Genomic DNA, 57,671 nt, shown 5'->3' with positions numbered 1-57,671 from the left:
AACATCGCCTTCATTCAGGGCGTCAGTGGCGACGAGTTCTACATCAGTATGCAGTGCGGAATCGAAGCTGCGGCAAAGGACGCAGGCGTCACAGTCGACACTCAGGGCCCGGTCAAGTTCGATCCCACCCTGCAGAAGCCGATCGTGGATTCGGTTGTCGCATCGCGGCCGTCGGCAATCCTCATCGCGCCCACCGACGTGGCCGCCATGCAGGCACCACTCGAGGCAGCCTCCAGAGCAGGTATCAAGGTCGTACTCGTCGACACCACCCTGGAAGACCCGTCCATCGCGGTCTCCTCGATCTCGTCCGACAACAAGGGAGGTGGGGCAGAAGCGTTCAACGCCATCGAGCAGCTCAACCCATCCGGAGGCAAGGTTCTGGTCATCTCCACCGACCCCGGGATCTCCACCGCCGACGCCCGGGTGGCCGGCTTCGAGGAAGCCGTCGGGGCCAACTCGGCATTCGACTACCTCGGAGTCCAGTACAGCCACAACGACCCGGCCGAGGCTGCTCGTCTGGTCTCGGCCGCTCTGGCGAAGGACCCCGATATCGTCGGAATTTTCGCCGCGAACACGTTCGCGGCCGAGGGCACGGCTACGGGCGTCCGGCAGGCAGGCAAGCAGGATCAGGTCAAGATCGTCGGGTTCGACGCAGGCCCCGCCCAGGTCAAGCAGCTTCGTGAGGGAACAGTGCAGGCGCTGATAGCGCAGCAGCCCGACACCATCGGCACCGACGGTGTCGCGCAGGCCATGGCCGCCATCAACGACGAGCCGGTCACCGCCGACATCTCGACCGGCTTCCATGTCATCACCGCCGAGAACATCGACGGCGAGGGCGCGCAGTACGTCTACAAGTCGTCCTGCTGATCCCTGACGTGTAACCCCCTTCAGCTGCGGTGGTGCTCCTGGTGGCAGACCATGCCCGGGAGCGCCACCGCTCACCACGTTCGTCCGACCCCGAGGACCTGTCATGACCGAGCTTCGCCGCGCGACGTTGGAACACCTGCCCGCGACCGTCGCGAAGCCGGACTACGACTTGGACGAACTGCACTGCGGTGTGGTGCATTTCGGAGTCGGTGCTTTTCATCGCGCTCATCAGGCGGTGTACTTCGATCGGCTTCTCGCGGCCGGCCATCTCGACTGGGCACTGTGTGGAGTGGGAGTGTTGCCGGGAGACAGGAAGATCGGTGACGTCCTCGACTCGCAGGACCACCTCTACACCCTGGTCACGGTGGATCCGGACGGTCGACGCGACGCCCGGGTCATCGGTTCGGTCGCGGATTTCGTCTTCGCGCCCGAGGATCCCCAGGGGGTACTCGATGTGCTCAGCTCACCCGCCACGATGATCGTGTCACTGACGATCACCGAGGCGGGCTACGGCGTGGACGACATCACCGGTGCATTCGAGCCCAGCGATCCTGCAGTGCTCGACGATCTCCGGGACCTCTCGATACCGTCGAGTGTCTTCGGCTTTCTGACCGTTGCGCTCGCCACCCGCCGGTACCACGGGATTCCGCCGTTCACCGTGATGTCGTGCGACAACATCGTCCACAACGGGTCGGTGACCCGAACGGCATTGACCTCCTTCGCCCGTCGGCACGACGCCGACCTGGCAGACTGGATCGACGCATCGGTCGCGTTTCCCAACTCGATGGTCGACCGCATCACCCCTGCTACGACGACCGCAGTCATCGACGACGTGCGCTGCGACTTCGGAATCGACGACGGCTGGCCGGTGCGGTCGGAATCGTTCTCGCAGTGGGTGGTCGAAGACACCTTCTCGTTCGGCCGACCGCCCTTCGGCGAGGTCGGAGTGCAACTCGTCGCCGACGTCGCACCGTACGAACACATGAAACTGCGGCTGCTCAACGGATCTCACCAAGCACTGAGCTATCTCGGTATCCTCGCCGGCTACACCCACGTGCACGAGGTGATGGGAAGTCCCGACCTGTACGAGTTCGTGGCGTCGTACATGCGAACCGAGGCTGCACCGACGCTCGACCCGGTCGACGGAATCGACATCGACACCTACATCGAACAACTGCTGCAACGTTTTTCGAGCCATGCGGTGCGAGACACGCTCGAACGTCAGATCGTCGACGCGTCCGCCCGCATCCCGAAGTTCGTGCTGCCGGTGATCCGCGACCGGCTGGCACAGGACCGATCGGTCGACCACGGAGCACTGGTGCTCGCCGCGTGGTGCGGAGTCCACGAGCGTGGGGACATCCCGATGGTCGACGCGAACGCCGAACACCTGCAGCGTTTGTCGTGGGAGGATCACGACAACCCCGGCGCTTTCCTGGCGAACCCAGCCGTGTTCGGTGATCTGGCGACGAGTCCGCGGCTACGCGGGGCGTACCAAAGGGCCAAGCGCTCGCTTCAGGACAGCGGTGCCCGCGGAGCAGTGCGGCGCGTGCTGGAACAGTCGGTCGGAGTGGGTCAGACCTTGTAGTACACCACCTGGTGGCTCGTGGCCAGCAACGTTCCACCTTCGGTCCACAGTTCTGCCGTCTGATCGAAATAGCCCTGATGGAACCGGCGTGCTCGTGCGGTACCGAGGACGTACCCGTCGGAGTGCTGCTCGAGATCTTCGGGCGTCGCGAAGTAGTGGATCGTCAGCGAGATGGTGCCGGCCGGCACGTAGCGACCGAGGCGCTGAAAGATCCTGGGGTAGAACACATCGCTGAGCGAGGTCAGCGCAGCGAAGTCCACCGGACGTGGCGGTGTGTCGCGGATCCACAGTGTCTCGGTCGAGTCCGGTGATTCCTGGTCGTTCAGAGCGCCTGCAACGAAACGCATCTCGTAGTTCTGCGCCCAGGCGATCGCGTCGGGAAAGTTGCCTCGGGGCGTCTCGGCGGGGGAGGCGACGGCCGGTGCCACGGCCTCGGTGTTGTCCCACGTCTCGCGCCTGGTTCCGAACACCGCCGTAGCCGTAGTTGCGACGGCACCGTCCTGGACGAGTTCGAGGTACCAGTGCTGATTGCTCCGGTTGGTTCGCACGGCGCGCGCCGAGATCTCGAATTCGCCCTCGGCCACCGGACCGGCGAAGTTGACCGTCAGCGAGACCTGTGATCCGAGGCATTCCGGATGCCGTTCGATGGCTCGGATGAACGTCGCAGCAGTGATGCCACCGAACGGGCCGACCATGTTGTTGTACGGCGGTGATGTCCTGCCGCGATACGTGCCGTCGCCGACGGTCTCGAGGGCGACTGCTGTGTCGAACGGATGCATTGTTCTCCCGTAGGTCTCTATCGTCGTTCGTGCCGATTCAAACTATCCGGCCCACTCGGGCGGTACGCAGGGTGGCTCCCTCACGGAATGATTCGCTGGCGACGTAGCTCGGCGACTATCTCGGCGAACATCGCCTCGGTGTCGACGAAACGGTGAAAACCCAGTCGACGCGCTTTGGAACCGTCGGCAAGGACGTCGTAGTCCCACGCGAACACGAAATCGCCGAAGGCCCAGGACGATACGTCGGAATACGGAATCTTCTGCAGCCCGTTCTCGGCGACGATCGAATTCCACAGCGGTTCCTTGTCTGCCATGACATCTGCCAAGGACATCGGTAGGGGAGTTGCGGTATCGAGGTCGAAAAGACCCGCGACACGCGGCCACATGTCGCTCCAGCGAAACAGATCGCCGTTGGTGATGTTGAACGCCTGGTTGGCGCAGCTCGGCGTGGTGGCCGCCCATACTGTCGCCTCGGCGAGCAACGATGCATCTGTCATCTCGAGCAGTGCGTCGAAGGCACCGGGCTTGCCCGGAAACCGCATGGGGACGCCCAGTTTCTTGCACATGGTGGCGTACACGGCGATGACGGTGGCCAGATTCATCGGGTTGCCCAGCGCGACACCGCACACCACCGACGGCCGGATCGCCGACCACGTCCACCGCTTACCGAGTTGCCGCGCCTCGAGAAACTGCTGCTGATCGACGTTGAACTCGGGCGGCATGTGCGGCGGATCCGATTCTCGCGCCGGGGTTTTGAAAGGGCCCAGGTGCGCGCCGTACACCTTGTAGCCCTGCATCAGGCTCACGTGCTCGAGGTCCGGTGAGCTCTCCTCGACGGCCGTGACCACGTTGACGAGCATCGCGAGATTGGGGGCGACGAGTTCGGCCCAGCTCGGTCTCTCCTGGTAAGCGGCGTAGAAGATGTGTGTGACGTCGGTCAGCTCCGCCAGTCGACGGTGGGTCTCGTCGGCGTCGAGCAGATCCACCGCGATGTGCCGGACGCGTCCGGCGTCCGTACCACCTCGGCGTGACAGCCCGACGATGTCCCACTCGCCCGTCCGTTGCAGGTGATCGACCAAGTTGCCGCCGATCACTCCGTTGGCTCCCACTACTACTGCTACGCGTGACATGACCTACTCCAATCTCGATATCGCGATATTGCGATGCCTCAAGTAGACCACATATCGGGATATCGCGATATAGGAGTAAGCTTCGAGGGTGGCTGACGAACTGGACCCCGCGGAGCTCGCAGCAGTGTTCGGTGCGCTGAGCAACCCCGCGAGATTGGCGATCATGCAGTGGCTCAAGGACCCGAGCGATTTTCCGCCGCAGCTCGAGCCGGCCGAAGATGTGGGAGTGTGCCTCAAGCACATTCAGTCGAGGGCGGGCGTGTCTCAATCCACCGCCTCGCAGTACATGGCCGTGCTGCAACGCGCGCAGCTGGTGACAAGCACCAAGATCGGTCCCTGGGTGCACTACAAACGCAACGACGCATTCCTCGACCGATTTGCCGAAACGATCAAGTCGGATCTGTGAAGTTGTCGATCGCCTGATCGATCGAGCTGCTGTCCTGGTGCACGGCTCGCGCCCGGTCCCGCAGGGCGCGCCGGTCGGTTGCACGTGCGATGGCGCTCAGGTCGATGCGTTGCAACAGCTTCTTCGTCACCGGTCGTTTGCTGTCCCAAAAAGCCAGTGCAGCAATGAGATCCGTGGCCTCCTGGCCGGTCAACAGCGCATGGGCAACCGCGCAGGCCGCTGGGTCCTCGAACGGAAGGAGATAGGTGGCATCGTCGAACACCGCAGGTCTGCCGTCGTAGGGGCCGATCATTCTGAACTGCGGAACCTTGTGGAATCCGGAGATCGCGATCTTGTAGGGCGCAAACGTGTACGGCCCCACTCCGAAGATGCAGAAGCGCGCCCTGTTGCGGTAGATCGACGACTTTCGGCCATCGAGAGCACCCGCGTTGTCGGTCAGGTACTTCCACAGCTTCGGCGCGCTGTCCGCCAACTGCGCGGTGTCGTCACCGGTATGCGACTGCGGAACGATCATCCACCGCGATACTTCGGTGAGCTTACCGCGGTAGACATCGGTGCACTTGAACAGTGGAAACAGGAACTCGCTCTCGACGTCCACCGAAGCTCCGAGTTTGGTTCGTGGACCGTCGTTCTCGGTCAGTTCCATGACGGCAGACGCGTCGTGTTTGATGCCCTGCCGCCACATCAGTGAACTGATGCCATCGAACTGCTTGCTGCGCTGGTACGCATCGACGTTCGCGACGAGTTGGACGTCGATGACCCCGATTCTGTTGTCCGGTTGTGACGCAACGATGCTCGGATAGGTCGCCGCGGTGTAGTCGGTCTTACCCGGCCCGAGTTCCACGGTGAACCAGCAGGCGTCGACCCTTGCGTCGAACCACTTCTTCGCATCGATCATTCGTAGACTCGAACCGGTCACCGGAAGCTGCTGCCGAGCGCAGTGCAACAGCACGTTTCTAGCAACCTGGGTCTTGCAGATCATCGCGATGGTCACCGGTCTATCGCTGAACTCGGCGAGGAGCTTGATCCAAATGAATTCTGCGATGTCGAAATTGGAGCTTCCGGTGATCGCATCTATTCCGCGCGCGTTCTCGGTGTTCGCGCGAGCCGGTCTGTTGCTCGAGCCCAGAACCGAGAGCTGAGAATTGGTCACCCATGGTGGGTTGCCGACGACGAGAGTCGGGCCGGTCGCAGATGTCCATGCGATGTCGCGTGCAAGGTCGAAATCGAAAATCGAGGCGGTGATCACTCGGCCGAATGCCGATGCGGCCGCGGCGTACTCGGGTTGCACCTCGATTCCGACACGTTCTGCATCGGGATGACGCTCCCCGATGGCCGACAGGAAGTTCCCGACACCGCACGTGGGTTCGAGGACGCGGGTCCACGCCGTTCGAGGCAGGGTGCTGACCAACGCACGTGCCAACTCGATAGGGGTCTGGAAGTCCCCGAACTCGTTGTTGGGCATCGGTGCCTCCGGCAGTGGTGCGGACAAGTGCCTTCCGTGACACGGGAGCGGAAGCCCCGGAGCCACGGCACCACACCGATGCTGGAGGCACTAATGTGGACTTCGATGAAGCTTTCGCGTGCGGCCCTGCTGCTGTCAACTCTGGTGTTCATCGTTGCTCTGATCTGGGTCGCCGTCACCGCGGGGGATCGAGTTCCCGCGCACTTCGACGCGTCCGGTCAGGTCGATCGCATGGAGTCGAAGCTGTCCTTCCTGCTCACGATGGGCGGCATCGGATTCGCGATGATCGGGTTGTTCGCGAGTATCGGTTGGTGGTTGCCCAAGGTTCCGGCGTCCATGGTGAATCTGCCGAGTCGAAAGATGCACGAGTACTGGACTGCCGCCGAGAATCGACCGGAGCTGAACCGGAAGATGGCCGAGGACCTCGAGTGGATCGGCGCAGCAACGGCATTGCTCTTCGCCTGGATCACCGGCGTTGCGGGCGCGACCACAGGCGACTCCGTCAGCGTCTGGGTTCTCGCGGTACCGACGGCGCTGTACGTGCTGGCCATTCTGGGATACGTGGTGTTCGTCGTCAAAGGTGGCCGGTACCGCGTTCCGAAGGACTGATTCAGGGGAGTGGTTGCAGCATCGCCAGTTTGGTGCCCGACTGCACCAGATAGCTGCCCTCGGCGGCGTCGACCAGCATCTCGAAGCTCATCGATTCGTCATCGGGAAACATCATCGACGTCGACGCAGTCCACTCGGTCTCACCGGTGGTCACGTCGACCGCGGACAGATCCGTGCCGGCCGAGGTCAACATCAGATCACCGTCGCGCCCGATGATGCTGCCGGTCAGCCCGGCCTGCCACAGATGCTCGCCGTCTCGCAGATCGAGCGCTGTGGTGCCGTTGGATGCCTGCAGCAACCCGACATGGCCGATCACGTACGTCAGAGTGGCGTACGTGCGGGGCTCGTTGAGTTCGTCTCCGGGGAAGTCGTACGACAAGGCGTCGTCGCGCCACAGTTGCTCACCTGTGGTGCGATCGAAGGCCGTATCGCCGAGAACGATCGGGATCGACGTGTCGGTGGGCTCGTCCAGTGAAGGCTGTTGTACGACAGGACTGTCCGACCGTGCGAGGACCGTGCCGTCCAGTCGGAAGGCGACCGACCCTTTCGATTCCGAACCCGTACCTTCGCAATCTTGCACCGATGCAATGGCCAGGTCGCCTGCGGTGCGTCTCACGGCTCCGAGGCAATCCTCGAGGCTGTCCGTCTTCCAGAGTTGTCGGCCGGTCGCGGCGTCGAACGTGGAGAAACCGCCCCCGACGTCGAAGGTTCCGATGTCGTCATCGACCTTCAGTGCGGTGGCGTAGTCGTCTTCCCAACCGGCCCACGCGTGCAGCGGAACCGTCCACTCTGCGCTCGGATTCTCCAGCGTTCCGCGGTGCAGCAGAACATCGTTACCCTCTAGGTCGCCCGATGTCGTGTACACGCGATCGTTTGCGACGGTGACGGCGAAAAGATCGAGATCAGTAGGGTAGTTTCGCGATTCGCCGGTGGCCGGATCGAAGGTGACGTAGCCGGGAGTCTCGCCCCAGGTGGGCTGGTGGCAGACGAGCTGTCCGTCGAGCGGCTCGTCGGCGCACGCCGCTAGGTCCGGGGCCGGGGTCTTCCACAGAACTGTGCCGTCCGTGGTGTCGATTCCGACCATGACTGCCTCGTCGTTGCCGGATTCCGAGGACACCACGGCCAGTGTGAGAGCTGTACCGCCGATCACTATCGAGCCGAGACCCCACGCATACATGGAACCGGTACGCGGAGAGGCGAAGGTAGCTCCCTCGAGCCCCATGTCCGCCGCGTCGACGGCCCACGCCAACCCCGGCGCGTCGTCCGAGGAGTCCGTGATCTTCTTGATGGTCGTCGATCGGTCCTGTGCCACAACGACTACCGCAGCACCGACCGACAGCGTCGTGACGACCGCCGCAACGACCAATTTCGTCGTCTCGTTCCATCGCGTCATGGAAGGTCCAATCCTGGTGTGTTCGCCAGATTCTCGAGCAATGCTGGATCCGCCGTCGGTCGGTCCGTCGACACCGCGATCTCGAGCCCTGACGGCGTGACGACGAAGACCGAGGACCCTGTCCCGTACTCGTTCGGTGACAGAAGCTGGGGTTCCTCCGTTGTCGTCGAATCGGATTCGATATCAGACGTGGCCCGAGTAACGCTGATCGTGAGTTGCCCGGCAGTGCTGTTCACCGTCTGACAGAGCCCGGAACCGAAGTCACTGGTGTGCAGTGCGCCGAGGGGTGGAGTCGGTGCTAGAGCTGCCACGTCGGCTCGGCGTAAGGCGTCGTTGAGCCTTCGAGTCTCGTCGCGAGAGAACGAGGCCGTCGGTGAGTCGTCCCAGCCGCCGTAGCAGTCGGTGACATTGCCCGGTGTTCCCGCAGGGACGGGAGCAGTGATTCTGAGCGCAGGATCGGTGGCTATTCGGACCAGGTCGTCGAGCGTCAGTGTCAACGTGTCCGGGTCGTTCCCGCCCGAGACGGAGGCAGACACGACAGTGTTGTCCGGGGTGTACGCGGTGGCCGTCCGGGAGTAGGACCGCTGACCGTTGGTTTCGCGCCACGTGTCGTCGGCGTCCAGCACCGTTCCGTCCGAAAGACTCCGTCGCTCGTCCACTTGTCCTGCCACACACGGTGGTGGTTCGGCCGAGTCTGCCGGGCCGACAGAAACACTGAGATAGTCGGACCCGCCACCCGCAGCCAGTGGGGCGGATGCATGCGCCGAGTCGAGGACGAAATCCTGAGATTCGTCCGACGCGGGTATCGGGCCGAAGTACAAGGACCTTGTCGATGAGATCTCGGCGGGAAGCGCTGCCATCAACGCCTCGGACATGAGGTGAGCTCTGGGTCCGTCGTACCAGGGGGCGGCTGGATTGTCGTACGACTCGTCGCCCATCGTGGCGATGCCGAAGTACGAGGATTCGCTCGGAGGCTCGACGGTATCGCACCCCGGGATGCTCGCCGACGCGTCGACTTCCGGGGTGACCACCACGTACTCAGGTTGCGGGGGCTCCGGAACGGGAGTCGCCGATGTTGTTGGTAGGGAAGTCAATTCAGGCTCTTCGGCTGGAGCGGTCAATCCCGCTGCGACCACGCCGAGTGCCACGATCGACGTCAGGACGAGTGTGGTCAGCAGCGCAGAATGGTTGCGTTCGGTGGGCTGCGTGTCCTCGTCCATCGCCCTCGCTCCGTTCGTCACCATTGCGACGAACGTCGCGCAATATTCATACCATTCGTTTTGCTAATCGAGGTGGGTGTGGCAGGCAGACGAGATCCTCACTGCACCCGACCGGTTCGCCGGAGAAATCCAGCGGGACCCGATGGCACGCGGTCGATGCTCAGCGCGCACTGAGTCCGTCGAGGAGGAGTTCACCGACGAACGTCGCGTTGTCCTGCGGGCTGTTCTGTCGTCGGGTGAAACACCGCATCAGCAGAGTGTTGGTAATGCCTGCCGCGAGATCGACTGGGCTCGAGCTCTTTCGGAAGATGCCGGTGTCCTGCCCTCGCGCGATGACCGGTGCGATGATCGCCGGCAGGTTGAGCTTCTCCTTGATCGAGATCAGTCCCTCCGGCTCGCCGTAAGTGTCGTGGGCGACGGCGACGAGGAGAGCGTCCATGAATTCGAGTTCTTCGGAGGCGAGTTGCGCGCACCGCAGCATGTGATTCTGCAGAATCGTGAGCTCGTCGAGGCCGAGCAGTTGGTCGTCGGCCACCGACTCACGGAGACGATCGACCCGGCTCTGCAGTGCCGCAACGATGACGGACGGCTTGGTCGGAAACAGAGTCTTGCATGCTGCCCTCGGCACTCCGGCGATATCGGCGACGTCGTCCATACGCGTCATGAAGTACCCACGCTTACCGAACTCGTCGCGCGCCGCGGTGACGATCGCGGCACGCGGATCGCGAGGAAGCGGCCGCTCCTCGACCGGTGTTCCGACATCCCGCACGACGTCGTCGAGGTGCTGATGATGTCCGGACGTGTCGACGACGGCCCCGAGGAAGGCCAGCACCGCGTCGGACATCACATCGGGAGATACGGAGGAGGCGTCCACCTGACTGCGGATCCGAAAGCCGTCGACGACAGCATTGACGGTCATGGCGAACGATCGGGCCGTGAAGGGACGGCGAAAGGCTCCACCGTCGGGATCGAACAGTGCCCCGAATGCCTCGAGTACGGCATCGTCTCGAACGCGGTAGCTTCCGGCGAGGGCCCCGGAAGTCGGCCCGCTGAAAACAAGATCGAGAAGAGACTCGGTGATGCTCCTCCGGTCGACGATCGCCGGGAAGTAACGCGCAACGAGCGCAGTCACCGTCGCGCGAATCGACGCACCGCTGTCCGTCATCTGGGTGCGAACAGTCTCGTGAACGTCGGTGGGTGGAGGAGTTCGAGACAAATGTTCGACGACCGTGGCGAGAAAGTCGGATTTGGTGCTGAACTTGCGGAAGAACGTTGCCGTCGACGAGTCGGCCTCGTGAACGACGTCTTCGATACGTAATCCGCGTTCGAGAATCTTCTGCGGATGGGTGACCAACAATGTGACACCCGCCTCGACGAAGTGGGCGGCGGTCGCGTCGAGCTCGGTCATAGTGGCGGACTTTACCGAGGTGAGGCCCACTGTGACGGCGCAGGTGACAGTGTTCACTCTCGGGTGAGAGCAACCTCGGTCATTCCTCGGAGTGACGCAGCGGAGCGAGTGCTGTGTCATTGGCCGTGTCAGCGCCACCGGGACAGCGGTGACGCCCGAAAACGAGGATCTTCATGACAGTGCTCGACATCCGCATCGGCGATGCCCCCGACCCACGGCTCAGCGCTCGTGAAATCGAGGTTCTCACCGCATGGCTCATCTCGGATTCCAAAGCGGAGGCGTCGCGCTCGCTCTATCTCTCGATGGGAACCGTCAACACACACCTGACTCGCATCAGAGCGAAGTACACGGCAGTGGGACGAACGGCGCCGACCAAAGCGACGTTGCTGGTGCGTGCGCTGCAGGACGGGTTCATCGACATCGACGATCTGTGAGCAGTCACTGCACCTCGACGCGGCGGGACCGCACCTTCTTGACCACGAACCAGCCGATCAGCGCGACCACGATGCCGATGACGACGTACTGGAACACCGACGCGTAGCTCTCCACGTAGTGCCAGTTCTCGCCGAGGAAATAGCCGGCAAGCACGAAGATCGAGTTCCAGATCAGGCTGCCGAGGGTGGTGTATAGCAGGAATTGCAGAACCGGCATCCGGGACACGCCGGCCGGGATGGATATGCCCGAACGGACCATCGGGATCATGCGGCCGAAGAACACCGCCGACCGTCCGTGGCGGGCGAACCAATCCTCGGCCTTGGTCAGATCGTCGGTTCCGACGAACGGCATCCGATCGACGATGGCGTACATCCGGTCGCGTCCGAGTTTGACGCCGAGCCAGTACAGAACCAGTGCGCCGAGTACCGATCCGGCCGTCGTCCAGAACAGCGCACTCAGCAGAGTCATCCCGCCCTGGGATGCGGTGAACCCCGCCAGCGGCAGGATGATCTCGCTCGGCAGCGGCGGGAAGAAGTTCTCGGCGGCCACCGCAATTCCTGCGCCGGGGCCACCGATGGCCTCCATCAGACTCACTGCCCATCCGGCGATCCCTCCGAGGTCGCTGTCGGCTGCGGCAAGGGAGGAGGAGGCACTCATGACTACGACAGTACGAAACTGACGGGTCCAAAATCTGCTCACCAGGCGAAATGCTCGAAGATTGAGACATATGGAACACTCGACGGTGTGAACCGAGTCTCCCGAGTAGCCCCCGCTGTTGCCCTCGCCACACTATTTCTGAGTGCCTGCGGGTCGTCGGACTCGCCCGACCCGGCACCGGCCACGACGAGCAATTCGTCCACGCCTGCGTCGACATCGCCGAGTTCGAGCTCGGCGACGGTCTACAACCTGCCCGGCAGTGGAGTGTTCCCCGAGGGCATCACGGCCGCGGACGACACGTTCTATGTGACGTCCACATCCGATGGCGCGGTGTTCCGCGGAACCGTCGGCTCCCCGGATGTCTCGGTGTTCCTGCCCGGCGGCGCGGACGGACGCACCGCGGCTGCCGGAATCGACGTGACCGACGACGACGATCGCGCCGACTACTTGGTGATCGCCGGTGGGGCCACCGGCAAGGTATGGGTGTACGACGCCGATTCCGGTGATCTGATCGGAACGTTCACCAACGGTCTCGGCACCGATGCGACATTCCTCAACGACGTCGCCATTGCCGACAACGGTGATGCCTACATCACGGACTCACGCAGCCCGGCGTTGTACCGCATTCCCGTCGAGCAGATGACGGCCGGAACGCAGGACGCTCCGTTGGAGACGTTCGTGAGCTTCGACGGCACTCCGTTCGCGTACGGGGAGGGCTTCAACGCGAACGGCATCGTCGAGAACGACGACGAATCGGCGTTGATCGTCGTGCAGTCCAGTACCGGCAACCTCTATCGAATCGACAAGACCTCGAAAGAGGTCACGCAGGTGGACCTCGGCGGCGCGACCCTGACCAACGGCGACGGCCTCGAAATGGACGACGACACCTTGTACGTCGTCCGCAATCGTGACGGGCTCATCGCCAAGGTCGACCTCGATGACGACGGCAGAACCGGCGCGGTCACCGGTGAGATCACCGATGCATCGTTCGCCTACCCCACAACCGTTGCGGCAGTGGACGATCGACTGCTCGTGGTCAACAGTCAGTTCGACAAGCGTGGGGGAGAGCCCGTCGAGCCGTTCACCGTCAGCTCCGTTCCCGAGTAGAGCGGCTGCGCCGCAGGTGCACGGAAACTCGTAGCAGGGGTCGAGTTTCCACGCACGACGATCACTCGGCGACGACGGCGTCGATCTGACCGATTGCCGACGCCATGCCTTCCTCCATGCCCATCGCGACCAGTTCTTCGAGCTGGCTCAGGCTGTCGAATCGAGACCGGATGGTCATGCGCGTTCTGCCGTCGACGTCCTCGAGAGTTACCACGGCGTGCGTGACGGGCAGCGTCGACGACGGGTTGCCGGAATCGTCGGCGAACCCGTCGTCGAAGGACAGCGTGGTCGGAGCTGAAATATCGGTGAAAAGCCACCAGCCAGCGGCCTTTTCGCCGTCGGGCCCGGACATGTAGTACGACGCCTTGCCGCCCGGAACGAAGTCGTGGGAGACGAATGTCGCAGGCCATGTCGGCGGACCCCACCACCGTTCGAGCTGACGGGGGTCCTCCCAGATCTGCCAGACGCGTTCTACTTTCGCGTCGAACTCCGCGACCACGGTCATGGTCAAGTTTTCTGCATCCTTGTGTGAGCTGATGAACGGCATGATTCAGCCTTTCTCGTCCTGGGAAAGAAGTTCGTCGATCCTCCCGACGCGATCTCGCCAGATTTCTTCGTATCCGTCGAGCAAGGCGCGGGCTCGGGCGATGGTCTCCAATCGAACTCGCACGATCTGCTCCCTGCCGCGCCTCTGTTTCGTGATCACCGCAGCGCGTTCGAGAACTGCGACGTGTTTCTGTACGGCGGCGAAACTCATGGCGTAGTGGGAAGCCAACTCAGAGACCGACTGCTCGCCGACAGTGACCTTCGCGACGATGTCACGACGCGTCGTGTCTGCGAATGCCTGGAAGAGGCGATCGATGCCGACGTCATCCAGCTGATCTACAACCATGTGGTTGTACGTTATTCGACGCTACAGCCTCGGTCAAGGGATGTAGATCGGTTCTTCGGGCAACATGGAGTGTGGACGGCGATCGACGTCGTCCCGGAGGGTGGAGACAAGGTGCAGATTCGACCGGCCAGGATCGGCGCTCTGTTGATCATGTTGGGTGCGCTGGTGGTGCTGGTTCTCGATCTGTACACCGCTTTGCAGACGCCCTCGCACTTGCGCCGCACGATCAGCGAATACGGACTCGGTGCGCAGCAATGGGTGTTCTCGATCGGGGTCGTCCTGCTCGCCTTCGGTTCGGCACTCACTCTTGCGGCCGCACTTCGGCATCGACTCACTCGGCCCACATCGGCCGCGTCGATCTGCCTGACTCTGTGGACCGTGGGACTCGTGGCCGTCGTCGCGGTGCCGAAACAGGATTGGTCCAACGACGCGTCGCTGAGCGTCGGCGGGACGATTCACCGACTCGGTGCGGCTGTGGCGTTCGTCAGCATCCCGGTAGCCGTCTTTCTCTTCTCCCGTCCTTGGATTCGTGACGCCGTGTGGGCGGCTCGGGCCCGGATCACTCTGGGACTGAGCATGCTGTCGGTCGTGACGTTGCTGCCCATCGTTTACGCACTGGTCGCCGGTGCCACCGGCCCGCGACCCTGGTACCGGGTGGTCACCCTCGGTTACGTGGAGCGAGTGCTCGTCGTCGCCGAAGTGATCGCGCTGATATCGCTGGCCCTGTGGGTGTGGGCGGCGGAGCGTAGGAGTGTTCACGCGGTCGAGTCGCAGAAGATCAAGGCCTCGCAGCGCGTATAGGGAACCGATCGGGTGCCCCTCGCGTCCAACCTCTCAGTGACGTCTGTGTCGAGAGGTTGAACGAATGCGGGTAATGGGTGGGCGGCGGTTCGCGGCGGTGTGTGCTTCGGCCCTGGTGTTGGCGGGTTGCACGGGATCGACGCAGGGAACACCCGCCGCCAGTGAATCCTCTTCGCCGGAATCGACGACGGTGGCAGCCGGCCCGGAGCCATTCGACCCCTGCACCATCCCCAAATCTGCCGTGACCGCAAGTGGATTGGACGTCAGCACCGAGCGACCGGACTTCGCGGGCATCACGACGCACCCCGGCTGGAAGGGCTGTACCTGGGATGGGGTCGCGCAGAAAAGCTGGTACTACGTTGCTGTCTTGTCATCGCTGGAGTCCATCGACGAATTGCTGCTCAGCCCCTCGTTCGTGCGCGGGGTGGACTTGAAACTGTCCGAGCGCACCGCCACCCAACTGCGCCATGCCGACGAGATGCAGTTCCTCGGTTGCGCAGTCGCTCTGAACACGGATGACGGTCTGATCGTGCTCGACCTTCAAAAGAAGGGTTCACGCGACCTGGAGGGTGAACCGTGCACCGAAGTCAATCGTCATGCAGCTGATTTGGAACCGTTCTTTCCGACCTAGATAGGACACTGAAAACAATGGAGCCGTACGGGCTGAACCACAATCTCGGCCACTGGCGTTCACTCCGAGATCAGGCGGTCGCGGGCGAACTCGATGTCGAACCAGGAGTCGCCGCTCGCTGCGACGCTGTTTGCGCCGAGTATCTGACGAAGCTCGACCGGATGCTCGAAATGACGACTTCGCTTGCTTGGCCGCAGTCTTGGGGTGACTTGGACTCAGCCCAACAACTTCAAGCCAAATTTCATCGCCTCGCGGTGGCCGAGGAGGGCTCCGCGCGCTTTGCGATCGAGCAGCAGATCGAGATCGTCAAGACGATGCGGGAGTTCTTTCAACACTATTTCGCGAGTGTCGAGGCCACGGATATCGCGACTGCCGCCACCGTAGAGGCGCTGTCCCCGCCGAGATAGACGAAAGATCCCGACGACCCAGTTGCTCGGTCGTCGGGATCGATCGTTCGAAATACGCTGCTAGCGGGCCAGTTCCACTTCCGCTTCCTCGTCGACGAAGGGATCGCCGTTCCGCGGAGCGTTGTAGCGCTCGAGGTCGAGAATTCCTTCGCGCTTGGCAACGATGGTCGGCACCAATGCCTGACCGGTGACGTTGACTGCGGTGCGACCCATGTCCACGATCGGCTCCACTGCGAGCAGCAGACCGACGCCGGCCAACGGCAATCCGAGGGTCGACAGCGTGAGGGTGAGCATCACCGTCGCACCTGTTGTTCCTGCCGTTGCTGCAGAACCGATCACGGACACCACGATGATCAGCAGGTAGTCGGTGATGGTCAAATCGATGCCGTAGAACTGAGCGACGAACAGTGCCGCGATCGCGGGATAGATTGCCGCGCAACCGTCCATCTTGGTCGTCGCCCCGAGAGGAACAGCGAACGACGCGTACTCCCGCGGGACTCCGAGGTTACGTTCGGTGACGCGTTCGGTCAGTGGCAGGGTTCCGATCGACGAACGCGAAACGAAGCCCAGCTGGGTGGCAGGCCACACTCCCGAGTAGAAGTTGCGTACCGAAAGTCCATGTGCGCGAACGATCACCGGGTATATCACGAAGAACACCACAGCCAGACCGACGTAGATCGACACGGTGAAGACGCCGAGCGAGCCGATGGCATCCCAGCCGTAGGTCGCCACCGCGTTGCCGATGAGTGCGGCGGTGCCGATCGGCGCGAGGCGAATGATCCACCACAGAACCTTCTGCACGATGGCCAACAGCGACGCGTTGAACGCGAGGAACGGCTCGGCCTTCTTGCCGACCTTGAGCGCTGCGATACCGATGGCAGCGGCGATGACCAGCAACTGCAAGATGTTGAAGCTCAATGATGTGGTTGCGGTGCCGCTCTCGGCGACAGTGGTCTTCGCGCCGAGTGCGAGAAAGTTGTTCGGTACCAGTCCGGTGAGGAACGACCACCACGATCCGACACTCGACGGATCGCCCGCCGAATCGGCACCTGCGCTGGTACGCGAACCGGGCTGCGCGACCAACCCGATCACGATGCCGATGATGACGGCGATGAATGCCGTGATGGCGAACCACCACAGCGTCTGAATGGCGAGACGCGCGGCATTGGTGACTTCGCGCAGGTTGGCGATCGAACTGACAATTGCGGTGAACACCAGCGGGATCACCGCGACGGTGAGCAGTTTGACGTAGCTCGAACCGATGGTCGACAGCGTGCCGACCAACCAGTTCTCGTTGCCGTCTGCAGCATCGGGCATCGACCGGGCGATGAGTCCGAATACGACACCGAGGACGAGACCGGCAACGATCTGTGGACCGAACGCGGTTGCCCAGGTAGGGACACGGCGCGTTCGGGTAGCGCTGGGCGCAGACATGGATATGCCTTTCGAAAAGGAGAGGTGTCGCCGAGGATGGACGACAGAAATACTCGCCGGCCGATCGGCCGAGCGGAGGGGATGCGGTCTAGAGAACCGTCAACAGGTAGCGCTGGCTTGCAGACGCAAGTCGACATAGCGTCGAGAGGTCAGCAGCGGATTCACTGATCGAACGGTACTCCGTGTCCGAACAGTGCAATCAAGCAGGGGCGGGCTCTGAGGGATCACTGTGGAATCGGTATGGGTGCGCTTCGGGGACGCTCGGACTCCGTATTGGTGGGTTAGCTTGAGGTTTCTTCCCACCGACGAAACGAGATCATGAGTACCGTATCGAAGCCCCGAGGATTGGCCGGGCGACTCGTTCGTGTCTTCTGCGCGGTGGTCGCAGCCCTGGTGGCCGTCGTTCTGGCATCGGCCGGGTGGGTGGCATACACGACGGCGGGGAAGGTCTACGACGTCGAGGATGCGCCGGACGCACCGGTGGCCATCGTCCTCGGTGCACAGGTGCGCGACGGCAAGCCGATGCGATTTCTCTCCGGACGTCTCGACACTGCGATTGCGTTGATGGCGGCGGGGAAGATCAAGGCAATTTTGGTTTCCGGTGATGCAGACGGTAACTCGGGCAACGAGATTCAAGCGATGACCGACTATCTGATCGAGCACGGAATCGATCCTGCGGTGATCATCGGAGACGATCACGGCATCGACACTTACGACACCTGCGCACGGGCGAAAGAGACCTTCGGGGTCGAACGCGGACTCATCATCAGCCAACCCCTTCATGTATCGCGAGCAGTAGCGTTGTGCGAGGACATGAACCTCGACGTCGATGGGGTCACGGCGGAGTGCATCGACTGCAATACCCTTGCGGTGGTGCGTAATTACGCGCGAGAGTTGTTGGCGCGTCCCAAGGCCGTGCTGGATTTGTGGTCCGGCCGCGATCCCGTGGTGGTCTCCCCGCCTGTCGATTCGCTCGCGACCATCACCGACCGATGAGTGTGGCCGACGGCGAGGTGTGAATCAGCCCCTCGGTTCTGGATATGTGCCTCCGATCGGCGTCGGTCATTCGAAGCAGGGGAGCCGATCAGGCGGACGACGGGGATGGCGACGGCTCCAGCCCGGCTACAGTGAGCTGGCCCGGTTCGACGACTCAGCGGACCCGTTTTTCAGGAGAAGTGAACGCTTGAGCTGGATCCGCTTGAACGACGTCGCCAAGGGATACGACCAGAAGGTGATGTTGCGCGAGGTGTTCTTTCGTCTCGCTGACGGCGATCGCATCGGTCTGATCGGCCGCAACGGTACGGGCAAGACCACCCTGCTGCAGCTTCTTCTCGGGCGTGAGACGCCCGATTCCGGAACCGTCGATGTCACCGAGGGCGCACGAATCGGGTACTTCTCGCAGTTCTCGGAACTCGACGGCGATCGCAGCATCCAAGCGGAGCTCGAATCGCTGTTCGTCGCTGTCCACGCGATCGAGGTCGAGTTGGCCGGAGTCGAGGCAGCACTCGGCGGTGATCTCGACGAGAAGCAGATGTACAAGCTCGTCGATCGGCAAGCCGAACTGCTCGACGCCATGGAGAACAGCGGCGGTTGGACCTACCACCAGCAGATCGACACGGTGCTGTCGATGCTCGGATTCAACGCCGAACGACGTGAGCTCCCCGTCGATCGCCTGTCGGGTGGTTGGCGCAACCGCGCAGCGCTGGCCAAGATCCTGATCGAGGCACCCGACGTCCTGCTGCTCGACGAGCCGACCAACTTCCTCGACGTTGCCGGAATCGCCTGGCTCGAACGGTGGCTACGCGACTTCCGCGGTGCGCTCCTCGTCGTCTCGCACGACCGCGCGTTTCTCGAGCAGGTCGTCACCAGCATCGTCGAAATCGAGAACCATCACCTGCAGACGTACGACGGAAGCTATTCGGAATACGTCCAGCAGAAGCAGTTCAGGCTCAAGAACCTCGAACGTGAGTTCAGCAACGAACAACAATTGCTGGCCTACGAGCAGGAAGCGATCAGCGATCGCAAGGAAGCCGTGAAGAACCCCAGCGGGGTGCTCAAGCGTCGGCTGGCGAACATCAAGAAGAGCAAGAGTCCGCGCCCGGTCGACACGGTGGTCACTGCGATCTACGGCGGACTGCACGTGCACGACAACCTGGCCGAGATCAGTGGAATCTCCAAAAGCTATGGCGAGCAACGACTTTTCGAGAACATCTCGTTCACCGTGCACCGCGGCGACCGTATCGCCATCACCGGACCCAACGGATGTGGAAAGACCACTCTGGTGGACATCCTCGTCGGTGCCGAGCAACCGGACGACGGCAAGATCAAATGGAAGACCAAGGCTCCGTCGTTCATCTACTACAACCAGGTGCTGGCCGATCTCGATCTCGACGACACCGTGTCGCACTCGGTCAACGCAATGCCGGGCAGTCTCGCACTCACGGCAACGAAGAAGGAAGTGCACCGCTTCCTGACGCTGCTGCAGTTCTCCGAGCTGGATCTCAAGTCGAAGATCGGAGTTCTGTCCGGAGGCCAGAAAGCGCGCGTCGCCCTGGCTCAGTGCCTACTGTTCGGCGCAGGCGTCATCGTGCTCGACGAGCCCACCAACCATCTCGACCTGCAGAGCACTCAGGTACTCGAACGCGCCTTGATGGCGTTTCCCGGTGCGGTGATTCTGGTGAGTCACGACAGGTTCTTCGTCGAGAAGGTGGCCTTTCGGCAGTTGTCGTTCGATGGCAAGGGCGGCGTCACCGAAATCGCCGGTGTGCAGATGGCCTGACCTTCCGGGCTACCCGTTGATCTTCGACGTGGACGTGCCCCACTCGGCGTCGCGCAACTCCTTCTTTCGGATCTTGCCGGTCGATGTCTTCGGCAACTCGACGATGAATTCGACTGCGCGCGGGGCTTTGTACGACGCGATAGCCGATTTCACGTGCGACACGAGCTCTGCCTCGGAGGCGTCCGCACCCGGCACCAGCACCACGAATGCCTTCGGTCGCTCTCCCCATTTGTCGTCCGGCACTCCGATGACCGCCACATCGGCGACGGCTGGGTGGCTGGCAAGTGCCTGTTCGACCTCGATCGTCGAGATGTTCTCGCCGCCGGAAATGACGACGTCCTTGGCGCGATCGAGCAGCTGAACGTAGCCGTCGGGATGCATCACCCCGAGATCTCCTGAATGGAACCAGCCGCCCGCGAAGGCCTGCGTCGTACCGGCTGCGTCGTCGTAGTACCCCTTCATGACGTTGTTGCCGCGCATGACGATCTCACCCATTTCGACGCCGTCGGGTTCGACGTCGATCAACGTTCCGCCTGCATCCGGCTTGTCTCGCACCACGCGCAAACGGTCGGCAGTGAGCATGCCGACTCCCTGTCGAGCCAAGCGCTGAGCCTGGTCGTCGGCGTCCAATTCGAGCCATTCCTGTTTCGCCTCGCACACCGAGTACGGACCGTAGGTCTCGGTGAGGCCGTACACGTGTACGAGCGTCGCTCCCAGCGCTCGGATCTTGCTGATGATCGTCGGACTCGGTGGAGCGCCCGCCGTGACGATGGTCAGGGGTCTGTCGAGCGAATGCGCCTCTGCGGCAGTGGCAAGAGTGGTCAGCACCGTCGGCGCGCCGGCAAGGTGATCGACACCGTTGTCGATGGCCGACCAGATAGCGTCTCCGCGCACTCCGCGGAGGCACACGTGCGTGCCCGACGCGGCCGTGACCGCCCAGGTGGTGCACCATCCGTTGCAGTGGAACATCGGCAGTGTCCACAGGTATCGGGTGTCGATGCCGAATCCCTGGTGGTGCAGTTCTCCGAGCGAATTGAGATAGGCACCGCGGTGGGTGTACATCACGCCCTTGGGTCGACCGGTGGTGCCCGAGGTGTAGTTGATCGTGATGGTTGACGTCTCGTCGTCGACCTCCCACTCCAGTGGATCGTCGGAGCCTCTCTCGAGGAAGGCATCGTATCGAGTGGCGTGCGGCAGCGTTGCGTAACTGCCGTCGACGGCGGGTGTCTCGACGATCTCACGGACCGAATCGGCGATCGGATCTGTTCCGAGTCCGGACAGCAGCTCCGAATCACCCACCAGCAGAACCGAACCGGAGTGATCGCAGATGTAGCGAACCTCGGCGGGCGACAGTCTGGTGTTGATTGCGACCAGAACGGCACCGGCCAGTGGAACCGCGTAGTGCGCGAACAACAGCTCTGCAGAGTTGGACGCGATGTAGGCCACCCGATCTCCGTGGCCGACACCCGACGCGCGCAGTGCGTGCGCGAGCCGGGTGACGTCGGCAGCGAACTGCTCGTAGGTGAATGTCCTGGGCCCGTCCACCACGGCGGTCTTGTGGGGGTGGACCTCCGCTGCGCGTTCGAGAAAGCGAAGGGGCGTCAGGGGAGTATCGAGACCGGTCATGGCAGTCAATGTAGCGCGCACTACGAGGCCAGATCGGATTTGTCGATACGTTCGCGCCCACCGGTAAGGTCCGCGCGTTCGGCGGCGGCGCGGCCGGCATGCGATCCCGCTGTATTGTCGCTGCTGAACCTGATCGTTCTCGTCGTCGGATGCCGGGCCGCGAACGCTCGGTCGACTGCGTCGGTTCGTTCCGCCATGATGGGCACCAGCGCAGAGCCGTGTTGTCGAGTGGCGGCCGCGGTGGCGCGGTCGCGTGCTTCGGTCAGTCGTTCGCCGATACGGTGGGCGTAGGCGATCAAGAATGCGTTGCGGAAACTACGGGTCCGCGCTGCCGGCGAATCGGCCACCTCGTCGAGTGCGCGCGTCGCTTGCACGAGTAGCGAGGTGTAGAGGAGCTCGCACAGATCGAGATCGACGGGCATGCCGATGATGCTGGCCAGCAAGTACTTCTTCTTCCACAGTGTCCTGGCACCATTTGCATGGCACACGCAGTGCAGCAGAAGCAGTTTGGCTTTGGAGTACGGATTGCTCACCATGATGCGTCGCGTGACGACATCGTCGATCAGGCTGCGAGGGTTCCCCACATCGAGAAGCGCGCTGTCGATCGCGTAGCGCGTCATCAAATCTTGGGCTTTGGCCGATAACGCCTCGGCCTCAGCGGGGAATTGCGTCGACTCGGCCTTGGCCAGCAGCCCTCGGATTCTGCCGAGCATCTTCGAGTCCGTGGCTCGCCGGGGGCCGGTCGCTGCCGACTGTGAGGTCCACCTGGCCGGAGGGGGCAGGAGCTTCTCGAGGGGCAACAGCCATGTCGAACAACCGAGTACGAGCAAAAGGGTGTACCAGGACTGCGCCGACGATCGTCGGTTGTACGAACGCCACCTTTGAAGTCTCTCGGCGGTCGTGCCCCCGGCGGAGTCGACTCGCAGCTCGGATAGCTGATCACGCCATGAATCCGGAGCGAGGCGCTCGGCCGAGCTTCGTGCCGTGTGTGCTCCGATGGCCTCGACGATGACCACTATGCCGTCGCCTCCGGCGCACTGAAGCGTGACATGAACGAGTTCGGTTGGCTGCCAACCGTTCTCGAACGCCGTGTCGAGAGCATCGTCGAGTGTTCGCGCCGCGCAATCGTGCACCGAACGACTCTGTTGCGCATCCAGAGCGGCCAAGCGTTCCGCTACCAGCCGGACCCTGTCTTTTCCCGCTGATCCGAGTTGGGCGAATCCGATTCCGCTGTCGAGTAATTCGCTGGGAGCGGCATCCTGCCACGCGCTGGTCGCCCGCGTGTACTTGAAAAAACTGTCCAAATCGATACGACTCATCGTCGTCCCCTCCACGTCCCCCGGTGTGGTCACCGAACTGTTCGGTGAGACGCAGAGTAGGGGAGGGGTCCGACAAACTATTCGAACGTGTCAGCGAGGGGCAAGCATCTGTAGCAATTCCTCGACCGACGGCAGACCGGGGATCACAGGAAGGTTGGGAACAGAGACGGCGGCGGGCGGTGCCGTCAGTTCGATTCCGCCGAGCGCGCCCAAGACGTCGTCGGTGTTGGTGCTGCTCGGTCCGTACGTGTTGGAGGCGACGACGAAATCATCGCCGATCGACGCTGACGCGACAACACTCGACCGGTCGTCGGCCCATCCCCACTTGCTCCCCGTCACGCCGGCCAACTGCTGGGTGCCCCAGTCCTGAACCATTCCGTCGCGTGCCACAGGAGCCGCGGTGTTCATCCAGGCGAGGACCGGGCTGGCGGGGTCGGTGCGCTTCTTCGCCGCCAAGAATCGCACGGTGTCGGCTGTGCTCGTGGACGAGCTGCCCCAGAAACCTCCCCGCGAGGTAGAGGTGAGTCCGTACTCCGCGGCGGTCGCCGATATTGCCTGGGGGTACTTGTTGTCGAGGGTCGATGCGGCACCGTCGTCGCTGACCTGGATCATCCGCGCGGCGAGGTCGAGGTCTCTCGGCGAACCATCGCCGAAGCGGACGACGTAATCGGCCATGTAGAGCTTGACCGTCGACAGTCCCGGGCGCGCCGAATTGTCCTCAGCGCTGCCCACATAGGTCCCTGTCGGGAGATGTTCGTACGACAACGACGTCCGTGCCGGGACATCGGAGAGGTCGCCGGGTGTCGGCAAAGCCTGGGCCGGTGCCGCGCATACCAACGCCATGGCAATACCGACAATTGGGACAGCGGTTCTGGTGAAGATGCGTCGCAGGGCCGGCATCTCGTGCTCCTCGAGGTGTTGGCCCGCCGTGAGTCGGTGACCGATGACTGTAGTTACCCCGATAGTAGACGCTTCAACCTCGAGGCCGTCCGGATGAATGCGACGTTGTTGCACTCGGAGCGACCGAAAGGCACATTGATCCCAACCGGGGTGCGCGATCGGTCAGGAGCGGCGCAGCGTCGAGAGCAGTGCTTTCGAGCGTCGCAGTGGGCTTCGACTCGAGTCGGCCGGCCACGTGCTGGGCAACTCGATGGGGTCCGTCAGGCGACCGGCATTGAAGTCGTCGACCAGGTGTCCGACGGTTTCCTGGGCGCAGGATTTGTTGGTGCCGATGAATCCCGAGGGGCCACGCTTGATCCAGCCGGTGACGTAGGTGCCGGTCGCGGTCGACCCACCTACTTCCTCCAGGACGCGCCCGCCGTTGTTGGGAATGATGCCGGCACGATCGTCGAACGGAACTCCGGGGAGCGCGACGCCGCGGTAGCCGATCGAGGTGAGGACGAGCCCGGCCTCGACGATGTCCACGTCGCCGGTCGGGACGCTGCGAACCACGTCCTCGCTGTCGGCGGACAGGCCCATCCGCTCGAACTCGACGCCCGTCACTCGATCGGTGCCGAGGATGCGGGTGGGGGAGAGAAGATAGCGCAGGGTGATTCGCCTGCGGCCGTCGCTGTGTTCGGGGGATTCGTCGACGTGGCGAAGCAACTGCAGCTTCTGCGCCACGGCGTGGGGAAGGTCGTCGGTGCTCGCGAGTCGGACGGTGACCGGATCGAGCGCGAGTTCGCTGCGGTCGATGGCCAATTCGATATCGGGGACGGTCAGCAGCCCGGCGAACTCGGGAACGGTGAAGGCGGACTGCGCCACGCCGCGGCGACCGACGACGACCACCTCGCGAATGGAGCTGTGGCGCAATGCGTCCAAGGCGTGCGGAGCGATGTCGGTCCGAGCGAGGGCATCCGGATTCATCGTCAGAATGCGGGCGACGTCGAGGGCAACGTTGCCGTTGCCGACGACCACCGCGCGCTCGTGCGAGAGATCGAACGTGCGATGTGCGTGGTCGGGGTGGCCGTTGTACCAGGCGACGAAGTCGGTAGCCGAACTGCGCCCGGGCAATTCGGCACCGGGAATGCGGAGCTCACGATCCGATGACGCCCCGACCGCATAGATGACGGCGTGGTGGGTGTCCATCAACTCGTCGTGCGTGACGTCCTTGCCGACCTCCACGCCGAGGTGGTACGTGAATCCCTCTTGCGCAGAGATGGTTTCGAACAAGCGCGATACCTGACGCGTCTTCTGATGATCGGGTGCGACGCCGAGGCGAGCGAGGCCGTGTGGTTGCGGGAGTCGGTCGTAGACGTCGACGCTCACGCCTGGTTGCGTGAGCAGTTCGTCCGCGGCGTACATGGCCGATGGGCCCGACCCGACGATCGCGACTCGCAGCGGCTGACGATCCCGCGAGACCGACGCAGCAGGCGTGACCGGTGCCAGGATGGGCCGAGGCGGGCGCTCCTGTTTGTAGAAATCCGCATTGATCGTCAGGAACGGCAGTTGTGCCTCTGTCAGTTTCGCCTGCGGCACAATGGCATCGACCGGGCAGGCCGAGACGCACGCGCCGCAGTCGACACACGACTGCGGGTCGATGTGCAACATCTCCGCCGTCAGGAAGTCCGGCTCGTCGGGAGTGGGATGAATGCAGTTGACAGGACACGCGTAGACGCACGATGCGTCGCTGCAACATGACTGGGTGACGACGTGGGGCATGAGGTTTCCTGACGGCTGGGGCGCGAGCTATGCGGCGAACTGGCTGGAACTGCGGTCGGGTTCGCTGCGGAAACGAGACGCTTTGCCGTCGATTCCGCACAGCTTCCACATCAGGCCAGCGGCGCGATTCATCATTCCGGTGTCGTTGGCCAGCATGCGGACGTCTCCGAAGTAGTCCTGCAGTGCGTGCTGCGACTCCGGAGTGCCCCAGAACAGGTCCTTCTTCACCTGCTTCGGGATGTCGAACTTCGTCCAGAACTTCTTCGGCGGAATGACGATGACGTCGCACAGAATGCGCATCGTGATCGGGAAGGCCAGCGAGAGCAAGAACCGTCCGGCCTTGGACATCTTGGGGACGCGGCGACGCAGCAACTGGTGTGCGAACGAGATGTGCCGCGCTTCCTCGGCGACGTGAATTGCCATGACACTCTGCATGATCGGGTGGATTTCTTCACCGGACCGCAGGACCGACTTCTGAATGTGGTCGATGGGCTCCTCGCCTGCGAGAACGCCGACGAAGAACAACTCGGGCAACAAAGTGGCGAACAGGGGGATGAACGGCGACAGCATCTTCATCGGCCGACTCATGCCGGGAGCATCGGAATCGACGCGGTTGACCATCTCCTGGAACATCAGGGTGTGGTTGCACTCTTCGATGGATTCGTGGGTGCAGTAGCGTGCCTCGGCCGAGCCGTTGGGCAGCGAGAACACGTACTGCATCATGCCGCGGATCAGAATGTTCTCGAACTGAAGACCGACCTTGGCGACGTTGGCCTGACGCCACATACCGATCTCGATCTGCTTCTCGAGCGGCAGCGCTCGGTACCAGGCGTGGCCGCCGATCGGGTCCGTCTTCGCGGGCAGTACCCAGCGAGGATCGTTTGCGGGCACCGCGAACTTCTCGGACTCCCAGTCGATATCCACGTACGGGTCGAAGTGCTTGTGAACAGAACCCTCGGACAACAGGGTGAGTGTCTCGATGTACTGCTGCTCGTCCGCGGTGTCGGTATCGACCGAAACGGACGTGGTGCCTGTCGTCAGTGTCATGGCTTCTCCAAACGAGGTGCGAACATAGAGTTAATGTAACCCCAGTTAACACGAAAGGGAAGCGCGCTGGAAAACCCAGTTCGTTTTCCCTCTACTGTTCGTCCGAACGTTCGTCGGATACCTCGGCCACCTCGTCGGTCTCGAACAGTTGCAACTGGATCGCCGACGGATCGACCACCGGCGTGACCTGTTCGGGTGTGCTGCGCAGTACCTCGCGCAGCGCAGCCACGGCGCGACCCCATTTGCCGGCTTCGCGGTCGGCCTCGTCGACGTCGCAGTGCTCGTCCCCGAGATCGGCAGCGACCGCCATGCCACGCCACGACGCCTCCTGCTCGGCGCTGATGCGCAGGTAGGAGGCGACGACATCGCGATCGGAGTCACAACGTTCGAGGACGGTGTCGAGGTCGAGTGGCTCCGCGGATTCGGCTATCAGATCGACCAATTCGAGCAGACCGTCCGGAAAGTCCTCGGCCTCGATCGGGGGCGGCGTCGGTTCGCCGAGCGCTCCACCGAAATCCTCGGCGAATTTCTCGTCGACCTGCTCCCATACGTGACTGAGCATCCGCACTGCCCACAGCAAGTGATCGGCGACGAAGGGGGAGCCGCTCACCCGCACCTGGGCGACGATGCAGTCCTGGACCAGGTGCAGCATCACATCGGGTAGCTGCAAATTGAGATCGACCAACAACTCGGCTGCGCGGGTTCGTCCCGACACGGCGTGCACCAGCGTCGAATTGATCTCGACCACAGGTTCGGTGGGCTTGACCGACACGTATGCGGTGCCGTTCACGAACCGCAGGGGGATGTCACCGTCGGGGTCGTGATCCGGCGGGAAACCGAACCACGGCTCGAGCGCTCGATCGACCAGTTGCTGCAGGTGTTCCTTGCCCTTGGGCTGTACGCACATCGGAACGACAGTGATGCCGGGCTCGGGGGTGGCGACGTCGAAACTCGGTACGTCGTATCGGCCGGTGGCGCGCGAGCTCAGGAACGACGGGTGCGGGAGACCCCAGATGTCACGGAACACCGCAACGGTGGTCTTGGCCAGATCGTCGGACCACGATCGATTCCGGTCCACGTGCGGTGCAGTCGGTTCGGAATCGACCGACATGCGAAACCCCAACGCGCTGAGCGCTTCCCGCTGCTCTTCGGTGATGGCACGGCTGTGATGCAGGTGCTCGTTCGCCGGGATCTCGCAGCGGACCATATCGAGATCCCACGCGTAGAACTGCACGCAGGCTGCGGTGTCGGGCACGCCGTCGGTGCTGTCGTATCGCGACTCGATCACCAGCGCATCGCCGTCGCGCATCGCGCTGACGTAGTCGCCGAGTCTGCGCTGGAACTGCATCCAGGCAGCGTCGACGTCGAAGTCGAACTCGAGTGAATCGCTCATGTCGGCTCCTTACCCAGATCGCGTTGGCGTAACGCACAGTCGGTGACGCTAGCGGCGACCACCGACACGGTCTCGGTGTTCGCGGGGGCCGTCACGACGACGCTGAATCCTCGACCGAGCTGTGGAGCGGGTCGTGCTGCGACTCCTCGTCGATCACACCGAACGGCAGGGCCTCGGCGACACCGTCGAGCACTGCCGGACGCAACGCGTGCGGAACGGCGAGTACTTCTTCGATCTTGACGAGGATGCCCTGCTCGATGAGGGATCGGACGCGGTGGTCGATCAACTGCGCCGTACGCAGATCCTCACCGTCGAGTTCGGCGTAGTCCTCGCCCTCGTTGTTGATGGGGAGCTCGTCCGTCATGGCGGCGAGCAGCGTCTGTACCGCGAACGTGTTCGCCAGCGAACGTGACACATCGGGGTCGTCGGCATCTCCCGACAGCTGGACGCGAACGTGTTCGGCGACCAGCTCGTGCACCGTCTCCGCGCCTCGGCCGGCCAGCGAATGCGCATTGTCGCCCGGCCTGGCGGTGTCACCGTCGATGCGAATCAATTCGGTCGCGATGGCCGTCGACCAGTAGTCGACCGCGGCACCCACCTCGAGCCGGGCGGGATCGAGCGGGGTGGAGCCGACCGCGCGCTGCAGGTCGGCGTCCTCGCCCACCGCCAACCCGTCGGCCACGCGCGCGACGATGTCGTCGAGGGCGGGTAGCAGTGGTAACGCGGAGATCGCGGCGAGTTCCTGGGCCAGCGAGACGTCGGGCAGATCGATGTCGTCGGCGTCGAGCATGTCCGGCTCGTCGCCTTGGAGGAAGTCCGAGAGATCCTCCATGCAGTGCGAGTAGTCCTCGGGAGTGCCGTCCCAGAGATCGGTCTCGTCGAGGAAGGTCAGGTACTGCAGTGACGTGAGTACCAGATTGACCGCGGTGTCCTCGGCCGTGTCGGACTCGTCCTGCAGGATGCGTTCCGCGGCGTCCACCAGCAAGTGTGCATCGGCGGGCAGCCAGGCACTGGGGGAAAAGCCGTTACGGGCTCCGGCCAGTTGGGTCAGTGTCGACGAAACGAGTCGAGAGATCGCCTCCGATTGTTCCGACATCTCGCTCTCGTCGAGCCATTCGACGAAACCGTCGATCAGATCGGCGATGCGTTCGGTCACGGCACCGGTGGGGGCCGGTCGGGATTGCTGGTGGCGCCGTTGCCGGGCCTTGGTCTTTTCTGCACGTTTCTGTCCGCGGTTGGCAGGCCGCTTCGATCCCATGACTGCCAGCTTATCGGTAGGCATGTCCGGTTTCGTCGATCCGTGCCCTCAGCGAAGTAGGAACGAACCCGCAGATGCAGGAAGAGCTGGATTCGATGCGCGACGATACAGCTCTGCGGGTCGGCCGCCGCCTGCGGTCGAGGTTGTGCCTGTCCCTTCGAGCGACCCGATGACGTGACGTCGGAACGTGTCTTTCGGCAGAGCGCGATCGAACACGATCTCGTACACCTCGCGAAGTTCGAGAAGGGTGAACTCCGCGTCCGTCAACAGTGCGGGATCGACCTCACGCGCGTAGCGATCACGGAGGTCGAGAACTGCCTCGGTCACCATGGTGCCGTGGTCGAAGGCCAGTGTCGACACCGGTGCGGAGTCGTCTATCGGCATCGATTCGGTTGTGGGAGCCAATGATCGAGCCGAGATTGCTGCGCCGTGCGCCATCGACAGGACCCAGCCGCGGTCGTCGCGGTCGGGATCGTCGAACATCCTCAGCTGGTGAAAAGTGAGATCGATCAAGTCGGCCTTCGTCCTCAACGCGCGGTCTGCCGCGTCGGCCAGAGTCTCCGACGGTCGCAGAAAGGTGCCCGGTAGCGCGGGGCCGCGCTCCGACGGCACCACGACGACGTGCAATTGCCGTTCGCGGACGGTCAGTACCGCCACATCGACTGCCACGGAGGGGCGCGGGTAGTCGGTCAGCGCGTTGCCGTCTCGGTCTCGCCAGTTCATGCGTTGCAGCTTAGCGCAGTAATGATCTATAGTTAGCTCAACATCGATCTAAGGGGTAGGTATGCAGTTGACGGACATTCAGCACGACCGAGCGCGGGGCGTTCTCCTCGGAACGGCAGTGGGTGACGCCTTGGGCGCGGGCTACGAGTTCGGATACCCCTCACCCGAGACGACGATCGCCATGGTCGGCGGCGGCGCATTCGATTGGGCCCCGGGGGAATGGACCGACGACACCTCGATGGCGCTCTGCGTCGCGCGTGCCCTCGAGCAGGGCGGAGACATCGACGACATCGCCGAGAATTTTCGCGCGTGGTTTGCCCAGAACCCTCCGGACGTAGGAAATCAAACGCGCTCCGTGCTCGCGCAGACCACACTCAGCGGCTCAGAGATGACCGCGGCGGCAGCGTCACTGTCGGGTAGAACCGGCGGCAACGGATCGCTCATGCGTACCGCACCCGTCGCCTTGGCCTACCTCGACGATGCGGCCGGATGTCGAGCTGCTGCTGCACGGATCAGTGCCCTCACCCATTTCGACCCGCATGCCGGTGAGGCATGCCAATTATGGACTCACGCAATTCGATACGCGGTTCTTCGCGGTACATACTGCGGGGTGCGTGAATTTCTGGCCGCCGCCGAAGCCGACGTCCGTGAGTTCTGGCAGCCCCTGCTCCACCAGGCACAGGAGGGACAGCCGTCCGACTTCCCTAACAACGGCTGGGTGGTCCACGCTCTGCAGACGGCGTGGTGGGCAATCCATCGATCTGCCGACGCGGACCGGCCTCTGCCTGCCGCTCTCGAACTGTGTGTCCGAGCCGGCGGCGATACCGACACCACGGCGGCCATAGCCGGAGGGCTCCTCGGAGCGCGCTGGGGCGCATCGGCGGTGCCGAGCGAATGGCGCGACATCGTCCACGGCTACCCAGGGTTGCGCGCCGACGATCTCGACCGAATCACCTCGAACATCATTGCAGCGAAGGGGAGTTCATGACAATCATCGACGTCGTCCAGGGCGACATCACGGACGTGGCCGCAGACGCGATCGTCAATGCCGCCAATACGCGATTGCTCGGCGGCGGGGGAGTGGACGGTGCCATCCACCGGGCCGGTGGGCCGGACATCCTCGCAGAATGCAAGGCGCTGCGGGCCACCACCCTGCCCCACGGCCTCGACATCGGCGCAGCCGTCGCCACCACCGCGGGACGACTTCGTGCCGGCTGTGTCATCCACACCGTCGGCCCGCGCTACTCCCCGCACGAGGACAGATCGGAGCTGCTGCGACTCTGCTACGCCCGAAGCCTGGCGCTGGCTGCGTCGATGAACCTGAAGTCCATCGCATTTCCCCTGATTTCCGGCGGCTCCTACGGATGGCCGATGCACGATGCAGTCACCCAGCAGGTGGTGGCAGTCAAAGCTGCCCGGCCGTCGGTCGACCTCGTCATGCTGATCGCCTACTCCCGCGAAGCGGCGAACCTGACGCGGCGGTTGGTGGGGTGACGATCGAGGGCCGCTCGATCAGTAGTGCTCGCGAAAGCCGCCGATCGCGGAAACGGAATTGCCGTCGGGATCGGAGACCGTCGACAGTCTTACTCCCTTGTTCGCGTCCACGATGTTGCCGAAGTCGATGCCGCGGGAACGAGCGGCATCGACGAACAACTCGATGTCTTCGACGGCAACGTTGAACTGCGACGACCCTGCTCGCTCGGGGTCGACCGTCACCTGCACCCATGCAGCGGGGGCGGCCTGCCACTCCACCAAACTCGGCATCGGATTGTTGTCTGCAGGCCGGTCGAACAGCTTCTCGTACCACTCTCGTGCCGAGTCGATATCGTGTACTGCCACCACGGCAAGAACATGTTCGATCATCGCGTTCTCCTTCGTATCGTTCGGTTGCGCAGATATGGACCGGATCCGACGGCCCGACTCATCGCGCAGAACCTGTCGGTGGCTCGAGTAGGGTCGTCACGAACCCGAAATCGGGCATCGATACGAGCAGGCAGGGGACCGCGACGGTGTTGACGCTTCATCGCGCCGAACGCGCCGGAACGCTCGCGGCTGCACTGGCCGACATCCTGTCCGTGCCGTTGGACGATCCGTTCGTGCCCGAGATCGTGTCGGTCCCGGCGAAGGGCGTCGAGCGGTGGCTCACGCAGCGACTGTCGAGCACGCTGGGCGGTTCGGATGGCGACGGCATCGCAGCCAACATCGACTTCCCGAGCCCGACGCGATTGGTCTCGCGCGCCATTGCTGCGGTCGACGACATCGATCCCGACGACGATCCCTGGGCTCCTGCCCGGGTTCTGTGGACCGCGCTGGAGGTGATCGACGACTGTCGCACCGAAGCCTGGGCGTCGGTGCTGCTCAAGCATCTCGGTGCAGGTTCCGAGGATCATCGCGTGGGACGTCGCTGGTCGACGGCATCGCATGTGGCAGAACTGTTCCGCACCTACGGATCCCAGCGTCCCCAGATGCTGCGCGACTGGTTCGACGGGCGCTTCACCGACGGCCACGGTGGTGATCTCGACGAGGACCTGCTGTGGCAACCGCGAGTGTGGGCCGCGCTGCGCGAGCGAATCGGCAGCCCGAGCCCAGCCGAGCGCCTGCCGCAGACCTGCGCACGACTCCGGGATGCACCGGAGTCGGTGGACCTACCGAGCAGGTTGTCGGTGTTCGGTCCGACCCGGCTGACAACCGATCAGCTCGCGATACTGAGTGCGCTGTCGCAGGCTCGCGACGTGCACATCTGGGTTCCGCATCCCAGCCCGTCGATGTGGCACGTCCTCGCCGAGATCCCGGCGGTGACGCGCCGACGAGACGACACGACAGCTCTGGCCGTCGAGCACCCGCTGCTGGCCGGTCTGTCGCGAGACGTGCGAGAACTTCAGGCCACCATCGCGTCGGTGGCGACGCACACCGTGCATCACGAGGGCCCGGAAGCAGCGAACACGCTGCTCGGCCGAATCCAGGCGGACATCACCGCCGATTCGCCTCCTTCTCCCGAATTCGACGACGGAACGACGTTCGCCGACGGATCGGTGCAGATTCACGCGTGTCATGGACCCGCTCGGCAGGTGGAAGTTCTGCGCGAGTCGTTGCTGCATCTGTTCACTTCCGACCCGACGCTCGAACCACGGGACGTGCTGGTGATGTGCCCGGATGTGGAGACCTACGCGCCGCTGATCCGCGCGAACTTCGGGCAGGCGGCGCTGGTGCATCCCGGACACCGGTTGCGTGTGCGGCTGGCCGATCGGGGCCTGCGCCGCACGAACCCCGTCCTCGACGTCATCGCCACGGTGCTGGATTTCTCGGAGGGTCGGGTGACGGCGAGCGAGCTGTTGGACTTCGCCGCGAGTGGTCCGGTGCGGGGGAAGTTTTCGTTCACCGACGACGATCTCGAGCGCCTGCGCGAGTGGGTGACGAGCTCCGGTGCTCGCTGGGGTTTGACAGTTCGGCAACGAGAAGCGCACGGCTTGAACGGTTTTCGACAGAACACCTTCAAATCGGCGCTCGATCGCATCCTGTTGGGAGTGGCTGCGGACGAGACTCGGAACGAGTACCTCGACCTTGCGCTGCCTCTCGACGATGTCGACAGCAACGACATCACCCTCGCCGGCCGCTTCGCCGAGCTGGTGGATCGGCTCGCCTCGGTGCTCCGGGCACTGGCCGGTCCGGCATCGGTGACCGAGTGGACGCGGCAGCTGGGGCGCGCCCTCGATCTCCTCGCCGACGTGCCAACGGCCGACGAATGGCAACTGGCACAAGCACATCGCGAGATCTCCGACGCCACCGAACACGGCGGCATCGCCGAGCTGCGGCTCGCGGACGTGCGTGCCATGCTGGCCGGAAGACTGGCCGGCCGACCCACCCGAGCGAACTTTCGAACCGGCGAGCTGACCGTGTGCACCATGGTGCCGATGCGCTCGGTGCCGCACCGAGTGGTGGTGCTGCTCGGGCTCGACGACGAGGTGTTCCCCCGAGTGGGCAGTATCGACGGAGACGACATCCTCGCCCGCGATCCGGCCGTCGGCGAACGAGACATTCGCAGCGAGGATCGGCAACTGCTGCTCGACGCAGTGATGTCGGCCGAGGAAAAACTGCTGTTGTTCTACACCGGAGCGGACCCCGTCGACGGGTCGGCCAAGCCACCCGCGATCCCGCTGCGCGAGTTGATGGACGTGCTCGAGGTGACCGCGGGCGGAAGCGTCGAACATCGGCATCCGCTGCAGCCCTTCGATCCTCACAATTTCGAAGCCGAACACCCGTTCAGCTTCGACACGGTGGCCCTGGCCGGAGCCGTCTCCCAGCAGCGGACGCCCGATCCAGTGGCACCGTTTCTGCCCGACGCGCTCCCTCCGGCCGATCGTGGGGACGTCGAGCTCGCCGAACTCATCGCCTTCGTCGAGAACCCGGTGCAGGCCTTCCTGCGGCAACGACTCGGCTTCCGTGTTCCAGAGCTCGAGGACGACCTGGCGGACAGCCTGGACATCGAGCTGGATCCGTTGTCCCGGTGGAACATCGGTGATCGGATGCTCGCTGCAGTGCTCGCAGGCGGGGACATCGGAGAATTCGCCGACGCCGAGTGGCGGCGCGGCACCCTGCCGCCGTTTCATCAGGGCCGCCGCGAGATGTCCGACATCCGGCAGATCGTCGGAATCATCGCCGACGCGGCCGCTCCCTTCCACGAGGGTCCGGCCGAGACGATCGACGTCGCGGTCGATCTCGGCGACGGCCGCCGCCTGACCGGCACCGTCACCGGAATCCACGGCCGCACGCTGGCACGTTCGTCGTACTCTCGACTGGCCGCCAAGCACCGGCTGGCCGCGTGGGTGCGGTTGCTGGCGGTGGCGGCATCGGAGGCAGGGGACTGGAGCGCCGTCACCATCGGCCGCGCGAGCGGAATGCGCCCGCCTCGTCGCTCTCGGCTGAGCGCCCCGCGGGATCCCGTTGCCGTACTGAAAGATTTGGTGGACTTGCGTGATCGTGGGATGACGTCGCCGCTGCCGATATCGACCGGTACCGCATCGGCATACGCAGAGAAGCGGTTCGGTGGCGGGTCCATCGAGGACGGCTACGACTCGGCCACGTGGGCTTGGCGGGGCGACTTCGGCGACGGCACCGATCGATCGTTGCGGTACGTCCACGGTTCGGCCCTGTCGTTCCAGGCATTGCTCGCTGCGGCCCCGCTCGCCGACGAGACCGAGCCCTCGAACGAGAAGAGCCGATTCGGGATTCTCGCTCGAAAGCTGTGGGATCCGTTGCTGATCGCCGAGAACATGGGGAACGCATGACCGCCGCCCGCGGATTCGACCTGCTCGGTCCGATGCCGACCGGAACGACCGTCCTCGAAGCCAGCGCCGGGACCGGCAAGACGTACGCGATCGTGGGGTTGGCCGCGCGCTACATCGCCGAAGGGATCGCCGAGATCTCGGACCTGCTTCTGGTGACGTTCAGTCGAGCCGCGACCCAGGAACTCCGTGATCGCACCCGAAGCAGGTTTGCGTCGATCGCCCGGGACCTGGCCGACCCGGACACCGCTCGCGCATCTCGGGATCCACTCGTGGCATTTCTGGCCGCAGTCGACGACGCAGAAGTCGACCGGCGGCGTCGACGGTTGCGTAGGGCCTTGTCGGACTTCGACGCCGGAACCATCGTCACCACCCACAGTTTCTGTCAGCGCATGCTCGACGGACTCGGCATCGCAGGCGAGCGCGAACCGGAATCGACGTTCGTCGAATCCGTCTCGGACCTACTCGAACAGGTCGTGGACGATCTGTATCTGCAGATGTTCAGCGGTGACGACGAGGCACCGGCATTCAGCAGGCGGGATGCCCAGCAGTTGGCGTTGTCGGCCGTGGGTGACCAGCAGTCTATTCTGTATCCCGACACCGAGGACTCGGACGACGACAATCGCGAGCCGGCACTGCGTGTGCGGTTCGCCCGGGAAGCGCGCCGGGAGATCGAACGTCGCAAACGCCTGCTCGGTGTGCGCGACTACAACGATCTTCTGGGACTTCTGCATTCGGTGTTGTCGGACCCCGTCCACGGTGAGGCCGCCTGCGCACGGGTGCGAGACCGATTCCGCGTCGTGCTGATCGACGAGTTCCAGGACACCGACCCCATGCAGTGGGACATTCTGCGGCGGGCGTTTCACGGCTCCACGACGCTCATCCTCGTCGGCGATCCGAAGCAGGCCATCTACGCGTTTCGCGGAGCCGAGGTACTGAGTTACCTCGACGCCGTGCAGACCGCGGACCACCTCTACGAGCTCACTGCCAACTGGCGTAGTGATTCGGGGCTGCTCGACGCCCTGCACCATCTGTACGGCGGCGCAGCCCTCGGCCACGACGACATCGTGGTGCACCCAGTCGAGGCGCGAAACCCTCTCTCGCGCATGGTCGGACATCCTCCCCTGCGGCTGCGTTACCTACCGCGAACCGGCGCTGGTCCACTGCGGCAAGGCTTTCCGGCAGTCGACCGGCTCCGATCCAGGGTTGCGGCAGACGTTGCGGCGGACATCGTCGAGCTGTTGTCCGGACATGCCGAGCTCGAGCGACCCGACGGCCGCCGGGTGATCGAACCGCGTGACATTGCGGTGTTGACCCGAACGACCAAGCAGGTGGCGTTGATTCGGGACGCACTCGACGCGGTAGGGGTGTCGTCCGTCGTGTCGAGCAGCACCAGTGTGTTCGGTACCGAGAGTGCCCGACATTGGCTGTGGTTGCTGCAGGCGATCGAGCAACCGCATCGCACCGATCGCGTACGTTTGGCCGCGTTGACTCCTCTGCTCGGGTGGACCGCTGCGCAACTCGACTCCGGGGCCGAGGATGCGCTGTCCCAGGTCAGCAGCCGGCTGCGTGAGTATTCCGTGCTGTTCGACGAGGCCGGGTTCGCGGCAGTCTTCGAGCGGGTGTCGGCCCAGTCCGGACTCGACGCCCGGTTGCTCGCAGTCGAAGCCGGTGAACGCACGATGACCGACCTGCGACACATCGCTCAATTGCTCAATCGCGCTGCGGTATCCGAGTCCTACGGAATCACCGCCCTCACTCGCTGGCTGACCGACCGCATCAAAGAACCGGCAGCGGGCGGGTCGACCGACCGCAGTCGTCGACTCGACAGTGATTCCGCCGCAGTGCAGATCATGACGACACACGGCAGCAAAGGGCTCGAATTTCCGGTCGTCTATCTGCCCTACGCATGGGACACGTTGTACTTCAGCAAGCCGTCGACGCTGTTGCTGCACGAGAACGGCACGCGAATCCGAGACGTCGGCGGACCGTCCGGAACGGGCTACGCGGCCAGGAAGATCCTCAACGACCAGGAGGAAGCAGGTGAGGAACTGCGACTGCTCTACGTCGGTCTCACCCGCGCCGAGAGTCGGATCGTGCTGTGGTGGGCCCCGGGCCGAAACACCGCGACGTCCTCGCTGCATCGCATGCTGTTCGGACGCATCCCCGGAATTGCTCTGCCGGAGCCGTCGTACAAGGTTCTCGACGACGCGACGACGGCGAACCGGCTCCAATCCTGGGTCGGGTCGGCAGCAGGCCTCATCTCAGTCGAACCGGTGGGGCCCGGCGAGCCGTCCACCGCACATTGGATTCGTCCCGAGCAACCGCACCTCGCCGTCGCTGCCGCACGATTCGATCGAACCCTCGACCTCCTGTGGCGTCGGACGTCGTACTCCGCGTTGACAGCTCACGCTCACGACGCCGCGCCCGCCCAGCCCGAGGTAGGAGTGACCAGCGAGACCGAGCACCCCGAGTCGACGGACGAGCCCGCCGACACGGCCGTGGGCAGCGAATACCCGGGAAGCGAGCACATCGACGAACAGCTGGACGGAATCGCGTCACCGATGAACGGCATGCCTGCCGGCGCGGCGTTCGGAACGCTCGTCCACGAGGCACTCGAACACGTCGACACGTCCGCACCCGATCTGCTCGCGGAACTCGAACGTCGCTGCGCTGCGGCGGTGGCGTCGCGAATGGCGGAGGTCGATCCGGTGGCGTTGGCCCAAGCCCTTCTGCCGGTGATGCAGACACCGTTGGGATTCGGGACGCTCGCCGACGTAGCGCCGTCCGACCATCTGGCCGAACTCGACTTCGAGCTGCCCTTGGCCGGCGGAGACGATCCGGTGGCGAATACGGTCACGTTGAAGTCCGTCGCGCGCCTGTTGCGTCATCACCTCGATCCGGCGGACGTGCTCGCGTCCCACGCGGATCTGCTCGACGGTCTCGAGTCGACACCACTTCGCGGCTTTCTCACCGGAAGTATCGACTCGGTTCTGCGCGTGGCAGGACCGCGGTACGTCGTGGTGGACTACAAGACGAATCGAATCGCCAGAGGCGATCTGACCACCGGCAACTTCACGCGCGAGAAGATGGCCGAGGAAATGATCCGCTCGCACTACCCGCTGCAGGCAATTCTGTATGCCGTTGCGCTGCATCGATATCTGCGCTGGCGTCAATCGAACTACGACCCGCAACTGCACCTCGGCGGAATCCGATACCTGTTCGTGCGGGGCATGGTCGGACCGCAGACCCCCGCCGGGTGTGGGGTGTTCGATTGGGATCCACCAGCCGCGCTGGTGATCGAGCTGTCCGACCTGCTCGCTGGGAAGGTGACCCGATGACCGGCGTCTCGATTGCGCTGCGCGGCAGTGGAATCCTGCGCACCTTCAACGACGTGGGTGTGCTGTCGGCATCCGACGTGCACGTGGCGCTGCGCCTCGGTGCCCTTGCCGGTGAGTCGTCGGAGAACGTACTGCTCGCCACTGCTCTGACCGTGCGCTCGGTGCGATCGGGCTCGGTGTGCCTGGATCTGCGACGACTGCGGGACGTCACCGTCGACGAGGACTCGGACGTCGATCCGAGCGCACTCCCGTGGCCGGAGCTCGACGACGTGCTGCGAGCACTGAGGGTGAGTCCACTGGTGGTCGGGAGCCCGAATGGACCGTTGCGGCCGCTGAAACTGGTCGACACCGATCAGGGTGAGCTGCTGTACCTGGACCGATACCATTTGCAGGAGAGCACCGTTCGAGATCTGCTCGACGCGCGTTCGCAATCCCATCCCGCCGCCGATGCCGTCGAGATCGGTGACGCGCTGGCCACGCTGTTCGTGGACGAATCGGGCGCGCCGACGGCCGCTCCCGATCGACAGCGAATAGCGGCAGCTCTGGCGGCGACGGAATGGACGACGGTCATCGCCGGCGGCCCTGGAACCGGAAAGACCCACACCGTAGCGAGAATTCTGGCGCTTCTCGTTCGCGAACACGGAAGCGATCTGCGCATCGGATTGGCCGCACCCACCGGCAAGGCCGCAGCCCGGTTGCAGGAGTCCGTGTCCGAACAAGCCGGTCTCCTCGGGCTTCCGGCAGATCTGAAAGCGATGACGCTGCACCGACTTCTGGGATGGAAGCCCAGCAGCAAGACGAGGTTTCGGCACGACGCCGAGAACCGGCTGCCGTACGACGTCATCGTCGTCGACGAAACCTCGATGGTGTCTCTGACGATGATGTGTCGGCTGCTCGAAGCCGTGCGTCCGGAGTCCCGGTTGATTCTCGTCGGCGACCCGGATCAGCTGACGTCGGTCGACGCAGGTGCGGTGCTAGCAGATCTGGTTGCCAGGCCGGTGACCGGAATCGAGAACCCGGTTCTGGCGCAGCTCGTCGACGCGGACTTCGCCGCCGCCGAGGATCCCGCGGAAGCCGCTCTGAGCGCGTTCGAGCGAGACCGACTGCGCGGCGGCGTCGTTCGGCTCAGTCGTGGCCGACGGTTCGGCGGAGCCATCGCTCGCTTGGCCGTGGCCGTGCGAGACGGCCGGGGCGACGATGTCATGGCGCTGCTCGAGTCCGGCGCGGAGGAGATTTCGTTTCATGGCCCCGACGACGTCGACGCGCTGCGCTCCGACGTGATCGACACCGCCGCCGAGGTCACCGACGCCGCCGTACGAGGGGATGCCACCGCAGCACTGCTCGGGCTCGAGAAACATCGCCTCCTGTGCGCTCACCGCGAGGGTCGATGGGGGGTCTCGCGGTGGGACCGGCAGGCGATGGAGTGGGTAGGAGAAGGAAGCGGCACGTTTCTCGATCCCTCGCTCTGGTATCCCGGTCAGCCCTTGTTGGTGACGGCCAACGATCACGAGGCAAGGATCTACAACGGGGACACCGGCGTTGTGGTGTTGGGAGACAACGGAACTCCGATGGCGGCGTTCGCCCGAGGTCGTGGTCACGTGTTGATCCACCCGAATGTGCTCTCCTCGGTACACACCGTGTACGCAATGACGATCCACCGCAGCCAAGGCAGTCAGTACGACACGGTCTCGGTTCTGTTGCCCGCCGAGGCGTCGACACTGTTGACCCGAGAGCTGTTGTACACCGCCATCACCCGCGCGCGATCGCACGTACGGGTGATCGGTACCGAAGAGGCCATCCGAGCGGGCGTCGAACGTCAGGTGCTGCGAGCGAGCGGCCTGCGCCGAAAGATCCTGTAGTTCGTCGGATCCTCGTCGTCACCGGCACGCGTGTCGGTCTGCCCTCGTCACCGCGTCCATGCTGTGTGCGACCAGGAGCCAGGTGCGGGCAAGGTTCTTCCACACCGCGCCCGAGTTCTTCCCATTCGTGTCGTCGGGGCGAGCGCGAACAGCGGCCGATCGATGCAGCGACAGTGCCCGCGCTGTCAACGCGTCGATATCGCCGTCGGCGCACACCGATCGAACGGTGTGCGCGTCGACGCGCCGACCGATCAACTGGCACAGCGCCTGAAGTGACCTCAGCTCGGCAGGAACGTCGTCGGATGTCTCCGAGGGACTCTCGGTCGCTGCGCCGGTCGTGCGACCGAAGGACCCGCGTTGCAGGTCGACCGGCCCCGACGATGCTCCGTCGGCCGCCACGCTCCATACGCTCAGGAACGACGGATGTGGGACGTTCCAGATCTCGCGGAACGCGCGCGTGATCATCTCCGCGACGAGCGCAGCATCGGCTCGGGTGTCGGTTCGCGTGAGATCGATGATCGACCCGTCCGCGACCGGCTTGCCTCGATCCAGCCAACCGCAGTCGAGGAGCTGCACATCCATGGCCGTCGCGTCCGGGGCATCCGGGTACAGCAGGGACGGCAGCGCTGCCACCGACACCAGCACGCCGCTGTCCGTCGCCGCCACGTCGATGTACGGGCGCAACCCACGCTCGCCGGGGCTCGCCTGAGCGGCGGACACCGTGATGTAATCGCGCCGCGGCAAGGTCCGAAGACGCGCATGCAGGTTTTCGGTGAACGTGGCCCACGCGAGCGCGGTGGTGGAGTCGAAATGGCCGTTCTGCAGTGCGGTCACGGTGCGAACCCTCTTCTCGGACGAGAACTGATGCCTGTACTCGAGACCGTAGCGAGGGGGTCCGACAAGAAACCGCGTCAGTACACGTCGCGCAGGTAGCGCTTCGATTGCTTGAGCTCGTTGACATAGTCCTCGGCGGCATCGGGGGAGCGGCCGCCGTGTTCGGCGACGATCTCGTGCAATGCCTCGTCGACGCCCTTGGCCATGCGCGTCGCATCGCCGCACACATAGAGGTGCGCGCCCGCTTCGAGCCACCCGTACAGCTGCTTTCCCGCCTCACACATGCGGTGCTGTACGTAGATCTTCTCGTGCTGGTCGCGAGAGAAGGCCAGATCGAGTCGCGTCAGCAGACCGCTGCGCTCGAAATCGGCGAGTTCGTCCTCGTAGAGGAAGTCGCTCGATCGATGCTGATCGCCGAAGAACAGCCAGTTCTCGCCTGCAGCGCCGCGGGCGCGACGTTCGTGCAGAAACGCGCGGAACGGTGCCACTCCGGTTCCCGGCCCGATCATGATGATCGGGGTGTCGTCGGACGGGAGGCGGAACGACTTGTTGGCGGACAGGAACACTCCCGCCTGATGTCCGTCCCCGATGCGATCGGCCAGATACGTCGAGCAGACGCCGCCTCGATCACGCTCGGCCGACCGGTATCGGACCGTGGACACGGTCAGATGAACGGTGCCCTCGTGCGCGATCGGCGACGAGGAAATCGAGTAGACCCGGTGCTGCAGAGGACGCAGCAAACCGAGGAACTCGGCCGGATCGAACGTCCCCGACCGATCGAGATCGAGAACGTCCACGACATCGCGACCCCAGGTCCAGGCGTCGAACGATGCGCGGTCACCGTTCTGCAGAACGTGATCGAGCTCGGCGTCACCGGCCCGTTCGGCGACGGCCTCGATCAGATCCATGGACGGGATGCCGATTTCGTACTCCGTCGTCAGCGCCTGTGCGAGGGTGATCTCGCCGGATTTCGTGTGGACGGCCGTGTCTGCCTGCACTCCGAGGCGGTCGACGACGGCGGAGACCAATGCTGCGTCGTTGACGGGTTTGACGCCGAACCCGTCGCCGGCCTCGTAGACGATGCCGCTCTCGCCCAGCGCTATCTCGAAGTGTCGAACTTCTTTTGCGGATGTCGGACCGGACAGGCGACTGTTGCTCAGAACCTGCGCGCGGTAAGGATTCTTCCGATTCCACGGTGAGCGCTTCGATGCGGTCTTGGTGGCGCCGAGATCGCCGATTCGAGCGTCGATGTCCTGTACCTGCCTTGCATTTGTCGTCACGATGCGTCGAGCGAAAGGTCGACTGTTCGAAGACTAATCGTGCGCAGTCACTCGCGGTGCAGGACGTCTACTCCGTCGACGGAGAAGACGACGTCGTATCCGCTCGCCAGCGCCCGGCTGATCGCCTGACGATCACCGGTCTCGTCCGTCGGCCAACCCGCCGGCCGTTCGCGGTTCACGACGATCCAATCCGGGACGGTCGAATCGGTCGTGCGCTGCGGAAAGACCGACACGTCGTGGTCGGCGACGAGTTGGGCCACCAGATTGTTCGACGCCGCAACTCGATCATCGGCAGGAATCCACTCGGAGATTTCTCGGACGGTCTCGGCTTGCGGATCGATCGTCCATTCCTGGGCGTGCACCACGCGTGACATGGGCAGGAACGGCAATGCGACGACCGTGAACGCGGCTACGAACGCAACGATGTAGTGCCGGCCGCGTTCGCTGAGCTGACCGTGCCGGTGGCTGCGCGCGAACGCGTCGAGCAAGGCGACGAACACGATGACCATGAGGATCGCGTTGTAGTGATAGATCGGCTTCCAGAAGTTCGTGTTGTCACTGAGAAAACGCCATGCCACCGTCGGGACCGCGATCAGCAGTAGCGGAGAGCGCAGAGCGAAGAAGCCGGTGACCGCAAGCAGCAGAAACGCCGTGGCCGCCCGCGAATCGCCGGCGACCAGACCGTGCGCTGTATCGGCGATGCCCTCGCCCAGCGGAGGCAGTTTCGAGCCCTGGTCGTACGAGTTGTCGGTGCTCAGGGCCGGAACGATCACCTTGACCGCGAGCACCATCCAGGTCAGTCCCCAGACGGCCGTCAGCGCACCGAGGATGCGGGTTCGTCCGGTCGTCCACAGCGCCACCAACGCCCCGACGACGATCACTGTCAGACCCATGTCCTCTTTCACGAAGACCAGCGGCAGTGCCCAGGCCAAGGCCGGCAGCCAGCGCTGCCGAACCAGTGCGACCATCGACATGGCCAGCAGCGGCATCGCGAAGGCCACCTCGTGAAAGTCGAAGTTCAGCGCAGCCTGGACGCCCCAGGACAGTCCGAACGCCGCGGCGATCACGATGCCGACGATCGTGCCGAACTTCTGTACCGCCAGTCGGCTGATCGGAATCACGGCGAGTGCGAACAACACGGCTTGCGCTATCAGCAGCGTCTCGGCGTGCGGGAACAGCCGGTAGACAGGCCCCAGCAACGCGGTGATGGGCGAGAAGTGGTCACCCAGCGTGTTGTAGCCGGTGCCGAGCAGGTCGGATGTCGGCGCCTGGAACTGCGAGTACGACGCGATCTGCTGGACGAATATGCCCAGGTCGAATCCGGAGGTGCGGAGCTGGCGATGGCCGAGGACGGACATCACCGCGTACAGGGTCGCCAGCACGGCGAACGAGACGGCCGGCACCATTGTCTCGGCGGAACGGAGTTTCGCGCGCCGGTCTGTGGTCGCTGTTTCGTCGGTCGCTGTTCTGTCGGTCGCTGTGTCGACACTGTCGGCATCGGTGACGACCGTGGAGTTCTCGGTAGTGGTCACGAGAAGGCATGTCTACCGGACCGACGTGAGACGTTCCTGAGAACCGCCGGTCAGCGCTTGCGTTTTTTCGCAGGCTTGCGTCGGGGCGGCTGCGAGGTGAGGTGATAGTAGAGCGCATCCTCGGAGTCTTCGACCACCACGTCGATGAAGTCGCCCACTTCGAGGTAATCGTTGACGGCAATTCTGTCGGTCGAGCCGATGACTGCTTTCACCGATCGGGCGGGAACGAGGCCTCTGCGGCCGTCCGGTCCGACGGCGAGTGCATAACGTGGGCCGGTGCGGGTGACCCTGGCACTGATGAAGTCCGGATCTTTCGGAATCGGGTCGGCCGCGAGCACGCCGCCGTCCTTGGACGCTGCCGTCAACGAGTCGAGCTGCGCGGCCAGATCGTCGGCCATCGCATCCACCTGATCGAGCAGGTGGGCCATGTGCGCGGCGTAGTCGGTGTGCTTCTTGGTCGGCTTCAGTGCCTCACCGGGCTTGTACATGTCCTCGTGTGTCAGCTCGCCCCAGGCGTCCTGCAGGCGCGTCTTGACCTGGACTTCCACCTTCACGTCGAGATCGCCCTGGTGAGTGGCAACTCGAACGACCAGCACGGCGTGATACGCGCGGTAGCCGCTCGGCTTGGGAAAGGCGACGTAGTCGGTGGGTGGTTGCGCGAACCGCACGGAGCATTCCGGGTCGTTGCACGCACGCTCGAGCGCAGCGACGAACGTCAGCTGATCGCGCGGGGTCTTGCACAGCACCTTGACGCCGACGAGATCGGGCAACGCCTCGGCGACGGCATCGGCGTCGGTCGGTTCGGTGATGCGGCCCTCGGAGAGATACCGGCGCAGTTTGTCGGCCGATCTGCCCGGGTCCTTGATGCGTGCCATCTGCGCGTTCAATCGGTCTCGATCGACGTCCTCGAGAATCTCGTCGGCGATGGTCTCGAGGAAATTCTGCGCGGTGACGAGAGCGGCTTCCCACGCTCGACGACGCTGCAGGTACAGCTCTTCGACCAAGTCGTCGATACTCGTTGCCGATGTCACGATGCCGAGGTTAACGCAGAAGTGTCGCCGATCCTTTCGGCGGCGCGCATTCGAGCTGTGGTGCGACGGTGTCCGGTTTACGCTCTACCGCATGACCGTGGCCTCGGAACAGAAGGACGACTTCGTCGAGCAGTTCGATCCCTTTCGCCGTGAGTTGCTCGCACACTGCTATCGCATGACCGGGTCGATCCACGACGCCGAGGACCTGTTGCAGGAGACATACATTCGCGCGTGGCGGGGGTACGCCAAGTACGAGGGCCGATCGTCCCTGCGCACATGGCTGTACCGAATCGCAACCAATACCTGCCTCACCGCTCTCGACGGCCGGGCGAAGCGTCCTTTGCCGACGGGTCTGGGCGCACCGAGTTCAGGTCCCACCGACGAACTGGTGCAGAACAACGAGATTCCGTGGCTCGAGCCGATCGCCGATTGCGAACTTGCGGATGCGAGCGATCCCGCCTCGATCGTGGTGGCGAAAGAATCCGTACGGCTCGCCTTCGTCGCCTCGCTGCAACATCTGTCGTCTCGGCAACGCGCGGTGCTGCTGATGCGCGAAGTGTTGCAGTGGAAAGCGTCGGAGGTTGCCGAAGCTCTCGCCACGACGACGACCGCAGTCAACAGCCTCCTGCAGCGAGCACGGGAGCGTCTCGACGAGATCGCGCCCGAGCTCGACAACGTCGAGCCCATCGAATCCGCGGAACTACAGAAACTTCTCACCCAGTACGTGGAGTGTTTCGAGAGCTACGACATCGATCGACTGGTCACGCTGTTCACCTCGGACGCAGTATGGGAAATGCCGCCGTTCGTCGGGTGGTATCAGGGTGGCGAGACGATCGGATCTCTTATCCGGAACAACTGCCCCGCAAACGGAGCAGGCGATATGCGGATGGTGGCCACCTCCGCCAACGGTCAACCTGCGTACGGGCTGTACATGCTGGCAGAGGACGATGTGCACCGGGCCTTTCAGCTGCATGTTCTCGATGTCGATGCCAGAGGGGTCGGGCACGTGGCCTGCTTCTTCGATCTGACTCTGTTCGATCGATTCGGCTTGCCCGACAGCCTCTAGGGCGACAAGATAGGTCAGCCGTGCGGCACGGCCGACGGATCCATCCACATCACTTCCCACACGTGATTGTCGAGATCTCGGAACGCCCGGCCGTACATGAACCCGTGATCCTGGGGTTCCATCCACTTCGATCCACCCGCGGCGATCGCCGCGTCGGTGAGCGAATCGACCTCCTCGCGACTGTCGGCAGAGACGCACATCAGCACCTCCCGGGCCGAGCCCGTGTCGCAGATCGAGTCCGAGATGAAGTCCTCGAACCGAGAGGTGGACAGGAACATCACGGTTGCCTGGTCGCTGACGACCATCGAGGCACAGTTCTCGTCGCTGAACACATCGTTGAACTCGAATCCGAGACCCTCGAAGAATGCGCGGGTGGCGACGACGTCGCGGACGGGCATGTTGGCGAACAACAAACGGGACATGGATACACACCTTTGCCGGAAGAACTTGCTGCTTCGGACCGTCGAACAACGGTCTTGCTCGTACTGACAGCGGTCGATCCGAAAAGTCATCGGGTTGTGGATGTGCCGACACGACGCGACCCCGCCGAGCGGGTGCTCGACGGGGTCGCGGACTGCGAAGCTGAAGGGGGCGTGTAGTTATCGCGTGATCTGCGCGAGGCGTGACAGCATGCGCGTGAAGACGTGGCCGTCGTTGCCGAGGTCTGCGTAGGGGTCGGCTGCCTGGTCCGACTCGGTGGCGCCGGACGTTGCCGCAGCAAGCGTGCGCGCCAGGCGGGTACGACGCTCGATGGCGTCGAGGATGGTGCCGTCGAGCATTGAAACTTCGTCGAAGAGCTGGTCGACGTCAGCTGTCGCGATGTCGGCACTGTCGGTGCCAATTGCGAGCGAATCGATCTGAACAGTCACATCGTCTCCTTTTGTTCGCGTCCTGAGGTGTGAGTCGTTCGGTCGGCCGGAACCGTTACAGCTCGACCCGTGTAAAAACGATGTTTCGTCGCCCAGACCAAGATGCCCACTGGGCGGGCCTGGGCCAACCTCTTCGGGGTGTGATGCTGCATACAGTCCGGTCGGTTCCCCGACCTGCGGGTTCTCGAGGGGTGAAGGCTCGAAGGATTCTTCTCGTGTTGTTCGGGTACCTACGGAAGCGAACGACGGCAACTTTCGAGGAGTGAACGATGCGTTACGACTACCTGATCATCGGCGGGGGAATGGTTGCGGACAGCGCTGCTCGCGGAATCCGCGAGCAGGACGCGTCAGGCTCCATCGGCATACTCGGCGCAGACCCCGACGCGCCGTACACCCGCCCGGCGCTGTCGAAGAAGCTGTGGACCGATCCGGATTTCGGCCGCGATCAGGTCTCGCTGGACACGGCCTCCGACACCGGTGCGGAGGTGCACACCGGAACTCGAGTCGCCTCGGTGGACCGCTCGAACTCGTCGGTCACCACCGAATCCGGAGAACGCCACGAGTACGGCAAACTCCTCCTGGCAACGGGTGCAACGCCGACCCGGATCGAACTGCCTCCCAGCCCCCGCGTGGTGTACTTCCGCACTTTCGCCGACTATCGAGCGCTGCGCGAGCTCACGAAGACCGCCGATCACATCGCTGTGGTCGGGGGCGGATACATCGGCACCGAAATTGCAGCTGCGTTGTCTCTTCAGGATGTGAAGGTCACACTGGTCACCTCGGATGCCGTACTCGGAGGACACATGTTTCCGCCGACCCTGGCTGCCGGCTTCGACAAGGGTTTCGCCGGCCACGGCGTCACTGTGCGCCGGGGAACGAAGGTCGTGTCAGGGGCCGAGGCGTCGGCGCGCGTGCAACTTCAACTCGACGACGGTTCGACCGTGGAGGCGGACGGAGTCGTGTTCGGACTCGGTGTGCGACCCGAAACAGAGCTGGCCGAATCTGCAGGGCTGGCAGTCGACGACGGAGTGATCGTCGACGAGTTCCTCCGGACCGAGGACGAACACGTCTACGCCGCAGGTGATGTGGCGAACTACCCCGACGCCGTTCTCGGTCGCCGACGCATCGAGCACGTCGACAACGCGACCGAAATGGGCAAGGCCGCAGGACGCAATATGGCCGGTGCCGCAGATCCCTACACGTACACCCCGTACTTCTATTCCGACGTGTACGACGACGGATATCAGGCGATCGGCACGGTGTCCACGACGCTGAATGTCATCGAGGACTGGAAGACGGTCGGCAAGGAAGGCGTCGTGTACTACCTCGACGACGACGCCGTCGTCCAGGGCGTCCTGATGTGGAACGTCTGGGAGGGGCTCGACGTGGCGCGCACGTTGCTGGCCGAGAAGAAGCCGCAGACCGAACAATCGCTGAGCGGACTGATCTGAGCTTCTGGAACACTCGAAGGTGAGCGGACCAGCGACGGTTGGACGTGACCTAGGAGAGATGATGTCCGAGTTCGATGGCAGTGGGTCGGCCGAGCAGCGTGCCCGATTCGACGACGAGGTTCACAGCCGCTGCGCCCGCTGCCGGTTGCCCGGACATTCCGAACCGTTGTCCGACGTGGCCGCGGTCGCCATCGCGGCCGGGCGCGTCGACGAGGCCACCCGAGCTGTTCTCATCAATCGATGGCATGCGGGACGCTCGCTGCCGTCGATCGGGGGATTCGGCGCGCTCCGCAATCTGGTGGACGAACGCGATCGGTGGCTCGCCAAGGACACGACGAGCAAGCCCGGATCGGCTCTGGTGTACAAACTTCGAGCTGCCGAGTTGAGCAAACGCGTCAATCACCACCGCACCACCGTGGTGATGTCCAATCGGCACTACGCCACCGGAGTACGCGCGGCGCGAAAAGAGCGCCGAGAAGGTGTGCACCTCGATCTGGACCAACGGGATGCGATTTTCGATGCGTTGACGAGGACGCCTGCGCCGGAGAAGTTCGGCCCGATTGCCGAGCGAGGTCTGTCTCTGGTGGACGCGGCCACGGATCGGGTCAGCACGCTGGCGCGCAAAACTCCGGTGGCCGACAGGGTCGAGTGGGCCACAGGACTGGTGGATCAGTTCGTGGATCGAAAAGACGACCGCTTCGTCGATCGCTACGACACTCTGTTGTTCCTCGCGGGCACTTCGTTCGACCGGGTGCGTCGGTCGCCGGCATGGCAGTCGACGTATTTCGAGATCCAACGCAATCAGTTGGACCTGTTCGTCGAACTCACCGAAATCGCGGTCGATGCCGCGTCGCTGCGCACGGTAGCGACCGAGCTGAATCGGATCGGTGAGACGATGGTCGACGAAGAGACCGCAGCGCAGGTCGAATCCCGGCGTGGCGCACTGGAAGTGGTGTGGAGGCAGTTGACCGGACGGGTGGCCGCGCTGGTTCGACTCGCGAATGTGGTCGAGTCCTCGGAGACCGAGGCGCGCACGTCCGACGCGATGGCCCGCGCGCACAGCTTGGACGATCGGATCGATGACCTCGTCGGGCGGTCGGGAAGCCGGGAAATGTCCGCCGAGAACACACATTTCGTCGGTGATCAAGTGCGGACGCAGTGGCGCGACTGAGTGCCGCCGAGGGCACACAGTCGCGCCACTGGCTCTAGGCGATGATTGCGAACAGAATTCCCGCGACGACGAAGCTGACCACGGACAGAATCGTCTCGAGGACCGTCCACGTTTGCAGCGTCTGCTTGACGGTCAGGTTGAAGAATTTCGCGATGATCCAGAAGCCGCCGTCGTTGACGTGGCTGGCGATGATCGAGCCCGCTGCGATCGACATGGCGATCAGCGCGACGGCCGGAGCCGAGTAATCCTGGGCTGCGACCAGGGGCCCGACTATGCCGCCGGTCGTCACGATGGCCACGGTTGCCGAGCCCTGCGCCACGCGCAGCGCACAGCTGATGATGTAGGCCAGGACGATGATCGGTAGACCAGCCGCTGCCATCGTGTCGGCCAGCGCGGTGCCGATGCCCGTGGCCGAGATGACCTTTCCGAAGAATGCGCCTGCGCCGACCACCAGCAACAGCATGCCCACCGGACGAAGCGACTCTCCGGTCAGCTTGCTGAGTTCCTGGACCGTGGATCCACGTCGAATGCCCAGAACATAGAACGCGATCAGAACTGCGATGAGAAGCGCGACGGCGGGCGTACCCAAGAACGTGAGCACCTCGAGTAGGTTGCCGGGATCGAGCAGAATGCTGCCGAACGTGGCACCGAGGATCAGGACCAGCGGAACGGCTATGATCGCTCCGATCGTGCCCACCGACGGCGGCGTGGTGACGACCGGACGTTTGGTCGCGACCGTGCCTGCTCCTCCACCCTCGGTGGTGCTCGCATCGCTTCCGTCGTTGATGAAGTCCTCGGGGACGTCGACGATGATGCGTTTGCCGATCCAGTTACCCCACACCAGGCCGGCGGCGATGAATCCTGGTATTCCGCAGATGAATCCGAACAGGATGAGCCACCCCAGGTTCACCTCGAGCAGACCACCGAGGGCGACCGGTCCCGGGTGCGGTGGCAAGAAGGCGTGCGTCATGGACAACCCTGCCAGCATCGGCAGCGCATAGAGCACCAACGACTTTCCGCCTTGGCGCGCCGCCACGTACACCAGCGGTGCCAATACGAAGATGCCGATGTCGAAAAACACCGGAATGCCGAAGATCAAGCCCAGCAGTCCCATTGCGATGGGTGCTCCGCGTTCCCCGAAGACGCCCAGTAGCTTGGCGGTCAGTGCCTGCGCGCCACCGGACTTTTCGAGAATCGCGCCGAGGACCGTGCCCAGTCCGATTATCACTGCGATGTGCCCGAGGATGCCCCCGAATCCGGTTTCGAGAAGCGATTCGTTGCTCTTGATGGCGGTGCCGACTATCTCGTTGACGGGCAAGCCGGCAGCCAGAGCCAAGCCGAGGCCGACGATGAGAAGTGCGATGAACGGTTCGAGCTTGACCTTGATGATGACGATGAGCAGTACCGCAATTGCGATGCCGCACAATACGAGTAGGCCTGGCGTTGAGGTTCGCAGCCAGTCGACGACAGAATTCATGACGAGCCTTCCTTGATGTCTGCATTGATAGCCGCCACGAACGCCTGTGCTCGCACGGTGATGTCGTCCCACTGGCCGGCCGCAACCGACGCCGGTGGAACCACATCGGTGCCTGCGGTCACTGCGACGGCACCGGATGTCAGGAACTGAGCGGCGTTTCCTGCGTTGACCCCGCCGGACGGAACGAGTTTCGCGTCGGGGAAGGGGCCGAGCAGATCCTTGAAATACGCGGACCCGACGGTCCGAGCCGGAAATATCTTCACGGCATCCGCTCCGAGATCGAGGGCAGTCATCACCTCCGACGGGCTGAGCGCGCCCATCATCAGCGGGATCCCGGCGTCGGTCACGATCGTGGCAACGTCGGGCCGCAGCCCGGGGGTCACCACGAAGCATGCTCCCGCGTCGATCGCCGACCGTGCCTGATCGGCGGTCAGGACGGTGCCGGCACCGACGACCGCACCCGCGTTCGATGCCGCGCGGAGCAGTGCCAGCACGCCGGGCGTGGTGAAGGTCAATTCGAGGGCCCGAATCCCGCCGCGCGAGAGCGCATTCGCCAACGCAGCAGGATCGGAGATGTGCGGCGCACGGACCACCGACAGTGCGCGGTCCTCCAGAATGGTGGTCAGTGCATTCACGATGTCTGCTTTCCAGTGGGATTCATCCGCAGGGCACGGCCTGCCAGAGAGTGCGTGGGGCGGCGATCGTCGACAGCGAAGGCACCGTTGACCATCACGTGGCTGATGCCGGCGGCCTGTTGCTTCGGATTCTCGAACGTGGCGGTATCGCGCACGGTTGCCGGGTCGAACAGGACTAGATCGGCTGCGTGCCCTTCGGCGATCGTGCCGCGGGCGCGCAGGCGGAGGCGCGCAGCGGGACGACCGGTCAGGTGATTGATGCAGTCCTCGAGCGAGAGCAACTGCTCGTCCCGAACGTAGTGCCCCAGGTAGCGGGGGAACGTTCCCCAGGCGCGGGGGTGGGGTTTCTCGCCGACAAGGATCGCGTCGCTGCCGCCCATATGGCGTGGATGCGCCATGATCTCGCGCACGTTCTCCTCGTGTCCGACGTGCTGCAAGATGGTGGTGGCCAGCGCATCTCGGCGAAGGAAGTCGAAGAACACGTCCACCGGTGACCGACCCGCCTCCGCCGCGATATCGGACATCGTGCGCCCGACGTAGCGATCGAGCTCCGGATTCGCCACTCCGCTGAGCTGGATGGTCTCCCATTCGACTGTCACGCCATGGCAGCCGTCGGACCCGTCGACGTCGACATCCTGTGCGATGCGTCGACGCATGTCCGGATCGTCGAGGCGTTCGAGCGCGCGATCCGGGCCACCCGACATCGCCCAACTCGGTAGCAGCGCAGACAAAGTGGTGGCTCCGGGCAGATACGGATACGTGTCGAGGGTGACGTCACATCCGTCCGCGATCGCAGAATCGACGCGGTCCAAGAACTCTCGTGCCCTGCCCCGATTGACGCCGAAGTTCATCGTCGCGTGAGTCAGATGCAGCGCACATCCCGTCTCCCTGGAGAGATCGAGCATCTCCTGGTATGCGTCGAGTGCGCCCGCGCCGTACGACCGAGTGTGCGGCGCGTAGAACCCACCGAAGTCGGCGACGACCTCGCACAGCGCGCGTAATTCGCTTGTGTCCGCATACATTCCGGGCGTGTACGTCAAACCGCTCGACATTCCGACGGCACCCTCGTGCAGGCCCTGCGCCAACAACTCCTGCATGTGGGCGATCTCGGACGGCGTCGCCGGTCGCTGATCAGGGCCCACCGCGAGGTAACGCAGTGTTCCCTGGGGAACGAGATAGGCAGCGTTCGGGGTGATCCCCTCGTCGAGGCGAGCGAGGTACTCGGAAACCGAGCGCCACGAGAAGTCGAGGTCGACGGGATTGCCGTTCCATCCGGCGATCTGACGCCGCACCACATCGAGCGTCGCGTCGTCGATCGGAGCGTAGGCGATGCCGTCCTGGCCGATGACCTCGGTGGTGACACCCTGACTGATCTTCGGGAAGTGGTCGGGATCGGTCAGTAGACGCAGATCGGAATGGGCATGCATGTCGATGAACCCGGGGGACAGGACCTGCCCAGGTGTCGCATCGACGATTCTGTCGGCACCGAGAACGGTGCCGGGTTCGGCGATCGAGGCGATGATTCCGTCGCGTACGAGAACGTCACGACGCAGTCGCGGAGACCCGGTGCCGTCGATGACGTCAGCACCTCGAAAGAGGATATCGGACATGGGGTTTCGACTCTCTAGAAGAATGTGTGCACGAGATCGACGACGCGAGGATCGTCGCTGTCGGCATCGTCGACGACGGGAATGAGACGCCACTTGTCGAAAGCGGTGCACGGGTGAGACAGCCCCAAGCGCACCACCGATCCCACCGGCAGTGCCCCGCTGTCCTCGGCCGGTAGGCGAAGGAACGCATGCTGATCGTTCAGCGCTGTGATGTCGGCACCGGAGGCGAGAGTCTCGGTTCCTCGAACGGATTGGGGGACAGGCAGTCCTTCGTCGAACGGGAAGTCCCGCTTTCCTGCATCGAGCAGCGCGAGACCGGGCTCCGGCCTTGAGACCGTCCGAGCCCATCCGTGCATCGCCGACATCAATGGCGCGTCGGTGCGGGCGGGAGTGAGTGGTGAGATTTGCGAGTAGAAGCCGTCGTCGTGCACCACGTAGGCACCCGAGCGCAGCACTACGTCGGTAGGTACTCCCTCTCCGTTGGTGAGAGAGCGCAACCGCTCGACCACGAGGTCCTGGTAGGCGCTGCCGCCGGCGGTCACGATCGCATGCCCGCCGTACAACCCCTCGGCATCGAGCGCGCGATGGAGGGTGGCCACGTTGTCGAGATAGGTCCGAACCGCCGCGAGGCCGCTGTCGGTCCGGTCGTGGCTCAGTGCGCCCTCGTAGCCGCCGACCCCGGCCAGAGTCAGCCGCGGCGACGACGCGATCGCACGTGCCACCGAGATCGCTTCTTCTGTCGTCCGCGCGCCGGTTCGGCCGTGCGGGCCACCGAGTTCGACGACGACCGCGACCGGCCGTTCTCCTTGCGTCGAGAGGATGCGGTCCATCTCGTGCACCGTTGCGACGCTGTCGGCCCAGCAGTAGAACTCGAATGTCGGGTGCGAATCCAGCTCGGCCGCAATCCACGTCAACGCAACAGGGTCGATCTCGGCATTGGCAAGAACGATGCGTTCGACCCCGAATGCGCGTGCTGCCTGAACTTGCCATCCGGTTGCGAGGGTGATGGCCCAGCTTCCTGCGTCGAGCTGCTGCTTCCACAGTTGAGGGGCCATCGACGTCTTCCCGTGGGGTGCGAGCAGCACTCCCGCGCGCGCAGTCCACTCGGCCATGACCGAGATGTTCGACGCGATGCGTGCTCGGTCGAGAGTGAGGACGGGCGTCGTGAACTCGGAGAGCCGCGGCGACGTGGCGAGAAAGCTCTCGATGGTGTGCCCCCATGACCTGGGTGGCAATGCCTTGTACTCGGGTCCGAGCACTCGTCGGCTGAGTGCCTCGACGGCATCGGTGTCGATCACGATCGTCTCCTCGGTCTCGAAAAACCCGCACATGCGTTGCGTATTTTGCAACGGTAGTTGCGCAATGTGTTTATGCTTTGTAGTCTGCAACGAAAGTCAGCGTTCCCGCAAGAGTTCGAGGAGATCGACGTGAAAGCACCACGAGCGGTGTGTGTGGGCGAAGGCCTCGTCGTTCTGGTTGCCGAGCCGGGCCCATTGGAGAAATCGAACACGTTCCACCGCACAGCCGGGGGCGCAGAAGCCAACGTGGCCAGGGTGTTCGGTCAATTGGGCGTCGATGCGTCGTGGATCTCTCGAGTGGGAGATGACGGATTCGGCCGGTACCTTGTCGGTCAATTGATCGCGGCAGGTGTCGACACCTCCGGTGTGTCGCTCGACCACGAGCGACCCACTGGCATGTACGTGAAGCAACGCGGATCGGGTTCCGGCGACCGCCACGACCTCGCATGCCGAGACAGTGCGATGACCTACTTCCGTGCCGGCTCGGCTGCGAGTGCTCTGTCGCCCACAGACATCGACGGGAATGCAGCGAACCTTGTCGCCCGTACCGACCTGATCCACTTCACCGGAATCACGGTGGCCATCTCCGATACCGCCGCCGATCTGACGAGATACTTGATGGATCAGCCCACTCTCGTCAGCTTCGATCTGAACTATCGGCCGGCGCTGTGGAAATCTCGGCCGGACACAGCCACCGATGTTCTCGGTGAACATGTTCGAGGAAGCGATGTGGTGTTCATGGGTGCGGACGAAGCTGCGCTGGTGTTCGGCACGTCCGATCCCGCCGAGCTGCGCGAGATGTTTCCGCAACCACATCACCTGGTGATCAAGAACGACGCGCACATCGTGACGGCGTTCGAGGGGGCCGCTCGGATCGACGTACCGGCGCTGAAGCTCGACGTAGTCGAGAAGATCGGTGCCGGAGACGCGTTCGCGGGCGGATATCTGACCGGACTGCTGTCGGGCAGGAGTTCCGTCGAGCGCGTTCGGTTCGGTCACCTGTGCGCGGCGGGTGCGTTGACCGGGCAGGACGACATCGCCTCGGTGCTTCCCTTGACGGTGCTGACCCAACTGGCCGAACTGGCCGACGCCGATTGGGCGAGGCTGGACTACGCGGCCACTGCCGCGCGCCACTCGGAGATGTCGCAATGAGTCAGAGTCTCGCGCGGGCGATGACACTGCTCGGCTTGCTCGGCGACGGACCGCGGTCGCTCGACGAGCTGGCGTCGGTTCTCGAGGTCCACAAGACGACCGTGCTGAGGCTCCTTCGCACGATGGAAGCCGACAGATTCGTCCAGCACGACGCGGACCACCGATATCAGCTCGGATCCAGGTTGTTCGAGCTCGCCAACCATGCGCTCGAACAGCGGGATGTTCGGAGCATTGCCCGGCCGCACTTGTCCGAACTGAACGCGATCACCGGCCAAACCGTCCACCTCGCCACCTACGAGGCCGGCGTCGTCATCTACATCGACAAGTTCGACGCCCAGCAGAGCGTGCGGATGTATTCGCGAATCGGAAAGCCTGCGCCGCTCCACTGCACAGCTGTGGGGAAGGTCCTCATCTCGGCGCGGCCGGAGGCGGAGCGTGTGCAGATTGCACGCAACATCACCTACACGCCGTTCACCGAAAGAACCATTACGACGGCCGAGCGTTACCTTCGCGAGCTCGACCTCGTGCGCGAGCAGGGGTTCGCCGAAGACCGCGAGGAGCACGAGTCCTTCGTCAACTGCATCGGATGCGCAGTACGCAACGGAACCGGTGATGTGGTGGCAGCGGTATCGATGTCCGTGCCCGACATGGTGCTCGATCATCAGCAGGTGCTTGCCACGCTCCCCGAAGTGCAGCACGCCGCGGCGGCGATCTCCGCAGGATTGGGATGGCACCCGCAAGAAGCCCAGGACGACAGAACACAGAACCAGAACTCGAAGGAAGGAACACAATGAGTGAGAAGATCGAAATCCGCACCACAGGTGCGCCCGCACCTGCCCACACATTTTCCCAGGGAGTCCGGAAGGGGCCGTTCGTTCAGGTCTCGGGGCAGGGGCCGGTCGACCCGGCCACCAGTGAATACCTGTATCCAGGCGATGTAGCCGCGCAGACGACCCGCACACTCGAGAACGTCAAAGCGATCGTCGAGGCCAGCGGTGCGACCTTCGACGACGTCGTCATGCTGAGGGTGTATCTGACCAAGCGTGAGGACTTCTCGACCATGAACGACGCTTACGGCCAGTTCGTTTCGGCACATACGTCGGGGGACGTTCTACCGAGTCGCACCACAGTGTTCACAGGACTGCCCAGGGAAGAGATGTTGGTCGAAATCGATGCCGTAGCGATCGTCTGATCGAGGCATGCGGCAGATGTTCACACGAAAATTACATCTGACCAGGCGATTTGCGTAAGCGTTGGTCTTCGCGTAACTTTTGTCGAGTCAGAGCAACACGGACACCGACCCGGTCTTCACGGACTGGGACAACGAGGTTGTACGGAGTATGCACTGAACAACCCAGGCAAGGCTCGAAAGTAATGAGTCATGTCTGGGGTTCGAGCGTGTAAGCCCCGAAGTTACCGTGCAAACGGTAGTGACGGTGTGTGCGTGTTCTTTGAGAACTCAACAGTGTGTCGATGAATGTCAGTGCCGAAATTATTTTGTTTTGGTGAAAGCATTCGATGTATCAGCCATCCGCTTGTGGTGGTTGTTGTCGGGTGTTGTTTGAAATGCTAGTTGAGTTTTTCTGCTAGTGATTTGACTTGATGTCTTTGACTGATTCGCAGCTTCGGTCCTCTTGTCGGGGGTCGGGGTTGTTGTTTCGCAGGTCTTTTACGGAGAGTTTGATCCTGGCTCAGGACGAACGCTGGCGGCGTGCTTAACACATGCAAGTCGAGCGGTAAGGCCTTTCGGG

The 57,671-nt window shown here is 63.7% G+C and carries 50 protein-coding genes, 1 rRNA gene and 1 pseudogene (1 of these 52 running past the window's edge); 23 read left to right on the top strand and 29 right to left on the bottom strand.

Annotated elements, in window-relative coordinates:
- Positions 1-867, top strand: the 3' portion of a protein-coding gene (locus CH283_RS26875) for an ABC transporter substrate-binding protein (protein WP_094639986.1). 105 nt of this gene lie to the left of the window's left edge; 867 of the gene's 972 nt are visible here — the last part of the coding sequence; its start codon lies beyond the left edge, outside the window; its stop codon occupies positions 865-867.
- A 103-nt stretch (positions 868-970) separates the two neighbouring features.
- On the top strand, positions 971-2,452 hold the full coding sequence (locus CH283_RS26870) for a mannitol dehydrogenase family protein (RefSeq protein ID WP_094639987.1): 1,482 nt from the start codon (positions 971-973) through the stop codon (positions 2,450-2,452).
- On the opposite strand, the gene CH283_RS26865 is transcribed toward CH283_RS26870, so the two are convergent.
- On the bottom strand, positions 2,440-3,231 hold the full coding sequence (locus tag CH283_RS26865) for an acyl-CoA thioesterase (RefSeq protein ID WP_094639988.1): 792 nt from the start codon (positions 3,229-3,231) through the stop codon (positions 2,440-2,442). The genes CH283_RS26870 and CH283_RS26865 overlap by 13 nt on opposite strands.
- 80 nt (positions 3,232-3,311) lie before the next feature.
- The gene (locus tag CH283_RS26860; protein ID WP_094639989.1) at positions 3,312-4,361 is read right to left on the bottom strand and encodes an SDR family oxidoreductase; all 1,050 of its coding nucleotides are present in this window, start codon (positions 4,359-4,361) and stop codon (positions 3,312-3,314) included.
- An 88-nt stretch (positions 4,362-4,449) separates the two neighbouring features.
- On the opposite strand from CH283_RS26860, the gene CH283_RS26855 reads away from it, so the two are divergent.
- Positions 4,450-4,767 (top strand): ArsR/SmtB family transcription factor, encoded by a 318-nt coding sequence (locus CH283_RS26855; protein ID WP_068046973.1) that lies wholly within the window; start codon positions 4,450-4,452, stop codon positions 4,765-4,767.
- On the opposite strand, the gene CH283_RS26850 is transcribed toward CH283_RS26855, so the two are convergent.
- Entirely contained in the window at positions 4,751-6,259 is a 1,509-nt protein-coding gene (locus tag CH283_RS26850) for an SAM-dependent methyltransferase (RefSeq protein ID WP_255183365.1), read from the bottom strand. The two genes, CH283_RS26855 and CH283_RS26850, sit on opposite strands and share 17 nt — an antisense overlap.
- Before the next feature lie 78 nt (positions 6,260-6,337).
- Here CH283_RS26850 and CH283_RS26845 point away from each other — a divergent pair, with 78 nt between their 5' ends.
- Positions 6,338-6,841 (top strand): DUF1648 domain-containing protein, encoded by a 504-nt coding sequence (locus tag CH283_RS26845; RefSeq protein WP_231893676.1) that lies wholly within the window; start codon positions 6,338-6,340, stop codon positions 6,839-6,841.
- Position 6,842: 1 nt separating this feature from the next.
- Here CH283_RS26845 and CH283_RS26840 read toward each other — a convergent pair whose 3' ends face one another.
- The 3 genes from CH283_RS26840 to CH283_RS26830 form a co-directional block, all read right to left on the bottom strand.
- Entirely contained in the window at positions 6,843-8,234 is a 1,392-nt protein-coding gene (locus CH283_RS26840; protein ID WP_094639991.1) for an outer membrane protein assembly factor BamB family protein, read from the bottom strand.
- A complete protein-coding gene (locus tag CH283_RS26835) occupies positions 8,231-9,454 on the bottom strand; it encodes a hypothetical protein (protein ID WP_141215341.1) in 1,224 nt (407 codons plus the stop codon). Before CH283_RS26835 ends, CH283_RS26840 begins: the two co-directional genes overlap by 4 nt.
- Before the next feature lie 160 nt (positions 9,455-9,614).
- On the bottom strand, positions 9,615-10,862 hold the full coding sequence (locus CH283_RS26830; protein ID WP_094639993.1) for a TetR family transcriptional regulator C-terminal domain-containing protein: 1,248 nt from the start codon (positions 10,860-10,862) through the stop codon (positions 9,615-9,617).
- Between the two features lie 173 nt (positions 10,863-11,035).
- Between CH283_RS26830 and CH283_RS26825 the strand changes: the two genes are divergently transcribed.
- The gene (locus CH283_RS26825; protein ID WP_068046957.1) at positions 11,036-11,296 is read left to right on the top strand and encodes a LuxR C-terminal-related transcriptional regulator; all 261 of its coding nucleotides are present in this window, start codon (positions 11,036-11,038) and stop codon (positions 11,294-11,296) included.
- Positions 11,297-11,300: 4 nt separating this feature from the next.
- Here CH283_RS26825 and CH283_RS26820 read toward each other — a convergent pair whose 3' ends face one another.
- Positions 11,301-11,954, bottom strand: a complete 654-nt coding sequence (locus tag CH283_RS26820) for a DedA family protein (RefSeq protein WP_094639994.1) — start codon at positions 11,952-11,954, stop codon at positions 11,301-11,303.
- 87 nt (positions 11,955-12,041) lie between these two features.
- On the opposite strand from CH283_RS26820, the gene CH283_RS26815 reads away from it, so the two are divergent.
- Positions 12,042-13,061 (top strand): SMP-30/gluconolactonase/LRE family protein, encoded by a 1,020-nt coding sequence (locus CH283_RS26815; protein WP_094639995.1) that lies wholly within the window; start codon positions 12,042-12,044, stop codon positions 13,059-13,061.
- Between the two features lie 61 nt (positions 13,062-13,122).
- Here CH283_RS26815 and CH283_RS26810 read toward each other — a convergent pair whose 3' ends face one another.
- Positions 13,123-13,608 carry an SRPBCC family protein gene (locus CH283_RS26810; RefSeq protein ID WP_094639996.1) on the bottom strand — a complete coding sequence of 162 codons (486 nt, stop codon included), beginning with the start codon at positions 13,606-13,608 and terminating at the stop codon, positions 13,123-13,125.
- A 3-nt stretch (positions 13,609-13,611) separates the two neighbouring features.
- Positions 13,612-13,953, bottom strand: coding sequence for an ArsR/SmtB family transcription factor (locus CH283_RS26805; protein ID WP_094639997.1), 342 nt, complete (start codon positions 13,951-13,953; stop codon positions 13,612-13,614).
- A gap of 111 nt (positions 13,954-14,064) precedes the next feature.
- On the opposite strand from CH283_RS26805, the gene CH283_RS26800 reads away from it, so the two are divergent.
- The 3 genes from CH283_RS26800 (at position 14,065) to CH283_RS26790 (ending at position 15,792) form a co-directional block, all read left to right on the top strand.
- On the top strand, positions 14,065-14,754 hold the full coding sequence (locus CH283_RS26800) for a DUF998 domain-containing protein (RefSeq protein ID WP_255183364.1): 690 nt from the start codon (positions 14,065-14,067) through the stop codon (positions 14,752-14,754).
- Between the two features lie 73 nt (positions 14,755-14,827).
- Positions 14,828-15,385: a DUF3558 family protein gene (locus tag CH283_RS26795; protein ID WP_217901145.1), complete on the top strand. Its 558-nt coding sequence runs from the start codon at positions 14,828-14,830 to the stop codon at positions 15,383-15,385.
- Positions 15,386-15,402: 17 nt separating this feature from the next.
- Positions 15,403-15,792 (top strand): hypothetical protein, encoded by a 390-nt coding sequence (locus tag CH283_RS26790; RefSeq protein ID WP_094639999.1) that lies wholly within the window; start codon positions 15,403-15,405, stop codon positions 15,790-15,792.
- Between the two features lie 60 nt (positions 15,793-15,852).
- Here the strand turns inward: CH283_RS26790 and CH283_RS26785 are convergent, their stop codons facing one another.
- Positions 15,853-17,226 (bottom strand): dicarboxylate/amino acid:cation symporter, encoded by a 1,374-nt coding sequence (locus CH283_RS26785; RefSeq protein WP_094640000.1) that lies wholly within the window; start codon positions 17,224-17,226, stop codon positions 15,853-15,855.
- Between the two features lie 318 nt (positions 17,227-17,544).
- Between CH283_RS26785 and CH283_RS26780 the strand changes: the two genes are divergently transcribed.
- Together CH283_RS26780 and CH283_RS26775 are read left to right on the top strand one after the other, a co-directional pair.
- Positions 17,545-18,222 carry a SanA/YdcF family protein gene (locus CH283_RS26780; protein ID WP_094640001.1) on the top strand — a complete coding sequence of 226 codons (678 nt, stop codon included), beginning with the start codon at positions 17,545-17,547 and terminating at the stop codon, positions 18,220-18,222.
- A gap of 187 nt (positions 18,223-18,409) precedes the next feature.
- Positions 18,410-20,005 (top strand): ABC-F family ATP-binding cassette domain-containing protein, encoded by a 1,596-nt coding sequence (locus CH283_RS26775; RefSeq protein WP_068050916.1) that lies wholly within the window; start codon positions 18,410-18,412, stop codon positions 20,003-20,005.
- 9 nt (positions 20,006-20,014) lie between these two features.
- Here CH283_RS26775 and CH283_RS26770 read toward each other — a convergent pair whose 3' ends face one another.
- The 8 genes from CH283_RS26770 to CH283_RS26735 all read right to left on the bottom strand — a co-directional run bounded on the left by CH283_RS26770 (position 20,015) and on the right by CH283_RS26735 (position 30,032).
- Positions 20,015-21,631, bottom strand: a complete 1,617-nt coding sequence (locus CH283_RS26770) for an AMP-binding protein (protein WP_068050914.1) — start codon at positions 21,629-21,631, stop codon at positions 20,015-20,017.
- Between the two features lie 20 nt (positions 21,632-21,651).
- Complete coding sequence (locus CH283_RS26765; protein ID WP_094640002.1) at positions 21,652-22,950, bottom strand: DUF2786 domain-containing protein; 1,299 nt, start codon at positions 22,948-22,950, stop codon at positions 21,652-21,654.
- Between the two features lie 90 nt (positions 22,951-23,040).
- Positions 23,041-23,850, bottom strand: a complete 810-nt coding sequence (locus CH283_RS26760; RefSeq protein WP_094640003.1) for a hypothetical protein — start codon at positions 23,848-23,850, stop codon at positions 23,041-23,043.
- Between the two features lie 162 nt (positions 23,851-24,012).
- The gene (locus CH283_RS26755) at positions 24,013-25,611 is read right to left on the bottom strand and encodes an FAD-dependent oxidoreductase (protein ID WP_094640004.1); all 1,599 of its coding nucleotides are present in this window, start codon (positions 25,609-25,611) and stop codon (positions 24,013-24,015) included.
- Positions 25,612-25,638: 27 nt separating this feature from the next.
- Complete coding sequence (locus CH283_RS26750) at positions 25,639-26,658, bottom strand: AurF N-oxygenase family protein (RefSeq protein WP_094640005.1); 1,020 nt, start codon at positions 26,656-26,658, stop codon at positions 25,639-25,641.
- Between the two features lie 91 nt (positions 26,659-26,749).
- Positions 26,750-28,051, bottom strand: coding sequence for a T3SS (YopN, CesT) and YbjN peptide-binding chaperone 1 (locus CH283_RS26745; RefSeq protein ID WP_094640006.1), 1,302 nt, complete (start codon positions 28,049-28,051; stop codon positions 26,750-26,752).
- A 91-nt stretch (positions 28,052-28,142) separates the two neighbouring features.
- Positions 28,143-29,309 carry a hypothetical protein gene (locus tag CH283_RS26740; protein ID WP_094640007.1) on the bottom strand — a complete coding sequence of 389 codons (1,167 nt, stop codon included), beginning with the start codon at positions 29,307-29,309 and terminating at the stop codon, positions 28,143-28,145.
- Positions 29,310-29,357: 48 nt separating this feature from the next.
- Positions 29,358-30,032: an NrtR DNA-binding winged helix domain-containing protein gene (locus CH283_RS26735; RefSeq protein ID WP_094640008.1), complete on the bottom strand. Its 675-nt coding sequence runs from the start codon at positions 30,030-30,032 to the stop codon at positions 29,358-29,360.
- A gap of 61 nt (positions 30,033-30,093) precedes the next feature.
- Between CH283_RS26735 and CH283_RS26730 the strand changes: the two genes are divergently transcribed.
- Both CH283_RS26730 and CH283_RS26725 read left to right on the top strand, forming a co-directional pair.
- Positions 30,094-31,020 (top strand): ADP-ribosylglycohydrolase family protein, encoded by a 927-nt coding sequence (locus tag CH283_RS26730; RefSeq protein ID WP_094640009.1) that lies wholly within the window; start codon positions 30,094-30,096, stop codon positions 31,018-31,020.
- Positions 31,017-31,526 carry an O-acetyl-ADP-ribose deacetylase gene (locus tag CH283_RS26725; RefSeq protein ID WP_094640010.1) on the top strand — a complete coding sequence of 170 codons (510 nt, stop codon included), beginning with the start codon at positions 31,017-31,019 and terminating at the stop codon, positions 31,524-31,526. The genes CH283_RS26730 and CH283_RS26725 overlap by 4 nt, the downstream gene beginning before the upstream one ends.
- Positions 31,527-31,544: 18 nt before the next feature.
- Here the strand turns inward: CH283_RS26725 and CH283_RS26720 are convergent, their stop codons facing one another.
- Complete coding sequence (locus CH283_RS26720; RefSeq protein WP_068050895.1) at positions 31,545-31,895, bottom strand: VOC family protein; 351 nt, start codon at positions 31,893-31,895, stop codon at positions 31,545-31,547.
- A gap of 146 nt (positions 31,896-32,041) precedes the next feature.
- Between CH283_RS26720 and recC the strand changes: the two genes are divergently transcribed.
- Genes recC through recD form a run of 3 tightly spaced genes read left to right on the top strand, consistent with a single transcriptional unit; the run spans position 32,042 to position 40,514 of the window.
- A complete protein-coding gene (gene recC, locus CH283_RS26715) occupies positions 32,042-35,317 on the top strand; it encodes an exodeoxyribonuclease V subunit gamma (protein ID WP_094640011.1) in 3,276 nt (1,091 codons plus the stop codon).
- Positions 35,314-38,655: a UvrD-helicase domain-containing protein gene (locus CH283_RS26710; protein ID WP_094640012.1), complete on the top strand. Its 3,342-nt coding sequence runs from the start codon at positions 35,314-35,316 to the stop codon at positions 38,653-38,655. Before recC ends, CH283_RS26710 begins: the two co-directional genes overlap by 4 nt.
- Positions 38,652-40,514: an exodeoxyribonuclease V subunit alpha gene (gene recD / locus CH283_RS26705; RefSeq protein WP_094640013.1), complete on the top strand. Its 1,863-nt coding sequence runs from the start codon at positions 38,652-38,654 to the stop codon at positions 40,512-40,514. The genes CH283_RS26710 and recD overlap by 4 nt, the downstream gene beginning before the upstream one ends.
- Positions 40,515-40,532: 18 nt before the next feature.
- Here the strand turns inward: recD and CH283_RS26700 are convergent, their stop codons facing one another.
- The 4 genes and pseudogenes from CH283_RS26700 to CH283_RS26685 form a co-directional block, all read right to left on the bottom strand.
- Positions 40,533-41,348 carry a TY-Chap domain-containing protein gene (locus CH283_RS26700; RefSeq protein ID WP_094640014.1) on the bottom strand — a complete coding sequence of 272 codons (816 nt, stop codon included), beginning with the start codon at positions 41,346-41,348 and terminating at the stop codon, positions 40,533-40,535.
- 77 nt (positions 41,349-41,425) lie between these two features.
- Positions 41,426-42,568: pseudogene (locus CH283_RS26695) on the bottom strand (sulfite reductase subunit alpha); the annotation flags it as partial.
- 107 nt (positions 42,569-42,675) lie between these two features.
- Positions 42,676-44,160, bottom strand: a complete 1,485-nt coding sequence (locus CH283_RS26690; RefSeq protein ID WP_094640015.1) for a DUF2079 domain-containing protein — start codon at positions 44,158-44,160, stop codon at positions 42,676-42,678.
- Between the two features lie 50 nt (positions 44,161-44,210).
- A complete protein-coding gene (locus CH283_RS26685) occupies positions 44,211-45,191 on the bottom strand; it encodes a GTP pyrophosphokinase (RefSeq protein ID WP_094640016.1) in 981 nt (326 codons plus the stop codon).
- A gap of 91 nt (positions 45,192-45,282) precedes the next feature.
- Here CH283_RS26685 and CH283_RS26680 point away from each other — a divergent pair, with 91 nt between their 5' ends.
- On the top strand, positions 45,283-46,257 hold the full coding sequence (locus CH283_RS26680) for a sigma-70 family RNA polymerase sigma factor (protein WP_094640017.1): 975 nt from the start codon (positions 45,283-45,285) through the stop codon (positions 46,255-46,257).
- 14 nt (positions 46,258-46,271) lie between these two features.
- On the opposite strand, the gene CH283_RS26675 is transcribed toward CH283_RS26680, so the two are convergent.
- Together CH283_RS26675 and CH283_RS26670 are read right to left on the bottom strand one after the other, a co-directional pair.
- On the bottom strand, positions 46,272-46,679 hold the full coding sequence (locus CH283_RS26675) for a VOC family protein (RefSeq protein ID WP_094640018.1): 408 nt from the start codon (positions 46,677-46,679) through the stop codon (positions 46,272-46,274).
- 177 nt (positions 46,680-46,856) lie between these two features.
- The gene (locus CH283_RS26670) at positions 46,857-47,126 is read right to left on the bottom strand and encodes a hypothetical protein (RefSeq protein WP_094640019.1); all 270 of its coding nucleotides are present in this window, start codon (positions 47,124-47,126) and stop codon (positions 46,857-46,859) included.
- Positions 47,127-47,395: 269 nt separating this feature from the next.
- Between CH283_RS26670 and CH283_RS26665 the strand changes: the two genes are divergently transcribed.
- On the top strand, positions 47,396-48,577 hold the full coding sequence (locus CH283_RS26665) for an NAD(P)/FAD-dependent oxidoreductase (RefSeq protein WP_094640020.1): 1,182 nt from the start codon (positions 47,396-47,398) through the stop codon (positions 48,575-48,577).
- A gap of 61 nt (positions 48,578-48,638) precedes the next feature.
- Positions 48,639-49,748, top strand: a complete 1,110-nt coding sequence (locus CH283_RS26660; protein ID WP_068050860.1) for a hypothetical protein — start codon at positions 48,639-48,641, stop codon at positions 49,746-49,748.
- Positions 49,749-49,782: 34 nt separating this feature from the next.
- Here CH283_RS26660 and CH283_RS26655 read toward each other — a convergent pair whose 3' ends face one another.
- The 4 genes from CH283_RS26655 to CH283_RS26640 are packed head-to-tail and all read right to left on the bottom strand — an operon-like array spanning position 49,783 to position 54,801.
- Positions 49,783-51,225: a GntP family permease gene (locus tag CH283_RS26655; protein ID WP_094640022.1), complete on the bottom strand. Its 1,443-nt coding sequence runs from the start codon at positions 51,223-51,225 to the stop codon at positions 49,783-49,785.
- On the bottom strand, positions 51,222-51,860 hold the full coding sequence (locus tag CH283_RS26650) for a bifunctional 4-hydroxy-2-oxoglutarate aldolase/2-dehydro-3-deoxy-phosphogluconate aldolase (protein WP_094640023.1): 639 nt from the start codon (positions 51,858-51,860) through the stop codon (positions 51,222-51,224). The genes CH283_RS26655 and CH283_RS26650 overlap by 4 nt, the downstream gene beginning before the upstream one ends.
- Entirely contained in the window at positions 51,857-53,470 is a 1,614-nt protein-coding gene (locus tag CH283_RS26645; RefSeq protein ID WP_094640024.1) for an N-acyl-D-amino-acid deacylase family protein, read from the bottom strand. Before CH283_RS26645 ends, CH283_RS26650 begins: the two co-directional genes overlap by 4 nt.
- A 14-nt stretch (positions 53,471-53,484) precedes the next feature.
- On the bottom strand, positions 53,485-54,801 hold the full coding sequence (locus tag CH283_RS26640; RefSeq protein WP_094640025.1) for an alanine racemase: 1,317 nt from the start codon (positions 54,799-54,801) through the stop codon (positions 53,485-53,487).
- 96 nt (positions 54,802-54,897) lie between these two features.
- Between CH283_RS26640 and CH283_RS26635 the strand changes: the two genes are divergently transcribed.
- From CH283_RS26635 to CH283_RS26620, 4 genes are all read left to right on the top strand, one after another.
- Positions 54,898-55,920 (top strand): sugar kinase, encoded by a 1,023-nt coding sequence (locus CH283_RS26635; RefSeq protein WP_255183363.1) that lies wholly within the window; start codon positions 54,898-54,900, stop codon positions 55,918-55,920.
- Positions 55,917-56,714 (top strand): IclR family transcriptional regulator, encoded by a 798-nt coding sequence (locus tag CH283_RS26630; RefSeq protein ID WP_094640027.1) that lies wholly within the window; start codon positions 55,917-55,919, stop codon positions 56,712-56,714. Before CH283_RS26635 ends, CH283_RS26630 begins: the two co-directional genes overlap by 4 nt.
- Entirely contained in the window at positions 56,711-57,112 is a 402-nt protein-coding gene (locus CH283_RS26625) for a RidA family protein (protein WP_068050854.1), read from the top strand. Before CH283_RS26630 ends, CH283_RS26625 begins: the two co-directional genes overlap by 4 nt.
- Positions 57,113-57,588: 476 nt before the next feature.
- Positions 57,589-57,671 (top strand): 16S ribosomal RNA (locus CH283_RS26620); the annotation flags it as partial.

This window comes from Rhodococcus sp. 05-2254-2, from assembly GCF_002259095.1.
In the GTDB taxonomy this organism is placed as follows: domain Bacteria; phylum Actinomycetota; class Actinomycetes; order Mycobacteriales; family Mycobacteriaceae; genus Rhodococcoides.
Note: the sequence above shows the minus strand (reverse complement) of the source record. Positions and strands in the feature narration are given on the sequence as shown.

Bases quoted from the DNA above. Each gene is read 5' to 3' on its own strand.
- CH283_RS26870 (WP_094639987.1), top strand. From the start codon at position 971: ATGACCGAGCTTCGCCGCGCGACGTTGGAACACCTGCCCGCGACCGTC.
- CH283_RS26865 (WP_094639988.1), bottom strand. From the start codon at position 3,231: ATGCATCCGTTCGACACAGCAGTCGCCCTCGAGACCGTCGGCGACGGC.
- CH283_RS26860 (WP_094639989.1), bottom strand. From the start codon at position 4,361: ATGTCACGCGTAGCAGTAGTAGTGGGAGCCAACGGAGTGATCGGCGGC.
- CH283_RS26845 (WP_231893676.1), top strand. From the start codon at position 6,338: ATGAAGCTTTCGCGTGCGGCCCTGCTGCTGTCAACTCTGGTGTTCATC.
- CH283_RS26840 (WP_094639991.1), bottom strand. From the start codon at position 8,234: ATGACGCGATGGAACGAGACGACGAAATTGGTCGTTGCGGCGGTCGTC.
- CH283_RS26835 (WP_141215341.1), bottom strand. From the start codon at position 9,454: ATGGACGAGGACACGCAGCCCACCGAACGCAACCATTCTGCGCTGCTG.
- CH283_RS26830 (WP_094639993.1), bottom strand. From the start codon at position 10,862: ATGACCGAGCTCGACGCGACCGCCGCCCACTTCGTCGAGGCGGGTGTC.
- CH283_RS26825 (WP_068046957.1), top strand. From the start codon at position 11,036: ATGACAGTGCTCGACATCCGCATCGGCGATGCCCCCGACCCACGGCTC.
- CH283_RS26820 (WP_094639994.1), bottom strand. From the start codon at position 11,954: ATGAGTGCCTCCTCCTCCCTTGCCGCAGCCGACAGCGACCTCGGAGGG.
- CH283_RS26810 (WP_094639996.1), bottom strand. From the start codon at position 13,608: ATGCCGTTCATCAGCTCACACAAGGATGCAGAAAACTTGACCATGACC.
- CH283_RS26805 (WP_094639997.1), bottom strand. From the start codon at position 13,953: ATGGTTGTAGATCAGCTGGATGACGTCGGCATCGATCGCCTCTTCCAG.
- CH283_RS26795 (WP_217901145.1), top strand. From the start codon at position 14,828: ATGGGTGGGCGGCGGTTCGCGGCGGTGTGTGCTTCGGCCCTGGTGTTG.
- CH283_RS26790 (WP_094639999.1), top strand. From the start codon at position 15,403: ATGGAGCCGTACGGGCTGAACCACAATCTCGGCCACTGGCGTTCACTC.
- CH283_RS26785 (WP_094640000.1), bottom strand. From the start codon at position 17,226: ATGTCTGCGCCCAGCGCTACCCGAACGCGCCGTGTCCCTACCTGGGCA.
- CH283_RS26780 (WP_094640001.1), top strand. From the start codon at position 17,545: ATGAGTACCGTATCGAAGCCCCGAGGATTGGCCGGGCGACTCGTTCGT.
- CH283_RS26770 (WP_068050914.1), bottom strand. From the start codon at position 21,631: ATGACCGGTCTCGATACTCCCCTGACGCCCCTTCGCTTTCTCGAACGC.
- CH283_RS26765 (WP_094640002.1), bottom strand. From the start codon at position 22,950: ATGAGTCGTATCGATTTGGACAGTTTTTTCAAGTACACGCGGGCGACC.
- CH283_RS26760 (WP_094640003.1), bottom strand. From the start codon at position 23,850: ATGCCGGCCCTGCGACGCATCTTCACCAGAACCGCTGTCCCAATTGTC.
- CH283_RS26755 (WP_094640004.1), bottom strand. From the start codon at position 25,611: ATGCCCCACGTCGTCACCCAGTCATGTTGCAGCGACGCATCGTGCGTC.
- CH283_RS26750 (WP_094640005.1), bottom strand. From the start codon at position 26,658: ATGACACTGACGACAGGCACCACGTCCGTTTCGGTCGATACCGACACC.
- CH283_RS26745 (WP_094640006.1), bottom strand. From the start codon at position 28,051: ATGAGCGATTCACTCGAGTTCGACTTCGACGTCGACGCTGCCTGGATG.
- CH283_RS26740 (WP_094640007.1), bottom strand. From the start codon at position 29,309: ATGGGATCGAAGCGGCCTGCCAACCGCGGACAGAAACGTGCAGAAAAG.
- CH283_RS26735 (WP_094640008.1), bottom strand. From the start codon at position 30,032: ATGAACTGGCGAGACCGAGACGGCAACGCGCTGACCGACTACCCGCGC.
- CH283_RS26730 (WP_094640009.1), top strand. From the start codon at position 30,094: ATGCAGTTGACGGACATTCAGCACGACCGAGCGCGGGGCGTTCTCCTC.
- CH283_RS26725 (WP_094640010.1), top strand. From the start codon at position 31,017: ATGACAATCATCGACGTCGTCCAGGGCGACATCACGGACGTGGCCGCA.
- CH283_RS26720 (WP_068050895.1), bottom strand. From the start codon at position 31,895: ATGATCGAACATGTTCTTGCCGTGGTGGCAGTACACGATATCGACTCG.
- CH283_RS26710 (WP_094640012.1), top strand. From the start codon at position 35,314: ATGACCGCCGCCCGCGGATTCGACCTGCTCGGTCCGATGCCGACCGGA.
- recD (WP_094640013.1), top strand. From the start codon at position 38,652: ATGACCGGCGTCTCGATTGCGCTGCGCGGCAGTGGAATCCTGCGCACC.
- CH283_RS26680 (WP_094640017.1), top strand. From the start codon at position 45,283: ATGACCGTGGCCTCGGAACAGAAGGACGACTTCGTCGAGCAGTTCGAT.
- CH283_RS26675 (WP_094640018.1), bottom strand. From the start codon at position 46,679: ATGTCCCGTTTGTTGTTCGCCAACATGCCCGTCCGCGACGTCGTCGCC.
- CH283_RS26665 (WP_094640020.1), top strand. From the start codon at position 47,396: ATGCGTTACGACTACCTGATCATCGGCGGGGGAATGGTTGCGGACAGC.
- CH283_RS26660 (WP_068050860.1), top strand. From the start codon at position 48,639: ATGTCCGAGTTCGATGGCAGTGGGTCGGCCGAGCAGCGTGCCCGATTC.
- CH283_RS26655 (WP_094640022.1), bottom strand. From the start codon at position 51,225: ATGAATTCTGTCGTCGACTGGCTGCGAACCTCAACGCCAGGCCTACTC.
- CH283_RS26645 (WP_094640024.1), bottom strand. From the start codon at position 53,470: ATGTCCGATATCCTCTTTCGAGGTGCTGACGTCATCGACGGCACCGGG.
- CH283_RS26640 (WP_094640025.1), bottom strand. From the start codon at position 54,801: ATGTGCGGGTTTTTCGAGACCGAGGAGACGATCGTGATCGACACCGAT.
- CH283_RS26630 (WP_094640027.1), top strand. From the start codon at position 55,917: ATGAGTCAGAGTCTCGCGCGGGCGATGACACTGCTCGGCTTGCTCGGC.
- CH283_RS26625 (WP_068050854.1), top strand. From the start codon at position 56,711: ATGAGTGAGAAGATCGAAATCCGCACCACAGGTGCGCCCGCACCTGCC.